Genomic DNA, 55,787 nt, shown 5'->3' with positions numbered 1-55,787 from the left:
GCCTTCGAATATGGTTACTCGACCACCACGCCAAACGCGCTGGTGATCTGGGAAGCCCAGTTCGGCGACTTCGCCAACGGTGCACAGGTTGTTATCGACCAGTTCATCACCAGCGGCGAGCACAAGTGGGGCCGTCTCTGCGGTCTGACCATGCTGTTGCCACACGGCTACGAAGGTCAGGGTCCTGAGCACAGTTCGGCACGTCTTGAGCGTTACCTGCAGCTGTGCGCCGAGCACAACATTCAGGTGTGCATGCCGACCACCCCGGCCCAGATCTACCACTTGCTGCGTCGTCAGGTGATTCGCCCGCTGCGCAAACCTCTGGTAGTGCTGACGCCGAAGTCGCTGCTGCGCCACAAGCTGGCCGTCTCCACCCTGGAAGATCTGGCTGAAGGTTCGTTCCAGACCGTGATCCCGGAAATCGATGCCCTGGACCCGAAAAAGGTCGAGCGCGTTGTTCTGTGTAGCGGCAAGGTCTACTACGACCTGCTGGAAAAACGTCGTGCCGAAGGCCGTGACGATATCGCCATCGTGCGTATCGAGCAGCTGTATCCATTCCCTGAGGACGACTTGAAAGAAGTCCTGGCGCCTTACACCAACGTCAAGCATGCCGTCTGGTGTCAGGAAGAGCCGATGAACCAGGGCGCCTGGTACTGCAGCCAGCATCACCTGCGTCGCAGCATCGGTAACCTCGACAAGTCTCTCGTACTCGAGTACGCGGGCCGCGAGGCTTCTGCTGCCCCAGCATGTGGTTACGCATCGATGCACGCCGAGCAGCAGGAAAAACTGCTGCAAGACGCGTTTACCGTTTAACGCCTTCGCGCACCTGAAACCGAATTTAAGGAACCACAGATAATGGCTATCGAGATCAAAGCCCCCACTTTCCCGGAATCGGTTGCCGATGGCACCGTTGCCACCTGGCACAAAAAACCGGGCGACGCCGTCAAGCGTGACGACCTGATCGTCGACATCGAAACCGACAAAGTCGTACTGGAAGTGCTGGCGACCGCCGACGGCGTGCTGGGCGCAATCGTCAAGAACGAAGGCGACACCGTTCTGTCCGACGAAGTCCTGGGCTCCATCGAAGCGGGTGGCGCTGCTGCCGCTGCTCCAGCCGCCGCTGCTGCTCCGGCCGCTGCTGCCGCTGCCCCGGCTGCTGCCGAAGGCGAAGACGATCCTGTTGCTGCTCCGGCTGCGCGCAAGCTGGCTGAAGAAAACGGCATCAACATCGCTTCCGTTGCCGGTACCGGCAAAGGCGGTCGTGTGACCAAGGAAGACGTGGTCGCTGCTGTTGCCGCGAAGAAAGCCGCTCCGGCTGCTGCTCCTGCAAAAGCCGCTGCTCCAGCCGCTGCTGCTCCGGTATTCGCTGCCGGTGACCGCGTTGAGAAGCGCGTACCGATGACCCGTCTGCGTGCCAAGGTTGCCGAGCGTCTGGTTGAAGCCCAGTCGAACATGGCAATGCTGACCACTTTCAACGAAGTCGACATGACCGAAGTCATGGCGCTGCGTTCGAAGTACAAGGACCTGTTCGAGAAGTCCCACAACGGCGTACGCCTGGGCTTCATGTCGTTCTTCGTCAAGGCTGCCACCGAAGCGCTGAAACGCTTCCCGGCGGTCAACGCTTCGATCGACGGTGCAGACATCGTTTACCACGGCTACGCCGACATCGGTGTTGCCGTTTCCAGCGACCGTGGTCTGGTCGTTCCGGTTCTGCGTAACGCCGAGCTGATGAGCCTGGCTGAAATCGAAGGCGGCATCGCCACGTTCGGCAAGAAAGCCCGTGACGGCAAACTGTCGATGGAAGAGATGACCGGCGGTACCTTCACCATCACCAACGGTGGTACCTTCGGTTCGATGATGTCGACTCCGATCGTCAACCCGCCGCAGGCAGCGATTCTGGGCATGCACAACATCATCCAGCGTCCTATGGCCATCAACGGTCAGGTCGTGATCCGTCCGATGATGTACCTGGCACTGTCCTACGATCACCGTCTGATCGATGGCAAAGAAGCTGTAACCTTCCTGGTGACCATCAAGAACCTGCTGGAAGATCCGGCTCGTCTGTTGCTGGATATCTGATAGAAGCAGCCATGCGCTGCGGGCCGTACCGTCGGCAACGGCGGTACGGCCCGCAGCGCGCGGCTTGAAGCTTTTCGCTAAAGAGGATTTTTTGAATGTCGCAGAAATTTGACGTAGTAGTGATCGGTGCCGGCCCTGGCGGCTATGTAGCTGCCATCAAGGCCGCGCAGCTGGGTCTCACCACTGCCTGCATCGAGAAGTACACCGACGCTGAAGGCAAACAGGCCCTCGGCGGTACTTGCCTGAACGTCGGCTGCATTCCGTCCAAGGCGCTGCTGGACAGCTCCTGGAAGTACAAGGAAGCCAAAGAGAGCTTCAACGTTCACGGTATCTCGACCGGCGAAGTCAAAATGGACGTCGCTGCGATGGTTGGCCGCAAGGCTGGCATCGTCAAGAACCTGACTGGCGGCGTTGCCACCCTGTTCAAGGCTAACGGCGTTACCTCGATCCAGGGCCACGGCAAGCTGCTGGCTGGCAAGAAAGTCGAAGTCACCAAGCCGGACGGTTCGGTTGAAGTCATCGAAGCCGAAAACGTCATCCTGGCCCCAGGTTCGCGTCCGATCGACATTCCACCGGCTCCGGTCGATCAGAAAGTCATCGTCGATTCGACTGGTGCTCTGGAATTCCAGTCCGTACCTAAGCGTCTGGGCGTGATCGGCGCTGGCGTGATCGGTCTGGAACTGGGTTCGGTGTGGTCGCGTCTGGGTTCCGAAGTGGTTGTCCTCGAAGCACTGGACACCTTCCTGATGGCAGCGGACACCGCTGTTTCCAAGGAAGCGCTGAAAACCCTGACCAAGCAAGGTCTGGACATCAAGCTGGGTGCTCGCGTAACCGGTTCGAAAGTGAACGGCGACGAAGTCGTGGTTAACTACACCGATGCCAACGGCGAACAGTCCATCACTTTCGACAAGCTGATCGTAGCCGTTGGTCGCCGTCCGGTGACCACTGATCTGCTGGCTGCCGACAGCGGCGTGACCCTGGACGAGCGCGGTTTCGTGCACGTTGACGATCACTGCGCCACCACCGTACCGGGCGTTTACGCCATCGGTGACGTGGTTCGCGGCATGATGCTGGCGCACAAGGCCTCGGAAGAGGGCATCATGGTTGTCGAGCGCATCAAGGGCCACAAAGCCCAGATGAACTATGACCTGATCCCTTCGGTTATTTATACTCACCCGGAAATCGCGTGGGTTGGCAAAACCGAGCAGGCCTTGAAAGCCGAAGGCGTTGAAGTTAACGTCGGCACCTTCCCGTTCGCCGCTTCCGGCCGTGCCATGGCCGCCAACGATACCGGTGGTTTCGTCAAGGTCATCGCTGATGCCAAGACTGACCGCGTATTGGGCGTGCACGTGATTGGCCCAAGCGCTGCAGAACTGGTTCAGCAGGGCGCGATCGGTATGGAATTCGGCACCAGCGCTGAAGACTTGGGCATGATGGTTTTCTCCCATCCGACCCTGTCTGAAGCCTTGCACGAAGCTGCTCTGGCTGTGAATGGCGGCGCCATCCACATTGCCAACCGCAAGAAGCGTTAAGACACACAATAAGAAACCACGGCGGTTGCGGCCCGTCGTGAGCCTTGCGAGCAAGTCTCACCGCGGAATGTCCGCTGGACGCAGTCTTGCGTAGCTGCACCGGGTATCCGGAAAGGCTACGCAAGCAGCAGTCACAGGTGGCGCGGCACTCATCAAGAGCGCAGCGCCGAATGCGCAGTACCTAACGAAGACGGTAAAAAGCATGAATCTTCACGAGTATCAGGGTAAGCAGCTGTTCGCTGAATACGGCCTGCCAGTTTCCACTGGTTACGCAGTAGACACCCCGGAAGCAGCAGCAGAAGCTTGCGACAAAATCGGCGGCAGCGAGTGGGTTGTCAAAGCCCAGGTCCACGCCGGTGGTCGCGGTAAAGCGGGCGGCGTCAAGCTGGTTCGCAACAAAGAAGACGCCAAGGCCTTCGCACAGCAGTGGCTGGGCAAGCGTCTGGTGACTTACCAGACTGACGCCAATGGTCAGCCAGTCACCAAGATCCTGGTTGAATCGTGCACTGATATCGCTAAAGAGCTGTACCTGGGCGCTGTCGTTGATCGTTCGAGCCGTCGCATCGTGTTCATGGCTTCCACCGAAGGTGGCGTGGACATCGAGAAAATCGCTCACGACACCCCAGAAAAAATTCTGAAAGCCACTATCGATCCACTGGTTGGCGCTCAGCCATTCCAGGGTCGCGAGCTGGCGTTCCAACTGGGTCTGGAAGGCAAGCAAGTTGCCCAGTTCGCCAAGATCTTCGTCGGTCTGGCCAAACTGTTCCAGGATCACGATCTGGCCCTGCTGGAAGTGAACCCGCTGGTGATCAAGGCTGACGGCGATCTGCACTGCCTGGACGCCAAGATCAACATCGACGCCAACGCCATGTACCGTCAGCCTAAGCTGAAGACTTTCCACGATCCGTCGCAAGACGATCCGCGCGAAGCGCACGCTGCCAAGTTCGAACTGAACTACGTAGCCCTGGAAGGCAACATCGGCTGCATGGTCAACGGTGCCGGCCTGGCCATGGGTACCATGGACATCGTCAACCTGCACGGCGGCAAGCCAGCCAACTTCCTCGACGTAGGTGGTGGTGCTACCAAAGAGCGCGTGACCGAAGCCTTCAAGATCATCCTGTCCGACACCAACGTCGCTGCAGTACTGGTCAACATCTTCGGCGGCATCGTTCGCTGCGACATGATTGCCGAAGGCATCATCGGCGCCGTGAAAGAAGTCGGCGTGAAAATCCCGGTTGTTGTTCGCCTTGAAGGCAACAACGCTGAGCTGGGCGCTAAAGTACTGGCAGAAAGCGGTTTGAACATCATCGCTGCTACCAGCCTGACCGACGCTGCTCAACAAGTTGTCAAAGCTGCGGAGGGCAAATAATGAGCGTCCTGATCAATAAAGACACCAAAGTTATCTGCCAGGGTATTACCGGTTCGCAAGGTAGTTTCCACACCCAGCAAGCCATCGAATACGGCACCAAGATGGTGGGTGGCGTAACTCCGGGCAAAGGCGGCACCGAGCACCTGGGTCTGCCAGTGTTCAACACCGTTAAAGACGCAGTAGCTGCCACTGGCGCTACCGCCAGCGTGATCTACGTTCCGGCTCCTTTCTGCAAGGACTCGATCCTGGAAGCAGCGTTCGGCGGCATCAAGCTGATCGTCTGCATCACCGAAGGCATTCCTACCCTGGACATGCTGGACGCTAAAGTTAAGTGCGACGAGCTGGGTGTTACCCTGATCGGCCCTAACTGCCCAGGCGTGATCACCCCAGGCGAATGCAAGATCGGCATCATGCCAGGTCACATTCACTTGCCAGGCAAGGTCGGTATCGTTTCGCGTTCCGGCACCCTGACCTACGAAGCTGTGAAGCAGACCACTGACGCCGGTTTCGGTCAGTCGACCTGCGTCGGCATCGGTGGTGACCCGATCCCGGGTTCGAACTTCATCGACATCCTGAAGCTGTTCCAGGAAGACCCGAAGACCGAAGCGATCGTGATGATCGGCGAGATCGGCGGTTCGGCTGAAGAAGAAGCGGCTGCCTACATCAAGGCACACGTGACCAAGCCGGTTGTTTCCTACATCGCTGGTGTGACTGCTCCTCCGGGCAAGCGCATGGGCCATGCTGGCGCAATCATCTCTGGCGGCAAAGGCACTGCAGACGAGAAATTCGCTGCGCTGCAAGACGCAGGCGTAAAAACCGTGCGTTCGCTGGCAGATATCGGCAAGGCCCTGGCCGAGCTGACCGGTTGGGCTGTCAAGTAAGCCTCGTGCTTGACTGACGCTTCACCAGACAAAGGCCACCTTCGGGTGGCCTTTGTTGTTTCTGCAATCTGGAAATATGCGAGCTTTTGTGGCGAGGGAGCTTGCTCCCGCTCGACTGCGCAGCAGGCGTAGAACCATCTAACAGCCAGAACCCAATCGTCTGCATTGGGGCTGCTTCGCAACCCAGCGGGAGCAAGCTCCCTCGCCACAGGGTTGTGGTTAGGAAAAATAAATGCGTAAACGCGACACAGACACGTCGTGTATCGGATAGTTCGCCCTCAAACAGTGCGTTTGTCAGACAAATTCGTTAGGCTAGCAGCCATTTTTGCGTCTGCCGCCCACAAGGCATGCAACGCGCTAAACGGGTCAGTCTTATACGGACTGACAGCATTTCCCTAACCCCACAGGGAAATCCCCCTCTAAATTCCGATTCAGTAGTGTGGTATTTCCTTAATGAAAGTTTTGAAAGGTCAGGACATCCTGGCACTGGGCTTTATGACATTTGCCCTGTTCGTCGGGGCCGGCAACATCATTTTCCCGCCTATCGTCGGCCTGCAGTCCGGACCTAACGTCTGGATGGCGGCGCTGGGCTTCCTGATCACGGCCGTCGGTCTGCCGGTGGTCACCGTCGTCGCCCTGGCCAAGGTCGGTGGTGCGATGGATGCGCTGAGCAGCCCGATCGGCAAGATCGCCGGTGGTGTGCTCGCCGCGGCATGCTACCTGGCGGTCGGCCCGCTGTTCGCCACCCCGCGGACCGCGACCGTGTCGTTCGAAGTGGGTCTGGCGCCGCTGACCGGCGAAAGCCCTCTGGCGCTGTTCCTCTACAGCTCGGTGTACTTCCTGCTGGTGTTCTTCATCTCGCTGTATCCGGGCCGTCTGCTCGATACCGTGGGGCGTTTCCTCGCGCCATTGAAGATCATCGCCCTGGCGGTACTCGGCATCGCCGCGTTCGCCTTGCCGGCCGGTGATATCGGTCAGGCCACACCTGAATACGTCGCGGCACCGTTCTCCCAGGGCTTCATCAATGGTTACCTGACCATGGATACCCTCGGCGCGCTGGTGTTCGGTATCGTCATCGTCAACGCGATCCGCTCCCGTGGCGTCGAGTCGCCTGCGCTGATCACCCGTTACGCGATCATTGCCGGCCTCATCGCCGGTGTCGGTCTGGCGCTGGTGTACATCAGCCTGTTCCGCCTCGGCTCCGGCAGCCACGAAGTCGCGGTCGGTGCCACCAACGGTGCGGCGGTGCTGCATGCTTACGTGCAACACACCTTCGGTTCGCTGGGCAGCGGTTTCCTCGCGGTGCTGATCTCGCTGGCGTGCCTGGTGACGGCGGTCGGTCTGACCTGCGCCTGCGCTGAATACTTCAGCCGCGTGCTGCCGCTGTCCTACAAGACCCTGGTGATCATCCTCGCCGCGTTCTCGCTGCTGGTGTCGAACCTGGGCCTGACCAAGCTGATCGCGTTCTCGATCCCGGTGCTGACTGCAATCTACCCGCCATGCATCGTTCTGGTAGCTCTGAGCTTCTGCAAGGACTTCTGGCATGAACACGGGCGGATCCTCGGCCCGGTCATGCTGGTTTCGTTCCTGTTCGGCACGATCGACGCGCTCAAGGGCGCCGGTCTGGCTGACTGGATGCCGTCGCAGCTGTCGCACCTGCCGCTGAGCGAGCAGGGTCTGGCGTGGCTGGTGCCATGCGTGATGACCCTGGTGGTCGCCGTGGTCTGCGATCGCCTGCTGGGCAAGCGCAGCGAAGCCGTTGCCTGACGTTGTCTGACCCGCCACAAACGGGTCTTCAGCGCTTAAACAGAAATGCCCCGTATCAATCGATACGGGGCATTTTTTATGGGCGTCTGGCAGTGTCTTTTTCCGCGAGCTAACGTCGAAGCACTGCACAGATTTTAGGTAGGAGTGAGCCTGCTCGCGATGGCGTCGTACCTGTCGGATCAATGCCGGGTGTGTCACCGAATCGCGAGCAGGCTCACTCCTACAGGTAATGCATCCACACTTCACAGGAAAACGAATGTCGTTCATCCAAGCCAATCTGATCCACCTGCTGGCCGCGCTCTGGTTTGTCATCTGCTGGGGCGGCTACACCCGTTATGCGTCGTGGAAGGCCCGCGACACCGCGTGCCTGGCCAGCGTGCTGCACCTGTATCGCGAAGACTGGATGCGCCGCATGCTACTGCGTGACAACCGTATCGCCGACGCCAGCGTGATCGGCAATCTGGAGCGCAACGCCTCGTTCTTCGCCTCCAGCACCCTGATCATCCTCGCCGGCATTCTCACCGTGCTCGGTGCATCCGAGCGCGCCGTGTCGTTGCTGGCGGATATCCCGATGGTGCAGCAGGCATCGCAGGGCATGTCGGAGATCAAGTTGCTGTGTCTGGCGCTGGTGTTCGTCTATGCGTTTTTCACGTTCAGTTGGTGCATGCGTCAGTACAACTTTGCTGCCGTGCTGGTCGGTTCCGCGCCGATGATCTGTGAGCGTCAGGTCTCGGAGCAGGAGCGCAAGGCGTTCGCACTGCGGGCGGCGCGGGTGATTTCGATGGCGGCGAACCAGTTCAACTTCGGTCTGCGTTCTTATTACTTCGGCATGAGCATGCTGGCGTGGTTTGTCAGCCCGTGGCTGTTCATGTTGATGAGTGCCGGGGTGGTCATCGTGTTGTACCGCCGCGAGTTTCATTCCGACGTGCTGGATGTGATGGTCTATACCCCTACAGAGGCACCTTTGCCCGAAACCAATAAAGAGGCTGCTTGATGAGTATTCCGTTCTGGTGTGTGTTTATCAGTGCACTGTTGATTTACATCGCGCGCATGCCGGTGGGCAAGGCCATGAAAGAGCAGGGTGGTTACAACAACCATCTACCGCGCCAACAACAGGCACAACTCACTGGTTACGGCGCGCGGGCGCTGGCGGCACACCAGAACTGTATCGAAGCGTTCATCCTGTTCGCCGTGGGTGTGCTGATGGCGCACACCACGCAAACCCAAGGCTGGTTGATCGATGCCCTGGCAATCATCTTTGTGATCGCGCGAATTCTTTACGTGTGGTTGTACCTGGCGGATAAACCATCCCTGCGCAGCCTAGTGTGGCTGGTCGGCCTGATCTGCAGTTTGTTACTGATGATTAGTCCGACTTTTAGAACCGTATGGCTCTAAAACAACCTCTAAACCAACACTGACAAAAAATCACAGGCAAAAGAAAACCCGCACTTGGCGGGTTTTCTTTTTCTGCATCAAGTCGCAATTATTGCTTCTTGGCAGCTTCTTCCTGAGCAGCTTGATTCGATTCAGCCTGAGCTTTGGCAGCTTCGGCGTTTTCTTTTGCTGCGTCGTTCACTTTATCCTGAGCTTTGTTCATGTCTTGCTGAGCTTGCTCAGCATGTTGGTTGGCATCTTGAGCTTTGTCCTCGGATTTTTTATCGCAGGCAGCGAGACCGAGGGAAGCGGTCAACATCAAGGCAATAGCTAAAGTCTTACGCATGGGGTGTTTCTCCTTATGGAAAATAACTACTGGCCTTAAGAGCACTGGCCCAAAGGTTAAGTTCCTCATTTCGTTCAGATATATAAGTTTGTTTTTTAGTGGAACTTTTGCGGCATTTCCTACTACTGGCAAAAGGCTCTAACGAGAGTAATTATCAAATGGCTGAAAACCCCGTTTTTGAGCGCGCGACACGATTTCTTTCGGCCCTGCGCCATTGTCAGGTGCTCGGTTTGACGGTACACAGCGCCAGCAGCGAAGGGCTGACGGTGAGGTTGCCGTACAACGCGCAAATCGTCGGCAATCCACAGACCGGGGTCATCCACGGCGGCGCCATTACCTCGCTGATGGACACCGCGTGCGGCATGTCCACGTTGTGCGTGCTGGCGGAGTTCGAAGTCTGCCCGACCCTGGACCTGCGTATCGACTACATGCACGCCGCCGAGCCGAACAAGGACGTCTATGGCTTTGCCCAGTGTTACCGGGTCACCACCGATGTGATCTTCGCTCGTGGCTTTGCTTATCAGGATGACCCGAATCAGCCGATCGCCCATGTCGTCGGCACTTTCATGCGCATGGGCAAAAACCTGAAAGGCACCCAGGGATTTGGCGGCAAGGTCAAAGGAGAGAATCGATGAGCGATGACTGGAAGCAACAACTGCTGCAGGCTCACGCTCAGGGCGATTACGCGCCGTTGTTGCGGATAATTCCTTACGCCGGGCTGATCGGCGTCGAATGTTCCCGGGTCGGCGATGAATTGCTGTTCAAGCTGCCGGCGAACAAGGACAACATTGGTAACCCTTTATTGCCGGCGATCCATGGCGGGGTGATTGCCGGGTTCATGGAGCTGGCAGCCGCGTTGCATTTGCTGATCTTCACCGGTTCGCCCGGGGTGCCGAAGATCATCGACTTTTCTCTGGATTATCTGCGCGCCGGGCAGTTTCGCGACACTTGGGCCAAATGTCAGGTCTGTCGCCAGGGCCGGCGCGTGGCCAACGTCGCCATCACGGCCTGGCAAAGCACCGAGAGCGAACCGATTGCCACCGCCCGTGCACATTTCAAAATTGATGAGCCCTTGAAATCCTGAACGCTGCCCCCAACTCAGTGAACAACCCGCCGCCGACCCTCAAGGTCGCGGCCACTGCCATCTGATTGGAGTTTGATGACCATGAGTGTGGAAACTCAAAAGGAAACCCTGGGCTTCCAGACCGAGGTAAAGCAGCTGCTGCACCTCATGATCCATTCGCTGTATTCCAACAAGGAAATCTTCCTTCGCGAATTGATCTCGAACGCCTCTGACGCTGTCGACAAGCTGCGCTTCGAAGCCCTGGCCAAGCCTGAGTTGCTCGAAGGTGGCGCTGAACTGAAAATCCGTGTGAGCTTCGACAAGGACGCCAAGACCGTCACCCTCGAAGACAACGGTATCGGCATGAACCGTGACGATGTGATCACCCATCTGGGGACCATCGCCAAGTCGGGCACCGCCGATTTCATGAAGAATCTCTCGGGCGATCAGAAGAAAGATTCGCACCTGATCGGCCAATTCGGTGTCGGCTTCTACTCGGCGTTCATCGTTGCCGACCAGGTTGATGTGTATTCCCGTCGCGCCGGCACTCCGGCCAGCGAAGGCGTGCACTGGTCGTCGAAAGGCGAGGGCGAGTTCGAAGTCGCCACCATCGACAAACCAGAGCGCGGCACCCGTATCGTCCTGCACCTGAAGTCCGCTGAAGACGAGTTCGCCGACGGCTGGCGTCTGCGCAACATCATCAAGAAATACTCCGACCACATCGCGCTGCCGATCGAACTGCCGAAAGAAGTCACTGCCGCTGAAGGCGAAGAGAAGCCTGCCGTTGAATGGGAAACCGTCAACCGCGCCAGCGCCCTGTGGACCCGTCCGCGCACTGAAGTGAAGGACGAGGAATACCAGGAGTTCTACAAGCACATCGCTCACGACTTCGAAAACCCGCTGGCCTGGAGCCACAACAAGGTCGAAGGCAAGCTCGAGTACAGCTCGCTGCTGTACGTGCCGGCCCGTGCGCCGTTCGATCTGTACCAGCGTGAAGCGCCGAAAGGCCTGAAGCTGTACGTGCAGCGCGTGTTCGTGATGGATCAGGCCGAGTCGTTCCTGCCGCTGTACCTGCGCTTCATCAAGGGCGTGGTCGATTCCAACGACCTGTCGCTGAACGTGTCGCGGGAAATCCTGCAGAAAGACCCGATCATCGACTCGATGAAGTCGGCGCTGACCAAGCGCGTGCTGGACATGCTGGAAAAACTGGCGAAGAACGAGCCTGAGCAATACAAGGGCTTCTGGAAAAACTTCGGTCAGGTCATGAAAGAAGGCCCGGCCGAAGATTTCGCCAACAAGGAAAAAATTGCCGGTCTGCTGCGTTTCGCATCGACCCAAGGCGACGACGGCGAGCAAGTTGTCGGTCTGGCTGACTACCTGGCGCGCGCCAAGGAAGGTCAGGACAAGATCTACTACCTCACCGGCGAAACCTACGCGCAGGTCAAGAACAGCCCGCACTTGGAAGTCTTCCGCAAGAAAGGCATTGAAGTGCTGCTGCTGACCGACCGTATCGACGAGTGGCTGATGAGCTACCTCAGCGAATTCGACGGCAAGACCTTTGTCGACGTGGCACGCGGTGATCTTGATCTGGGCAACCTGGACTCGGAAGAGGACAAGAAAGCTGCAGAAGAAGTCGCCAAGTCCAAAGAAGGTCTGGTCGAGCGCCTGAAAACCGCGCTGGGCGACTCCGTTGCCGAGGTTCGCGTCTCTCACCGTCTGACCGATTCGCCAGCCATTCTGGCCATCGGCGAACAGGACCTGGGCCTGCAAATGCGCCAGATCCTCGAAGCCAGCGGGCAGAAAGTGCCGGAGTCGAAGCCGATTTTCGAATTCAACCCGAGCCACCCGCTGATCGAGAAACTCGACGGCGAGCAGAACGAAGGGCGTTTTGGCGACCTGTCGCACATCCTCTTCGATCAGGCCGCTCTGGCGGCTGGCGAAAGCTTGAAAGACCCGGCCGCGTACGTGACCCGTCTGAACAAGCTGCTGGTTGAGCTGTCAGCCTAATCACGATGTAGAAAAACCCGCTTCGGCGGGTTTTTTCATTCTGGTGTTCAACTAATCAGGAGTCAGAAATGAGCCAAGTTACTGTACGTTCCGTGGTCTATCAGCTGGATGGCCAGCCCTATGAAGGTCGTCTGGCATTCGACGCCGAGCACAAGGGCGCGCGCCCGGGCCTGTTGATGGCGCCGAACTGGATGGGCGTCAGTGCCGGGGCGGAAGAAATCGCCAAATCGGTCGCGGCCAAGGGTTACGTGGTGTTGATCGCGGACGTGTATGGCCAGGCAGTACGTCCGCAGAACGCTGACGAGGCCGGCGCTGCGATGATGCCGCTGAAGAACGACCGCGCACTGCTGCGCAAGCGTATGGAGGCAGCGTTCGAGCAGTTGCAGAAGCAGGGCGAGGCAGCGGTCGATACCTCGAAGCTTGCGGTGTTCGGTTTCTGCTTTGGTGGTTGCTGTGCGCTGGATCTGGCCCGTACCGGTGCGCCGGTGAAGGCGGCGGTGTCGTTCCACGGCACGCTCGACTCGCCGAACCCGGCCGACGCAAAGAACATCAAGGGCTCGATGCTGGTACTGCACGGTGCCTCCGACCCGCTGGTGCCGAAGGAGCAATTGCCTGCGTTCGAAGATGAAATGAACGCGGCGAAGGTCGATTGGCAGTTGCTCAGCTATGGCGGTGCGGTGCACTCATTCACCGATCCGCATGCCAATGTGCCAGGCAAGATGATGTACGACGCGAAGACTGCCAAGCGTGCGTTCAAGTCGATGCATGACTTGCTGGAAGAAGTGTTCAAGGGCTGATTTTTCGGCGCCTTTACTGGCCTCTTCGCGAGCAAGCCCGCTCCCACAGGGGGGATTGTGATGTGTACTCAGAACTCATACACACCACAATTCCCCTTGTGGGAGCGGGCTTGCTCGCGAAGGCTTACCCTCTAGCGACACAACACTCAGGGCAGTTCGATCCGCTCGACTTCCCCCGGCACCGTCGGCCAATCCCCGGCCGCCCACTTGCGCCGCGCCTCATCGATCGCCGCCGGATCACTCGCGACAAAATTCCAGTTGATTCGCCGAGGCCCGTCCAGCGCAGCGCCGCCAAACACTACTGCGTGCACATCGCTTTCGGCAAACAGGCTCATCTCTTCCCCGGCCGGCAATACCGCCAGTGCATGGGGTTCGAGAGGCTCACCATTCAACTGCGCATCGCCACTCAGCACATAAATCGCGCGTTCTTCGTGCTCTGTCGGGATCAGCAAAGTGGTGGCGGTCTGCATCTTCACTTCGGCGTACAGCGTAGGAGAAAGCACCGGCACCGGCGATTCCAGGCAAAAGCCTGACCCGGCGATCATCCGGATCTGCACACCAAGGTTATCGCTGACCGGCAAGGTTGCGGCCGGGTGATGGCTGTAATGCCCAGGGCCTTGCTCATGATCCTTGGGCGAAGCCAGCCAGATCTGCAAACCTTGCATCGTGAAGCTTTGCTCCCACAGCGGCTCGGGCGTGCGCTCGACGTGGGCAATCGCACTGCCCGCGGTCATCCAGCTGACATCGCCAGCACTGACCACCTGATCGGAGCCGAGGCTGTCCTTGTGCTGGATCTGTCCTTCGAACAGGTAGGTCAGGGTCGACAGACCAATGTGCGGATGCTGTCGGATGTTCATGCCTTTGCCCGTCGGATAAACCGTTTCGAGCATGTGGTCGAAAAACACGAAAGGCCCGATGCTGCGGCATTTGGCTGACGGCAGCGGGCGCAGGATCGGCTGGCCTTCGACGTCTTCGGCGCGCGGGCGGATGATCAGTGGTTGCGTATCCATGGTGCATTCCAGGCTGAGCGGGTGATGCCAGAAGCATAACCCGCCGCTGGCAAGAGGGTGATTACTGGCTGTCGAAGCCTTGTGGGGCGTGGGTTTCGATGCTGACGTCGGTGGTAGTCATCAGTTTGTGGATCGGGCAGCGATCAGCCACGCGCAGTAACTCTTCACGTTGGGCATCAGTGAGGACGCCCTTGAGGGTAAGCGTCACGTGCAGGGCGTATTTGCCTTTTTGCTCTTCGCTGTTGTCGCGTTTGACCTCGACACCCACGCCGGTCAGCGGGATGTCTTTCTTCTTCGCGTACATCTTCAGTGTCAGTGCCTTGCAGGCACCCAGCGCGGCGTCGAAGTAGTCGTGTGGCTCGGGTGCCGAGCCTTCGCCGCCGGCAGACTTCGGCACGTCGGCAAATAATTCGTGGTCATCGATCTGTACGGTGTGACGAAAACCTTCGGCGGAGACGGTATTGACGGTAACAGTCATGGCAACCTCACTGGCAGTAGGAAAAAGTCGTGCGATCAAAAAAGACCTTGCAGTTATAGAGCATTCCTACGGAGGCGCGTTCCACTTTCCTGCAGGATGAACCCTTGTGATCGGCTCAGGGTCTAGGCTATGCCTACCTGCCGGAGATTACTTGTGTCCTTGTTTCGTTTGAGTCTTGCCTGCCTGCTGGCATTTGCCGGTAGCGCCAGCGCCCGCGATTACACCTACAGCGATGCGCACCTGCACTACGTGGATTTTTTCCAGGAAACCGCCGGCATGGCGAAATTACTCACGGCCATGCAGGACAATTCCATCGATCACGTGATGATTTCCGGGATTCCCGTGGCGAAGAAATGGCATGAGGATGAACCCAAGCGTCCGCGCTATTACGCCGGCGATGACGCCGATGCCTATTGGTACAGCGCCACGGACGTGATCGTTGCCGATGCCGTGCAAAAGCTGACTCCGGAGCAGCGTCAGCACTTTCATCCGTTCCTGTCGGGCTTCAACCCCAATGACAAGAACTCCGCCGCGCACATCCAGCGCATGCTCGATCTGTATCCCGGGCTGTGGCAGGGCATTGGTGAAGTGTTCACCCGCCATGATGACTTGACGGCGTTGACCGCCGGCGACACGCCACGGGCCAATAACGAGGCGATGAAGCGGATTTATCACCTGGCTGCCGAAAACGATCTGCCAGTGATGCTGCATTCCAACATCACTTCCAAGCGTGAGAAAAATCCGCTGTACCTGAAGGAAGTCGAAGAACCCCTGCGTAATCACCCGCACACCAGGTTCATCTGGGCGCACGCCGGCACCAGCGCGGAAATTCATCGGCACCAGACGCAACTGGATTTTCTCCTGCCCACGGTGAGTCGGATGCTTGAGGCTTATCCGAATCTGTACATCGATCTGTCGTGGAGCATGCTCACGCCGTATCTGTTGGACGAGCAGGGCAAGCCGCGCGCCGAATGGCTGGCCTTGGTGGAGAAATACCCTGATCGGTTCATGATCGGCTCGGATGTTGTAGGCCGTTTCACCAAGCTCGGTGAGGAAATGCGCAGCTTCACGCCGTTCCTTGATGCCTTGCCCGAAGACGTCGCGCGGAAAGTCGCCCGGGATAACTTCCTGGCGATATTGCCGCGAACAGCGGCAAAGTCCGGGAAACCGCGCTGAATCGTTAATGCCGAGGGTTCGAAGTATCAAGGCCTTTTGATATCACCTTTTGGTCTTACGCAAATTTTCGCCGGGCCGATACCTTCTAGAGCAACCAGCTGCAGGGTTGATGCAGCGCTTTTGGAAGGAACCAGAGTCATGAGCATCCGTAGTCTCAATATCGCGCCGCGAGCCGGCCTGGGTTTTGGTGTGTTGGCGCTGATGGTGTTTGCCCTGGGGGCGTTCGCCCTGCTGCAAATGGCGAACATGCGCGCCCAGTCTGATGAGGTCGACAACAACTGGCTGCCGAGCGTGATGGCGGTCGGCGAGATGAGTCAGGACATGTTGCGCCTGCGTGCGCTGACCATGCGCCTGCTGCTCAATCGTGACCCGCAGGCGCTGGCGCAGAATGTCGCCAAGCTCAATGACCTGCGCGGTGTCTTGAGCGAAGCGCAACAACGCTATGACGTGTTGATCGTGCTGCCCGAAGAGCGCAAGTTGTTCGACCGCTTCAAGGTTGCCGAGCACCGGTATCTGGAGTTTCAGGCGCAGGTCATGCAGTTGTCCGCACAGAATCGGGTGGAGGAGGCGGCGGCGATTCTCAACGGTGAAATGAGCCCGTTGGCCGACGACATGGCGGTCACCCTGAAGGAGCTGGTCGAGCTGAACAAGCACAACGCCAACCTTGCCACCGAAGCCGCGCGCCTGGTTTTCATCAATTCGCGGGTGTGGGTCGGGGTGATGATTGGCATTACCGCATTGATCACCATCGGTCTGGCGCTGCTGCTGACCCGCAGCATCGTCCTGCCGCTGGCGCAATCACTCGGCGTGGCGGAAGTGGTGGCCGGCGGTGACCTGACGGGCGATATCAGTATCTCCGGCAAGGACGAACCGGCGCGGCTGCTGCAGGCGCTGAAAAGCATGCAGCGCAACCTGCGCGACACCATTCGGCAGATTTCCGAATCGTCCAGCCAGTTGGCGTCGGCCTCGGAGGAACTGAGTTGCGTTACCGAGGACGCCACGCGCGGGCTGCACCAGCAAAGCCTGGAGATCGAGCAGGCTGCCACGGCGGTCAATCAGATGACCGCTGCCGTGGAAGAGGTCGCGAGCAACGCCGTGGCGACTTCCGAGGCGTCGCGCGAGTCTGACCGGATTGCCCAGCATGGGCGCGAGCAGGTCAACCAGACGGTGACTTCGATCCAGTCCCTGGCTGACGACGTCACGTCCAATGCCACGCAGGTCGAGGATCTGGCGCAGAAGGTTCACGGCATCAGCAAAGTGCTCGACGTGATCCGCTCGATTGCCGAGCAGACCAATCTGCTGGCACTGAACGCAGCGATTGAGGCGGCGCGGGCCGGGGATGCCGGGCGTGGTTTCGCGGTGGTGGCCGATGAGGTGCGGGCGCTGGCCCATCGCACCCAGCAATCGACCCAGGAAATCGAGCAGATGATCGGTGGCATCCAGCAGGGCACCGATTCGGCGGTCAGTTCGATGCAACAGAGCAGCGTCCGCGCCAATTCGACTCTGGAACTGGCCAAGGCTGCGGGTTTGGCGCTGGAGGAAATTGCCTCGGCGTTCACCTTGATCAACGAGCGCAACCTGGTGATCGCCAGCGCCTCGGAGGAGCAGGCAGCGGTGGCGCGGGAGGTGGACCGCAACCTGATGAACATCCGCGATCTGGCGATGCAGACGTCGGCGGGGGCAAATCAGACCAGTGCGGCAAGCCAGGAGCTGTCGCGGCTGGCGGTGGATTTGAACAATATGGTGGCCAGATTTTCGGTCTGAGCTGACCCTTAGTGATTGCACTCACCCTCTGTGGGAGCGGGCTTGCTCGCGAAGGTGTTGTACCAGATACATCTTTGTTAGCTGGCAGGCCGCATTCGCGAGCAAGCCCGCTCCCACAGTATTTGTGTGTCGCCTGGAAATCGCAGGCACAAAAAAGCCCCGCATCTGCGGGGCTTTTCGTCGTAGCGGCGGATCAGCTGCCTTTAACGGTTTTGCCGTTGACCGTGCCGTCCTGGAGCATGATGTTGTACTCCTTGCCGTCGGTTTCAACCTGTTGCAGGCGGACCAGCAGGTAATCCCAGTCCTTGGCGAACCACAGCACCGTGATGCGCTTGCTTTGTGTCGGGTCACGCACGCGCTCGACCTTGATTGCATCGATCTTGCCGGCCTTGGTGTCGACTTTCTCGGCACCCAATACACGGAAGTCATAGGTGTCGACTTCACCGTCGTCGACCACCTGATAGCTCATGGTCTTTTTGCCGGCGGCCACGTCATGCTGCAGCGCCAGCTGATAGGTCGACTTGTCGACCATGCCACGGTTCAGCGGGATCTTCACCGCGTCGCCCCGGTCAGTGCCGGTGACCATCTTGCTGTTCCAGTCGAAGTCCAGATCAGCCTTTTTTGCTTTGCCCAGACCACCACGTTCGAAGTGGTAGGACTGTGGCAGCAGGGTGTCCTTGTCCAGGGTCAGCGTGCTTTCTTCGGTCAGGCTGGCGATCATCATCGACGCCTTGAAGCTGAGTTTCCAGACACCGTTGGCTTCCTTGGTCAGGCTGCGTTCGGCGGTGCCGCTCATGGGCAACTGTTTCCAGTCGGCGGTGTAGCTGGCGGAGAACGGTTGAAGGTCTGCCGCCTGCGCGAAAGGCAGGGCGAGCAGAGCGCAAGCGAAGAGCAGGGCGCGACGCATAAAATCTCCTAGTGTCGAATCAAGTGGCCGCTGGCCGCGAGTAACTGGCCATCCAGTAAAGCACCTTGCTCACCGAGTGCCAGTCGGCCTTCGGCAAACCAGCGTACAGCCATCGGGTAGATCAGGTGTTCCTGGACATGCACTCGCTGCGCAAGTGTCTGCGGCGTGTCGTGCAACTCTACCGGTATTACTGCCTGTACGACCAGTGGTCCACCATCGAGTTCCTCGGTGACGAAGTGCACGGAGCAGCCGTGCTCCGCATCGCCGGCCTCGAGCGCGCGCTGATGAGTGTGTAACCCTTTGTATTTGGGCAGCAGCGACGGGTGGATGTTGAGCAGACGACCCTGGTAGTGACGCACGAAATCAGCGCTGAGAATGCGCATGAAGCCGGCCAGTACCACGAGTTTCGGTTTGAATTCGTCGATCAGTTCGATCAGGGCAGCATCGAAGGCCTCGCGACCTTCGAAAGCCTTGTGATCCAGCGAGCGGGTGGCGATACCCGCGTCACTGGCGCGTTGCAGGCCGTAGGCGTCGGCGCGGTTGGAAATCACCGCAGCGATGCGGACCGGGCTGTCGCCGGTCCGCGTGCTGTCGATCAGAGCCTGCAAGTTACTGCCGGTGCCGGACAACAGCACCACGACATCACAGGTTGCGGACATTAATGAGCCTTAAGGTTCTGCAGATCAACCTGGGCAGCGCCTTCGGCAGCGGCAGCGATCTGGCCGATGACCCAAGGCTGCTCGCCGGCATCACGCAGGGTGTTCAGGGCCACTTCAACGTGCTCCTGAGCCACGCAGATCACCATGCCGACGCCGCAGTTCAGTACGCGGTGCATTTCGGTCTCGTCGACGTTGCCTTTCTCTTGCAGCCAGTCGAAGACCGCCGGGCGAGTCCAGCTGGCCACGTCAACCACGGCCTGAGCGCCTTTTGGCAGAACGCGCGGAATGTTGTCCAGCAGGCCGCCACCGGTGATGTGGGCCATGGCTTTGACCGCACCGGTGTCTTTGATCAGCTTGAGCAGCGGCTTCACGTAGATGCGGGTCGGGGCCATCAGCAGTTCGGTCAGCGGCTTGCCGTCGAGCTGTACGGTTTCAATGTCGGCACCCGACACTTCGATGATCTTGCGGATCAGCGAGTAGCCGTTGGAGTGCGGGCCGGACGATGGCAGGGCGATCAGTGCGTCACCGGTGGCGACTTTCGAGCCGTCGATGATTTCGGCTTTCTCCACGACGCCGACGCAGAAGCCGGCCAGATCGTAGTCTTCGCCTTCGTACATGCCAGGCATTTCAGCGGTTTCGCCGCCGACCAGGGAGCAGCCAGCCAGTTCGCAGCCTGCACCGATACCGGTGACCACGGTGGCAGCTACGTCGACGTTCAGCTTGCCGGTGGCGTAGTAGTCGAGGAAGAACAGCGGTTCTGCGCCGCACACCACCAGATCGTTGACGCACATGGCGACCAGGTCCTGGCCGATGCTGTCGTGCTTGTTCAGGTTCAGCGCCAGGCGCAGCTTGGTGCCGACGCCATCAGTACCGGAAACCAGCACCGGCTGTTTGTAACCGGCCGGGATCTCGCAGAGGGCGCCGAAACCGCCCAGGCCGCCCATGACTTCCGGGCGCGCAGTGCGCTTGGCGACGCTCTTGATGCGTTCGACCAATGCTTCACCGGCGTCGATGTCTACACCGGCGTCCTTGTAGCTCAGGGAGGGTTGCTTGCTCATGATCCAGGCCTTTAGGGGAGGGGATTCAGGGGTAACGACCGAGTTCAGCGGGAACATCGAAATCGAGAGGGCGATGGCCTTACGCGAATTTCGGGGTGCCCGGCTGTTGCCGGTCTGCGAAGGCGCGCGATTTTATCAGGCTTGAGGGGCAGCGGCCATCCTCGCGCCGACGGGCAGGGGCATAATCGACTGAAATTTTTTGCAATTGTGCCGGGCGGCTGCCTGTATAAGGTGTGCCGATTAACCGTCTATCGTTATCACTGTGCAAAAACTTACCGCTAGCGTGTGAATGTTTTGCGATGGCAGATTGTCACAGCCTTGCTTAACCGGTTCACGCGGCCTGTTCCAGCCGCTCCTGTCGACGGGAATTTTCCATGCGTTTTTGTAAATTGTTGGTTGTGGGTTGTTTGTCGTTGGTCAGCTTGGCGAGTCATGCCGAAAACCTCAAGGGTCTCTATCAAGTGCGCCAGCCGGTCAGTAGTCAGGCGCCGGAAGAGCGTGATCGCGCCACTCAGGCGGCACTGGATACGCTGGTGTTGCGCCTGACCGGTGACCCCAAGGCGCCGCAAAATCCCGGGCTGGCGGCGATTCGCAAGGATCCGCAGCAGATCATCAGTCAGTTCGGTTTCGATGCCGGGCCGCCGGAGGTGCTCAAGGTCGATTTCGATCCGGCCACCACCGAGCAGGCGCTGCGCCGGGCCGGGCTGTCATTGTGGGGGGCGAGTCGGCCGTCGATTCTGAGCTGGTGGCTGAATGATGCGACTGAAGGTTCGAGCCTGGTCGGCGACGGTCAGGCAGCGGCTGCACCGTTGCGCTCTGCGGCTCAGCATCGCGGCTTGCCGCTGCGTTTGCCGCTGGCGGATCTGAGTGAGCAACTGGTGGCCACCGCGCCAGTGCTGGATGGCACCGATCCCGCGCCATTGCGCGGCGCTTCGGAGCGTTACGGCGCGGATGCGTTGCTGGCGGTGCATGCGCACGAAGAGGGCGGGCAGTGGCAGGCCAAGTGGCATCTGTGGCTGGGCGATCAGAAAGAGGCCGGCAGTGTGCAGGGCGCCGACCAGGCTGCCGTGGCCGATGCGGTGATGCTGGCGGTGGCCGAGCGTCTGGCGCCGCGCTTTGTCGCCAAGCCTGGTGCTTCGGGCCAACAGACCCTCGAAGTGCAGGGTATGAATCTTGAGCATTACGCCACGCTGCTGCGGTTACTCGAACCCTTCGGTGTGCGTCTGCAAAGTGTCGATGGTGATCGCATCGTGTATCGGGTCAACGGCAGTGCCGATCAGTTGCGCGCGCAGTTGTCGTTGGCGAAGTTGCAGGAGTTGCCGGCCGAAGCACCGACGCCAGTGGCAGCGCCGCAGCCAGCGGTGGCAGGTGCAGCGCCTGTTGCGGCTCCGGCGCCTGCACCGGTAGCACCTTCGTTGCGGTTTCGCTGGTAAGTCTTTCCTTATATAGAAGCAGTGGGAGTGGTAAATGGCCGATACGCGGCGTTGGTTCTGGCTCGGTGGGGTAGTCCTGCTTTGCGCGTTTGTGTGGTTGCTGCATCCGATCCTCACGCCGTTTCTGGTGGCGCTGCTGCTGGCGTATCTGTTCGATCCGCTGGTGGATCGGTTGGAGAAACTCGGTTTGTCGCGAACCTGGGGTGTGATCGCGGTGTTCGCCTTGTTCACTCTGATCGTCACCACGTTGCTGTTGGTGCTGGTGCCGATGCTTGCCAAGCAGTTGGTGCGTTTGTATGAGTTGGCGCCGCAAATGCTTGACTGGCTGCAGCACACGGCGCTGCCGTGGGCGCAATCGAAGCTGGGCCTGTCTGACGGCTTCTGGAAGTTCGACAAGGTCAAGGCGGCGATCAGCGAACACATGGGGCAGACCACTGACATCGTCGGTGTGGTGCTGAGTCAGGCGACGGCCTCGAGTCTGGCGCTGATCGGCTGGCTGGCGAATCTGGTGCTGATCCCAGTGGTGAGTTTTTATCTGCTGCGCGACTGGGACGTGATGATGGCCAAGATCCGCAGCCTGTTGCCGCGTGATCGTGAAGAAACCATCGTCTCGCTCGCCGGTGAGTGCCACGAAGTGCTCGGCGCTTTCGTGCGCGGGCAACTGCTGGTGATGCTGGCGCTGGGCGTGATCTACGCAGCGGGTCTGATGATTGTTGGTCTGGAATTGGGGCTGTTGATCGGCCTGATCGCAGGCCTCGCGGCCATCGTGCCGTACATGGGTTTTGTGATCGGCATTGGCGCGGCGCTGATTGCCGGGCTGTTCCAGTTCGGTGGCGACCTGTACCCGATGATCGGCATCGTTGCGGTGTTCATGGTCGGGCAGGCGCTGGAAGGCATGGTGCTGACGCCGCTGCTGGTCGGCGACCGGATCGGCCTGCATCCGGTGGCGGTGATCTTCGCGATCCTGGCCGGCGGCGAGCTGTTCGGCTTTACCGGAGTGCTGCTGGCATTGCCGGTGGCGGCGGTGATCATGGTGCTGGTGCGTCACGTGCACGATTTGTACAAGGACTCGGATATTTACAGCGGGGCAGATGAGCCCGAGTTGTAATTCGATCAAGGGCGGCCCGGTTGTGCCGGGTTGGCCCGGGTTTTGCGGCGGGTTCGTTCGATACCGCGTCAGAGAAACTGTCATAAAACCAGCGTGTTAACGCAAACCTTTGATTTTGCTTGGGGTCTGTCGCATTGTGCGCTCAGCTTCACGGGTATAAACTTCGCAAACTTTACACAGAGGCCACTAACGGTTCCTTGAGAACTGTTCAGTCAGCATGAAACCGATTCAGCTGCCCCTAGGTGTGCGTCTGCGTGACGACGCCACCTTCATCAACTACTACCCAGGCGCCAATGCCGCTGCACTCGGCTATGTCGAGCGCCTATGCGAAGCCGACGCCGGCTGGACCGAAAGCCTCATCTACCTGTGGGGCAAGCATGGGGTAGGGCGTACGCATCTGTTGCAGGCGGCATGTCTGCGTTTCGAGCAGATGGGTGAGCCGGCGGTGTATCTGCCGCTGGCCGAGCTGATGGATCGTGGTATCGAAATCCTCGACAACCTTGAGCAGTACGAACTGGTCTGCCTGGATGACTTGCAGGTGATTGCCGGCAAGCCGGACTGGGAAGAGGCGATGTTTCATCTGTTCAACCGCCTGCGTGACAGCGGTCGACGTTTGCTGATTGCCGCTTCAACCTCGCCGCGCGAGCTGCCGGTGAAGCTGGCTGACCTCAAATCGCGCCTGACCCTGGCGCTGATCTTCCAGATGCGTCCGCTCTCCGATGAAGACAAATTGCGTGCCCTGCAATTGCGCGCGTCGCGTCGCGGTCTGCATCTGACCGATGAAGTCGGACACTTTATTCTGACTCGCGGCACCCGCAGCATGAGTGCATTGTTCGACCTGCTCGAACAGCTGGATCAGGCCTCGTTGCAGGCGCAACGCAAGCTGACGATTCCGTTCCTGAAAGAGACCCTCGGTTGGTAGCCAGCCCTTTAAATACGAGGCTTTCAGCACGTTTCGACATGTTTCTGGCGCCAGAAAATCCGCGTTTCCGCAACGTATGCAGACCGCGTATCGAGTCAAATGGGCTTAAGCGCTTAGATGTAAACGAGAAACCGGGAAGTCACAAAAAGATCGATTGAATTTGCAAATGAGGCCGATAGCGGGCATAGTCTCGGCTTCTTTACAACTTCAGCCACGGTCGTGCCCATGCTAAATCGCTTCGCACCCCTCGTGCCTCTCGCACTCGTCACCCTGTTGTTCGGTTGCGCTGCTCATTCTCCAGTTCAAGAGCAGCCTCAGCAGGTTAAAAATTCTGCCACTGCCCAGTCTTCCGTTATTTACCAGGAAGAGCTGGACACCGAAAAAGAACTCTCGGACTTCAACAAGAAGCCGTACGAGCTTCCGGTTCTGGCCGACAGTATCCTTGAACGCGGCATGTCCCTGATCGGTACCCGTTACCGTTTCGGCGGCACCTCTGAAGCCGGCTTCGACTGCAGCGGTTTCATCGGTTATCTGTTCCGCGAAGAAGCCGGCATGAATCTGCCGCGCTCCACCCGTGAAATGATCAACGTGGATGCGCCTCTGGTCTCGCGCGGCAACCTTGAGCCCGGCGATCTGCTGTTCTTCGCTACCAATGGTCGTCGCGGTCGTGTAAGCCACGCCGGGATTTACCTGGGTGACAATCAGTTCATCCACTCCAGCAGTCGTCGCAGCGGCGGTGTTCGCATCGACAGCCTGGGTGACAGCTACTGGAGCAAGACCTTCATCGAAGCCAAGCGCGCCCTCGCGATGGCTCCGACCGTGGTCACCGCTCGCAAGTAATTCCCCCGTTGTCGCCACGTCCGTGGCGACAAAAACGGTGCTTGGCAAGGGAGTAGACCTAGACTTTACAAGGTGAAGTTAAAGTCTTACTTGAAGTTTGCCGCGTAGCCGCTAGAATCCTGTATCTATATTGATGGCAAACCGCCTGCGTGCTCCGCAGGCGGTTTTGTTTCTGTCCATTCGGCAGAGAAAGCCGCAGCCAGATCAGGATGTTCTGCTTATGACGATGTCGGCCCGCCTCGCAGTGATTTTCTTCGCAGCGCTGCTCAGCGCCTGCGCCAGCCGCACTCCGCCGCCTGCGCCCGTGGTGCGCGCTCCGGTGGTGTTCGGGCCTTCCCAGGCTTTTTCGCCGGCTGCTGAAGACGTGCTGTTTCGCGCGCTGGGGCTGGTTGGCACGCCTTATCGCTGGGGCGGCAACACACCGGATTCCGGGTTCGATTGCAGCGGCCTGATCGGTTTCGTCTACCGCGATGCCGCCGGTATCTCTTTGCCGCGTTCGACGCGCGAGATGATCGTGATGCAGGCGCCGAATGTCGGCAAAGAGGGTTTGCAGACTGGCGACCTGATCTTCTTCGCCACCAACGGCGGCTCGCAGGTCAGCCATGCGGGGATCTACGTCGGCGAAGGGCGCTTCGTGCACGCGCCAGCCACCGGCGGCACGGTGAAGCTGGACAGTCTGTCGAAGGCGTACTGGCAGAAGGCGTACCTGAGTGCCAAGCGGGTGTTGCAGCCGGAGCATCTGGCGCATAACCCCTAGTTCAAATAGCTCACAATCCAATGTAGGAGTGAGCCTGCTCGCGATAGCGGTTGATCAATCAACACTGATGTTGAATGTGACACCTTCATCGCGAGCAGGCTCACTCCTACAGTTGTTTTGGGGCCGGCCAAAGTTACTTGGCGGACGAAACCCGCCAAACCTTGTTCCCCACATCATCCGCCACCAGCAAACCACCTTGCTGGTCGATCACCACGCCTACCGGGCGACCCAAAGCGTTCTCGTCCTTGTCGAGGAAACCGGTCAGCACATCCATCGGTGCTCCGTTTGGCTTGCCGGCCGCGAACGGTACGAATATCACTTTATAGCCACTGTGCGGTTTGCGGTTCCACGAGCCGTGTTGGCCGATGAACGCGCCTTCCTTGAACTGCGCCGGCAGGCTGTTGCCTTCGGCGAAGGTCAGGCCCAGCGAGGCAGTGTGCGGGCCGACGGCGTAGTCCGGGGCGATAGCTTTGGCCACCAGATCCAGATTTTGCGGCTTAACTCGCACATCCACGTGCTGACCGTAATAGCTGAAGGGCCAGCCATAGAAGCCACCGTCCTTGACCGAGGTGATGTAGTCCGGCACCAGGTCGCTGCCGATCTCGTCACGCTCATTGACCGCTGTCCACAGCGCACCCGTGGTCGGTTCCCACGCGAGGCCGTTGGGGTTGCGGATGCCCGAGGCGAAGATCCGGTGGTTGCCGGTGGCGCGATCGACTTCCCAGATCGCCGCGCGACCTTCTTCTTTATCCAGACCATTCTCGCCGACGTTGCTGTTCGAGCCGACAGTGACGTACAGCTTGCTGCCGTCCTTGCTGGCGATGACATTTTTGGTCCAGTGATGGTTCAGCGTGCCGCCCGGCAGATCGGTGACTTTGATCGGCTGGGTCTTGATCTCGGTCGCGCCGGATTCGTAGTGGAAGCGCAGCAGGCGATCGGTGTCAGCGACGTACAAATCGTTACCGACCAGGGTCATGCCAAACGGCGAATTGAGATTTTGAAGAAACACCGTGCGGGTCTCGGCCACGCCGTCGTGGTCGGCGTCGCGCAACAGGGTGATGCGGTTCGGGCTCGGCACACCAGCGCCGGCCTTGCCCATGACTTTCTTCATCACCCAGCCACGAATGCCGCTGCTGTCGTCAGGCTTGGGCGGAGCGTTGGTTTCCGCCACCAGCACGTCACCGTTGGGCAGCACGTAGAGCCAGCGCGGATGATCGAGGCCTTCGGCGAATGCTGCGACTTGCGTACCGGCTACGGCGGTCGGTTTACCGCCTGCAGGCCAGCCGACCGCCGGGGCGATGTTCACCGTCGGGATCAGGGTTTTGTTTGGTTCAGGCAGCTTCGGTGACGGACCGGTGCCGTCAGAAACTTGCAGGCTGGAGGATTCACCGCAGGCGGCGAGCCCTCCGGCGAGGGCGATGACGAGAGCGAGTTGGGTTTTGCGCATTACTGATCTTCCCTATGAATGCATGCCTAATCATAGAGGAGTGCGCGCACCCGATGGTTCAACCGCTCAACCACGGGCCTCTTTGAACAGCACGGCGATGCCCGGGTGATAGTTGCCCGCTTCGCTGCGCAACTTGCGGTAGGCATAGGGGAAATACCAGGCTACTGCGCAGCAGTGTTCCTTTTGCAGGTCGTCGACCATGTCCTGCAACTCTTCGGGGCTGGCGCTGTGTTGGGCTTTTTGCGGGGCGACGAACAGGCAGCCGAGCTTGAGGTCGCTGGCGAAGCTGATGCGTTTGGCGTCGCTGGTGATGTCCAGCAGGGCCTGGGTCAGATTGAGGTTGTTGACCCGTGGCCAGCGCTGGGTGGCCTGAAGGTAGGCGCGGTCTTCGGCGCCGGCGATGAACAGATCGGCGCGGGCATTGCGTTCGCCTTCCTCGTTCTGCTTTCGGGTCGAGGTATCACAAAGGGTCACCAGCTCGGCCATCCAGGCTGCCGCGGAGAGCAAGCCGAGATTGGCTTTCTCGTCATGCCAGTAAGGGGTGTCGTTGTCGCCGCGAATGGCGTTGTAGCGGTCGATACAGTCAAACCAGCGTTCCAGCATCGGGCGCAGGAATTCCAGGCGCGGGTTGCTGATGATCATGCCTTGCATCGTCATCATCCTTATTGTTGTGATGTGCTTTTCAATCAAAAGCATGGCTCTTTGATATCACTTGTCTCAGTGTGGCACAAGATTGGCGTCAGATAATTGATCGACGGCAGTTATTCGCCCGACGGCCCCCTCTTTAATTGACGCTCCACCCCCAACCCTCTAACCTTCGCGGCTTGTTTCAGGTGCTCTGTGACGCATGTCGACAGAGTGAAACAGGGAAGCCGGTGAGGGTTGTCTTCAGGCGAAGCACGATCACGATCCCGGCGCTGCCCCCGCAACGGTAAATGAGTGAAAACTGCGCATTGAGCCACTGGGTCGACAGACACGGGAAGGCGCGCAGTCAGGCGATTCGCCGCTCATGAGCCCGGAGACCGGCCTGATCCATCCAGCGGCATCACGGTGGGCGATGCCAGGCTTTTTGCCGTCTATTCTTGTGCCTGCCCGCCGTTATCCAGCCTCAACGGAGAGCTCCCCCATGACCGATTCCCCCGAGCGTGACGAACGCCATCTGGCGCGTATGCAGCGCAAAAAAGCCGTGATCGACGAGCGCATCGCCAATTCGCCTGACGAGTGCGGCCTGGTGCTGGTGCTGACCGGCAATGGCAAAGGCAAAAGCAGCTCGGCGTTTGGCATGCTCGCTCGCGCCATGGGCCATGGCATGCAGTGCGGCGTGGTGCAGTTCATCAAGGGCCGCAACAGCACTGGCGAGGAGCTGTTCTTCCGCCGCTTCCCTGAACAAGTGCGTTTTCACGTGATGGGCGAGGGCTTCACCTGGGAAACCCAGGATCGCCAGCGTGACATCGCCGCCGCCGAAGCCGCGTGGGCAGTGTCCCGCGAGCTGCTGCGCGATCCGTCGATTGGCCTGGTGGTGCTGGACGAACTGAACATCGCCCTCAAGCACGGCTACCTCGATCTGGATCGAGTGCTCAGCGACCTGCAGGCGCGTCCGCCGATGCAACACGTGATCGTCACCGGTCGTGCGGCCAAGCCGGAAATGATCGAGATGGGCGATACCGTTACCGAAATGGGCATGCTCAAACACGCCTTCCAGGCTGGCATCAAAGCGCAGAAAGGCGTCGAACTTTGAATCAACCACGTCACTGCCCGGCGGTACTAATCGCCGCGCCGGCCTCCGGTCAGGGCAAGACCACCGTCACTGCCGCGCTCGCTCGCTTGCATCGCAATCAGGGGCGCAAGGTGCGCGTGTTCAAGTGCGGCCCGGACTTCCTTGACCCGATGATTCTCGAGCGCGCCAGCGGTGCGCCGGTGTATCAACTGGACATGTGGATGGTCGGCGAGCAGGAAAGCCGCCGTCTGTTATGGGAAGCCGCCGCCGAAGCCGATCTGATCCTGATCGAAGGCGTGATGGGCCTGTTCGACGGCACGCCGTCCAGCGCCGATCTGGCGCGGCATTTCGGCGTGCCGGTACTCGGCGTGATCGACGGCACCGCCATGGCCCAGACCTTCGGCGCATTGGCGTTGGGGCTGGCGCGTTACCAGCCGGATTTGCCTTTTGCCGGCGTGCTGGCCAACCGTGTCGGCACTTTGCGTCATGCGCAATTGCTCGAAGGCAGCCTCACCGAAGGTTTGCGCTGGTACGGCGCGCTGTCCCGCGAGACCGGGATCGAGTTGCCGAGCCGCCATCTCGGTCTGGTGCAGGCCAGTGAACTGAATGATCTGGATCTGCGTCTCGACGCCGCCGCCGAAGCCTTGGCCAGCAGTTGCGAGGTAGCGCTGCCACCGGCCGTGGAATTCGCCGCGCCTGAAATGATCAGCGCTGAACCGCTGCTCGACGGCGTGCGCATCGCCGTCGCTCGCGATGAGGCCTTTGCCTTCACCTATGGCGCCAGTCTCGACCTGCTACGGGCGATGGGCGCCGAGTTGAGTTTCTTCTCGCCGATCCGCGATACGCAATTGCCCGAGGCCGACAGTCTGTATCTGCCCGGCGGTTATCCGGAATTGCACCATGTCGCGCTATCGCAAAACGTGGCAATGCTTGATGCAATCCGTGCGCACCACGCCGCCGGCAAACCACTGCTCGCCGAGTGCGGCGGCATGCTCTATCTGCTCGACGCGTTGACCGATGTCGATGGCACCCGCGCCGAACTGGTGGGGCTGCTGCGCGGTGAGGCGGTGATGCAAAAACGTCTGGCGGCACTGGCACTGCAAGCGGTGGATCTGCCGGAAGGTTCGTTGCGCGGTCACACCTATCACCATTCCCTGACCAGCACCGAACTGACGCCGATTGCCCGGGGCATCAGCCCGAATGGCGGGCGCGGGGCCGAGGCGGTTTATCGGGAAGGGCGGATGACGGCGTCGTACGTGCATTTCTACTTTCCGTCGAATCCTGCGGCTATCGCGGCACTGTTTGTGCCAGATCTTGAGGCCGCTTTCGCGAGCAAGCCCGCTCCCACATTGGATCACCTAACCCCTGTGGGAGCGGGCTTGCTCGCGAAGAGGCCATGAGCGACAACGCATTCACTGAGGCCGAGCGCACAGCGGTCTATAAAGCCATCGCCGAACGCCGCGACATGCGCCACTTCACCGGCGGCACGGTCGAGCCGGAGCTGCTGCGCCGTCTACTCGAAGCCGCGCATCAGGCGCCCAGCGTCGGCCTGATGCAGCCATGGCGCTTCATCCGCATCAGCGATCGTGCCCTGCGCGGGCAGATCCAGAACCTCGTCGAAGAAGAACGTGTGCGTACCGCCGAAGCCCTCGGCGAGCGCAGCGATGAGTTCATGAAACTCAAAGTCGAAGGCATCAACGACTGCGCCGAGGTGTTGGTCGCAGCACTGATGGACGATCGCGAAAAACACATTTTCGGCCGTCGTACGCTGCCGGAAATGGACATGGCCTCGCTGTCCTGCGCGATTCAGAACCTGTGGCTGGCATCCCGTGCCGAAGGACTGGGCATGGGCTGGGTGTCGCTGTTCGAACCGCAAGCACTGGCCGATCTGCTGCAGTTGCCGGCCGGGGCCAAGCCGTTGGCGGTGTTGTGTCTGGGGCCGGTCAAGGAATTCTATCCGGCGCCGATGCTGGTACTCGAAGGGTGGGCGCAGGCGCGGCCGCTCAATGAGTTGCTGTACGAAAATTATTGGGGAGTGAGTCAATGAGTGTGGCGTTGTTGAGTGTCGCCGCGGTCGCGCTGGATGCGCTGCTGGGTGAACCGAAACGCTGGCATCCGCTGGTGGCGTTCGGCAATTTTGCCGGGCGCATCGAGCGCCGTTTCAATGCGGGCGGGCGTGGCTGGCGCAGTCACGGGGTCACCGCCTGGGTGATTGCGGTGCTGCCGCTGACCTTGCTCGCCACCGCGTTTTCCTGGGCACCGTATGTAGGCTGGATCGTCGAGATTCTTGCGCTGTATTGCGCCCTCGGCATGCGCAGCCTCGGTGAGCATGTCGCGCCGGTAGCCGCCGCCTTGCGCGCTGATGATCTGGAAGAGGCGCGCAAACGCGTCGGCTATCTGGTCAGTCGCCAGACCAGCGAACTGGACAGCACCGCCGTCGCGCGCGCGGCCACCGAGTCGGTACTGGAGAACGGCAGTGACGCGGTGTTCGCCGCGCTGTTCTGGTTTGTCGTGGCCGGCGCGCCGGGCGTGGTGCTCTATCGCCTGAGCAATACGCTCGACGCTATGTGGGGCTATCGCAACGAACGCTTCGAACGCTTCGGCTGGTGCGCGGCAAAAATCGACGACGTGCTCAACTATATTCCGGCCCGGCTGGTGGCGCTGACCTACGCGCTGCTGGGCAACACCCGGCTCGCCTGGAAATGCTGGCGCAGCCAGGGCCCGCAATGGGACAGCCCGAATGCCGGTCCGGTGATGGCGGCCGGTGCCGGTGCATTGAATGTCGAACTGGGCGGCCCGGCGATCTATCACGGCGAACTGCATGAGCGTCCGCAACTGGGCGAAGGTTCGCCGGCCGATGCCGATTCGATTGATCGCGGCTGGCAATTGGTCCAGCGCGGGGTATGGTTATGGCTGCTGATTCTCTGCGTGGGGGCTGAGTTCTATGCTTGAGCACGGTGGCCGGCTGCGCAAGGCTGCACTCGATTACGGGATTGCCGAGGCTGACTGGCTCGACTTGTCCAGCGGCCTCGCGCCGTGGCCGTTTGCGGTCCCGGAGATTCCGTTGCGCGCCTGGGCACGCTTGCCGGAAACCGACGACGGCCTGGAGCAGGCCGCGTGCGATTATTACGGTGCCTCGCAGGTGCTGCCGGTGGCCGGTTCGCAAATGGCGATCCAGTTGCTGCCGCGTTTGCGTCGCGCCGGCAAGGTCGGCGTGTTGTCGCCGTGTTATGCCGAGCACGCCGAAGCCTGGCGCCGCAGCGGTTACATCGTGCGCGAAGTGCTGGAGCAGGAAGTCGAATTCTTCCTCGACAGCCTCGACGTGCTGGTGGTGGTCAATCCGAACAACCCCACCGGCCTGAGCCTGACCCCGGCGCGACTGCTCGACTGGCACGCGCGGCTGGCTCAGCGAGGCGGCTGGCTGGTGGTCGATGAAGCGTTCATGGATAACACACCGCAGCTGAGTCTGGCGCCGCATACCCACCAGATCGGTTTGATTGTTCTGCGTTCCTTCGGCAAGTTTTTCGGTCTGGCCGGGGTGCGTCTGGGCTTTGTGCTGGCCGAGCGCAAGTTGCTCAGATTGCTCGCGGAACAGGTCGGACCCTGGGCGGTCAGCGGGCCGACGCGGGTGCTCGGTCAGGCCTGTCTGCAAGACACCGAAGCGCACACCCGGCAACGCATTCGCAGCGATGAAGCCAGTGAGCGCCTCGCGTTGTTGCTGGAGCGCTATGGCTTCAAACCTCAGGGCGGTTGCGCGTTGTTTCAGTGGCTGATCACCGAGCACGCGCCTGCGCTGCACGAGTTCATGGCCCGACGCGGCATCCTCCTGCGCATCTTCACCCACAACAGCAGCCTGCGTTTCGGCCTGCCTGCCAACGCCGCTGAAGAAGCGCGTCTCGAACAGGCGCTGCAAGCTTTCGCCAAGGAAACCCAATGACAACCTTGATGGTTCAGGGCACCACGTCCGACGCCGGTAAAAGCACGCTGGTGACGGCGCTGTGCCGCTGGGCCACCCGTCAGGGTGTGGCAGTGGTGCCGTTCAAACCGCAGAACATGGCGCTCAACAGCGCGGTGACCGCCGACGGCGGCGAGATCGGCCGGGCGCAAGCGGTGCAGGCGCAAGCCGCGCATCTCGAACCGCACACCGACATGAACCCGGTGTTGCTCAAGCCCAACAGCGACACCGGCGCGCAGGTAATCATCCATGGCCGCGCGGTCACCAGCATGAACGCGGTGGCGTATCACGACTACAAAGCCATCGCCATGCAAGCGGTGCTCGCGTCGCACGAGCGGCTCAGCGCGGCGTATCCGCTGGTGATGGTCGAAGGCGCTGGCTCGCCGGCCGAGATCAATCTGCGTGCCGGCGACATCGCCAACATGGGCTTTGCCGAAGCGGTGGATTGCCCGGTGCTGCTGATCGCCGACATCAATCGCGGCGGCGTTTTCGCGCATCTGGTCGGCACGCTGGAGCTGCTGTCGCCGAGCGAACAGGCGCGGGTCAAGGGCTTCATCATCAACCGTTTTCGCGGTGACATTGCCTTGCTGCAACCGGGCCTCGACTGGCTGGAACAGCGCACCGGCAAACCGGTGGTGGGCGTGCTGCCATACGTGATGGACCTGCATCTGGAGGCCGAGGACGGCATCGACCAGCGCCAGACCGACAAGGCTGAGCAAGTGCTGAAAGTGGTGGTGCCGGTGCTGCCGCGCATCAGCAATCACACGGACTTCGATCCGTTGCGTCTGCACCCGCAGGTCGATCTGCAATTCATCGGCCCGGGGCAGGCGATCCCTGCCGCCGACCTGATCATCCTGCCCGGCTCGAAAAGCGTGCGCAGCGATCTGGCGTATCTGCGCGCCAATGGCTGGGACGCGGCGATCAATCGGCACTTGCGCTATGGCGGCAAGTTGCTGGGGATCTGCGGCGGTCTGCAAATGCTCGGCGAGCAAGTGCACGATCCGCTGGGCCTGGAAGGCGCGCGGGGTTCCAGTGCAGGTCTGGGCTTGCTGGCGTTCGAAACCACGCTTGAAGCCGAGAAGCAATTGCGCAATGTCCGTGGGCATCTGGCGCTGGAAAACGCCGAGGTCAGTGGCTATGAAATCCATGCGGGCGTGACGGTGGGGCCGGCGCTGGAGAATGCGGCGGTGCATCTGGATGACGGTCGTTGCGACGGCGCGCAGAGTCTGGACGGGCAGGTGTTCGGCACTTATCTGCATGGCTTGTTCGAATCACCGCAAGCCAGTGCCGCGTTGCTGCGTTGGGCCGGGTTGAGCGATGTGCAGGAGGTGGATTACCACGGCTTGCGCGAGCGCGATATCGAGCGGTTGGCGGATCTGGTGGAGCAGCATCTGGATACTGAATTGTTGCGTCAGCTCTGCGGGATTTGAGGTGGATTCATCGCGAGCAGGCTCACTCCTACAGGGGAATGCGATCTCCTGTAGGAGTGAGCCTGCTCGCGATGACTGAAGTCGGTACACCGCTAATTTGAAGGAATGAACCATGCTCCAACTGATCCTCGGCGGCGCCCGCTCCGGCAAAAGTCGCCTGGCGGAAAAACTCGCCAGCGACAGCCAACTGGCGGTCACTTACATCGCCACCAGCCAGCCGCTGGACGGTGAGATGAACGAACGCGTCGCCCATCACCGCGCCCGGCGTCCGGCCGAATGGGCGTTGATCGAAGAACCGCTGCAACTGGCCCGCGTCCTGCGTGAAAACGCCAGTGCCGAGCGTTGCCTGCTGGTGGATTGCCTGACCCTGTGGCTGACCAATCTGCTGATGCTCGATGACGCCGCGCGTCTCGCCGCCGAGCGTGAAGCCCTGCTGGACTGCCTGGCGTCATTGCCGGGGGAAATCATTTTTGTCAGCAACGAGACCGGAATGGGTGTCGTGCCGCTGGGCGAATTGACTCGCCGCTACGTCGATGAAGCCGGTTGGCTGCATCAAGCTCTGGCCGAGCGTTGTCAGCGAGTCGTCCTGACCGTCGCCGGCCTGCCCCTGACCCTGAAAGGACCTGCGTTATGACTCAAGCGTGGTGGTTGAACCCGTGCCAATCCGTGAATGCCGAGATCGTTGAACAGGCGGCGGCGCGCCAACAGCAACTGACCAAACCGGCCGGCTCCCTCGGTCGCCTCGAAAGCGTGGCGGTGCAACTGGCCGGATTGCAGGGACAGATCAAGCCGACGCTCGACCAAGTCTGGATCGCGATTTTTGCCGGTGATCACGGGGTGGTCGCGGAAGGCGTTTCCGCGTTCCCGCAGGAAGTCACCGGGCAGATGCTGCTCAACTTCGTCAGCGGCGGCGCGGCGATCAGCGTGCTGGCGCGGCAGCTCGATGCGCGTCTGGAAGTGGTCGATCTGGGCACCGTGACGCCGTCGTTGAATCTGCCGTTCGTGCGTCATCTGAACATTGGGCCGGGCACGGCGAACTTCGTCAAGGGCGCGGCGATGACCCAGGCGCAGGGCGAGCTCGCCTTGCAGGCCGGTCGTGACAGCGTGCTGCGCGCCAAAGCGGCGGGCGCGCAGTTGTTCATCGGCGGCGAAATGGGCATCGGCAACACCACTGCCGCCAGTGCGCTGGCGTGTGCCTTGCTCGATTGCCCGGTGGTGCACCTGACCGGTCCCGGCACCGGGTTGAATGCCGAAGGCGTCAGCCATAAAGCACAAGTGATCGAGCGCGCACTGGCGCTGCACGCGGCGCAACGTGGCGATGCGCTGCAAACCCTGTTCAACCTCGGCGGTTTTGAAATCGCCGCACTGGTCGGTGCGTACCTGGCTTGTGCGCAGGAAGGCGTCGCGGTGCTGGTCGACGGCTTTATCTGCACGGTCGCCGCGTTGGTCGCGGTGCGGCTGAATCCGGCCTGCCGCGAGTGGCTGCTGTTCGGTCATCGTGGGGCCGAGCCGGGCCATCGCCATGTGCTGGAAACCCTTAACGCCGAACCGTTGCTGGAGCTCGGCCTGCGTCTGGGCGAAGGCAGCGGCGCGGCGTTGGCCGTGCCGCTATTGCGTTTGGCCTGCGACCTGCACGGGCAGATGGCGACGTTCGCCGAAGCCGCAGTGGCGGATCGTCCGGCATGACGTTGCGTCTGGACCTGCTGCGCCATGGTGAGACTGAGCTGGGCGGCGGTTTGCGCGGCAGTCTCGATGATGCGCTCACCGAAAAGGGGTGGGCACAGATGCGTGCCGCGGTGGTCGCGGGCGGGCCGTGGGATAGGCTGATCAGTTCGCCGCTGCAGCGTTGTGCACGGTTTGCCGCAGAGCTGGGCGAGCAACTGAATTTGCCGGTGCAGTTGGAAACGGATCTGCAGGAACTGCACTTCGGTGCCTGGGAAGGCCAGAGCGCAGCGGCGTTGATGGAGACTGATGCCGAAGCGCTGGGGCTGTTCTGGGCTGATCCCTATGCCTTCACCCCGCCGCAGGGTGAGCCGGTCAGTGAGTTTGCGGCTCGCGTGCTGGGCGCGGTTGCGCGTTTGCATCAGGCCCATGCCGGTGAACGCATTTTGCTGATCAGTCATGGCGGCGTGATGCGCCTGTTGCTGGCGCAGGCGCGTGGTTTGCCGCGTGAGCAGTTGCTCAATGTCGAAGTCGCGCATGCTTCGCTGTTTGCGCTCAGCGTCGAAGCCGATGGCGTGCTCAAGGAAGGTCACTGAGATGCTGCCACTGTGGATCGCCCTGCAATTTCTCAGCAGTTTGCCGATTCGTCTGCCGGGGATGCCGGAGCCGCAACAGCTTGGGCGTTCGCTGTTGTTTTATCCGCTGGTGGGATTGCTGTTCGGAGGGATCCTCTGGGCATTCAACCTGGCGTTGGCCGGCGCGCCGTTGTTGCTGCATGCGGCGCTGTTGCTGACAGTGTGGGTGCTGCTCAGCGGCGCGCTGCACCTCGACGGACTGGCCGACAGCGCCGATGCCTGGCTCGGTGGTTTCGGTGATCGCGAGCGCACGTTGACGATCATGAAGGATCCGCGCAGCGGGCCGATCGCGGTGGTGACGCTGGTGTTGGTGTTGCTGCTGAAGTTCTGCGCGTTGCTGGCGCTGATCGAGCAAGGGCATGCAGTGATGCTGATCATCGTGCCGCTGCTCGGGCGCGCGGCGTTGCTGGGGCTGTTTCTGACCACGCCGTATGTGCGCGCGGGTGGGTTGGGGCAGGCACTGGCGGATCATCTGCCGCGCCGGGCCGGCTGGTGGGTGCTTGGGGCGTGTGCGCTGGGTTGTTTGTTGATCGGCGGGGTGAAAGCGATTGTTGCGCTGGTTGTCGCGTTGGTCGGGTTTGTCTGGCTGCGGCGGGTGATGATGCGGCGGCTGGGAGGAACCACCGGCGATACGGCGGGGGCGTTGCTGGAATTGCTGGAGATGGCGGTGTTGGTGGGGTTGGCGTTGTCCTGAGATTTCTCTATAACCGTGTCGGCCTCTTCGCGAGCAAGCCCGCTCCCACCCTTGGAATGCATTCCCCTGTGGGAGCGGGCTTGCTCGCGAAGGCGGCCCGTCAGGCGCCGGAAATGTCCTTGAATAACTACATGTAACTTGATTTAACACAGTCGCGGGTATATACACGCATCATGCTTCCTTCTCAGTGTTTGTGCACCAACCTGCGTCGCGCCGCTCGTGGCGTCAGCAGGCATTACGACGGCGCTCTCGACGGCTTCGGGATCAACGTTGCCCAGTATTCTTTGCTGTGCAACCTGCAGCGTCTGGATCAACCGAGCATCTCGGAACTGGCCGAAGCCATGGGTCTGGATCGCAGCACCCTGGGGCGCAACCTGCGGGTGCTCGAAGGCGAGGGCCTGGTGGCGCTGGCCGAGGGCGAGGACATGCGTAACCGCATCGTCCGGCTCACCGAAACCGGTGCACAGCGCCTTGCGGCAGCGCTGCCGGCCTGGGAAGCGGCGCAACAGCGATTGATTGATCGTCTGGGCGCCGAGAAGCGTGAAACCTTGCTGCGACTGTTGGACGAACTGGCCTGAGGGCCGGTTTTTCCGGTTTTAAGCGGGTATATACCCGCGAACGGAGAATAACAATGACATCGATGTGGCGTACGTGCGGTTGGGTGTTGCTGGGAAGTGCGCTGATTCTGGCGTTGTCATTGGGCGTGCGACACGGCTTCGGTCTGTTCCTGTCGCCGATGAGTGCGCAGTTCGGCTGGGGGCGCGAAGTGTTTGCCTTCGCGATCGCCTTGCAGAACCTGATCTGGGGTCTGGCGCAGCCGTTCACTGGCGCGCTGGCTGACCGTTTCGGGGCGGCGAAAGTGGTGCTGGTCGGCGGCGTGCTGTATGCCGCAGGCCTGGTGTGCATGGGGCTGTCCGATTCGGCACTGACCCTGTCGCTGAGTGCCGGTCTGTTGATCGGTATCGGTCTGTCCGGTACGTCGTTCTCGGTGATTCTCGGCGTGGTCGGTCGTGCGGTGCCGCCGGAAAAACGCAGCATGGGCATGGGCATCGCCAGTGCTGCCGGTTCGTTCGGCCAGTTTGCGATGTTGCCGGGCACGCTGGGTTTGATCGGCTGGCTCGGCTGGTCGGCGGCGCTGTTGGTACTCGGTTTGCTGGTGGCGATGATTGTGCCGTTGGTGAGCATGCTCAAGGACAAGCCGCTGCCGGTACTCGGTCATGAGCAGAGCTTGTCCGAAGCGCTGCGCGAAGCCTGCTCGCATTCGGGTTTCTGGTTGTTGGCGTTCGGCTTTTTCGTCTGCGGCTTTCAGGTGGTGTTCATTGGCGTGCATCTGCCGGCCTATCTGGTTGATCAACATCTGCCGGCAACCGTCGGCACCACAGTGCTGGCGCTGATCGGGCTGTTCAATATCTTCGGCACTTACACCGCCGGCTGGCTCGGCGGGCGCATGTCCAAGCCGCGACTGCTGACGGCGTTGTATCTGCTGCGTGCAGTGGTGATCGTGCTGTTTCTGTGGCTGCCGGTGACGACGACCTCGGCGTACCTGTTCGGCATGGCCATGGGCTTCCTCTGGCTGTCGACGGTGCCGTTGACCAACGGCACGGTGGCGACCTTGTTTGGCGTGCGTAACCTGTCCATGCTCGGCGGTATCGTGTTCCTCTTTCATCAGCTCGGTTCGTTCCTCGGCGGCTGGCTGGGTGGGGTGGTGTATGACCGTACCGGGAGTTATGACTTGATCTGGCAAGTGGCGATTCTCTTGAGTCTGCTGGCAGCCGCGCTGAACTGGGCAGTGCGCGAGCGTCCTGTGGCACGTCTGCAGCCGGCTGTCGGCGCCGTATGAAACGCTCCTGGCCACAAATCGCCTTCACCGCACTCGGCGTGCTGTTGCTGGCGCTGGTGTGGTGGGGCTGGCATCAGGGCGGCCTGGCGTTAATGCAGTTGGGCCTGGGCGCTTGCTTGTAGGCTTGGATGGCGAGTAACGTCGGGAGTCTGATGACTGCTCAAAGGATGCCCCGACATGCTCATGCGCTGGTGTGCTGTACCCGCGTTGCTGATGGCGTTGACCGGACTGGCCCAGGCCGCTGACTGTCCGGAGGCGCTGCAAGGTTCGTTGCCCAAGTTGCGCGCCAAGGAATCCGTCGATCTGTGCCAGCGCTACGCCGGCAAGCCGCTGGTGGTGGTCAATACCGCCAGTTTCTGCGGCTTCGCCCCACAGTTCGAGGGCCTCGAAGCGCTCAATCAGCATTACAAGGCGCAAGGCCTGGAAATGCTCGGCGTGCCGTCCAATGACTTCAAGCAGGAGTCCAGGGACAGCGCCGAAACCGCCAAGGTCTGCTACGCCAACTACGGTGTGACGTTCACCATGACCGAGCCGCAGAAAGTCCGTGGCAATGACGCCACTCACCTGTTCAAGGTGCTGGCCGAGCAGAGCAGCGCGCCGAAGTGGAATTTCTACAAATACGTGATCGACCGTCAGGGCAAGGTGGTCGCGAACTTCTCCAGCCTGACCAAGCCGGATGATCCAGAGTTCATTGCGGCAGTTGAAAAGGCCATCGCCTCAAAACCGCTCAACTGATAACACACGCTTTTTGTGGGAGCGGGCTTGCTCGCGAAGGCTGCGGATCTTTCAGCGCTTGTTTTGAAGGTCAGACCGCATTCGCGAGCAAGCCCGCTCCCACAAAAAGCGTGTGGTGTTTGAACAGGCATCAAAAAGCCCCGCTTTCTGTAAAGAGAGCGGGGCTTTTCTGTGGGCGAGGGGTTAGCCTCGCCGTGCAGCATCAGAAGCGGTAAGTTGCGCCAACACCGAAACCGTTTGCCGAGTTTTCATACTTGGCATCGTAGGTCTGGCCACGATCGTTCTGGTTGTGGATCTTGACCGACTCTTCCTTCAGGTACGAGTAAGCCACGTCGATGGTCAGGTCTTCGGTCGGGCTCCAGCCGGCACCGATGCTGAAGATCGTGCGGTCGCCAGTAGGAATGCGTGGCGAACGATCGACGTTGTTGGTCGGCGACTGATCGAAGGTCAGACCGGTACGCAGTACCCATTCCTTGTTCAACTGGTACGAAGTACCCACGGCGTAAGCCCAGGAGTCGTGCCAGTTCTGGTCTTCGGTGATCTCGCCAAACTGACCGGCCAGCAGCGGCTGTACGCCCGAGTTTTCAACGGTGATCTTCTTCAACTGGCTCCAGCGGGTCCAGGTCGAACCGGCGTAAACGTTCCAGCGATCGTTGATCGCCTGAGTGACCGAGAAGTCCACGGATTCAGGGGTGGTGATCTTCAGCGAAGCGTCGTACTTCTGTTGGGCGCTTAGGCCGACGGCGCCCAATACGCCGTAGTTGACCTTGGTGTTGCCTTCGAGCTTGTAATCGACTTTCGAGTGGTAGGTCAGACCCAGACGAGTGGTGTCGGTGGCCTGTACCAGCACGCCGATGTTGTAGCCCAGCGCGGTGTCGTCACCCTTGATCTTGACCTTGCCGTCCGGCGCAGCTTGAGTGATCGACAGGTTGGATTCCAGCGTGCCGTCGATGCGGTTGATGGTCGGACCGAAACCGATCGACACCACGTCGTTGAATTTGTAGCTGACAGTTGGCTGGAAAGTGATGACTTGTACTTCGGACTTGCTGCCGAAGTAACGGCCGCCAAAGCCTTTTTCGTAGTCGGTAATCAGGCCGAACGGCACGTACACGCCGAGGCCGAATGCCCAATGCTCATCGATCGGTTTGACGTAGAAGCCCATAGGTACAGAGGTGAAGGGCACCATGTCGCCTTTGTTGCTGCCGCCGTTAGGGCTGGAGCTGGCGTCGCTGATATCGGTCTTGGCATCGAGGAATGCAACACCGCCGGTGACTTGTTCGCGCGTGATGCGCGACATGCCGGCAGGGTTGCCATAAACAGTGCTTGCGTCGTCGGCAGAAGAGGATCGCCCAGCGTAACCAGTGCCCATCCCGCTGATGCTGTGTTCGTTGATGGCAAAGCCAGCTGCGAAGATCTGGGTGGATGCCATGGTAACGGCGAGGCTAAGGGTGGTTTTGAGCATGACTTTTTTCATTATTAGAACTCCTGGTGATCACCGGGGCGAAAATTACCAACATTTTCGTCCCAGCGCTATAGTCCCTATGGCTTGAGTTAGAGCGGTTTTGTAGGACAATCCGACCAGATTCGCGACCTGTTGAGCGATCTTCTAAAACTCGCCAGTCAACACGCGACCTGATTCACCGGTGAAACACAGGTTTGCCAGGCGTAGGTGAAGTCGCGCAGACGACCTTGCGGCTGGAAGGTCTGACGCCAGATGCGCGCCATGCCCAGCAGATCGTCCGGGGCGGGGAGGGTGGTGTGTTGTTCTTCTACCAGCAGCCAGGCGATGGCGGTGGCGTAACGCAGGTTGACGGTCAATTCCAGGTGCGGGCCGCTCAAAAAAGCATGTTGGCTGGCGAGGCCGCGAACCAGGCTCGCACGCTCCGGATCGAGCGCCAGATAGTGATCCCAAAGGGCCTGGTGGCGGTGCTCGGCAATCCGGTAGAGGCCGTGGCCACGGCGGTCATGCAGGGCGGAACCGAGGGCGGACTGGCTGGCGGCAATGCCCAGTAGCAGGGATTCGGCAGTTGCGCAGTGGCGTCCCAGATAGATCAGTGTGGGACGGATCACATAGCGGCACAGTTCGCTGGCAGCGATACCCATAAAACCCTCGGATCTTGTAATTGGGCGGCGATACCTGAAAGGGCCTTGGCAGCAGTGGATCGACTCAGGCTCGCCGAAAGCGGATCAAGCCGCTTGAGTTGAAGTGTAGTGTCATATTCGCGACGTAAAGGCCTGTTTTTAAAATATTTCCGGCAGCGAGCCACAGGCGTTATATCCGAAGGTGCTTAGGCGTGAATGGCTAAAAGCGAAATATCGGGCAATAAAAAACCCCGCATTTTGTGCGGGGCTTTTGCTTTTGCAGCCTTTTCGGCTCTCAGGCAATCAATGCCTGACGCGTACGATCAATAATGGCCTGCAGCGGTTCGGCGCTGGAGTATTGATCGGGGTACAGACGCTCGCTGTGGCGAGCGATCCCGTGTTCATTGACCACGGTGAAGCTGAAGCAGCCTTTGCGAGCGGCCATGATCAGGCAGTTCATTGGGGCAAAAGCGTTGGTTAGGGTGCGAATGGCATCCTGAGTCTGGATTTGAGTAGACATAGTTATTAGGTGTTCCTACAAATGACACGGATAAGAACCGTGCAACGTTAAAACGTTCCAGTAATGTCGACCACCATTGGTCGAACAAAGAACCCGACTGGAACAAAGCAGCCAGTTTGAAGCGCTGATAAGTTGGCGCGCTTGGGCTGGCAGGTAGGTACTTAGGAGGACAGGCAACACATCGAGGGCAAAGGTTCTGGGCCCGGGGTGAAGATCCTGATCAATTTGCAGGCTGGTTCGGTCAGAGTAAGTGGTCTTCGCAACACCCTTTGCATTCATTCAAAGGCAGTGTCGGCGCAAGATTTACCTGGAAACCATCGAGGGGTCGTTCCCGCTTTTTTCGGTGAAGGGCTTCTGGGAAGAAGGTTGACCGTGGGGATGTGTTCGACCGGAATTGACTTTCAGCTTGGTACTAACGCCGCGGATAGTAACGGAACGTCCTGGGCAATGCAAACCCGGCGGCAAAAAAAGATTTCGGTCGGTGGCGCGGATCACGGGGGACAGGGCTGGCCCCTTCGCGAGCAGGCTCGCTCCCACAGGAGAACGGGGCCGATTGTAGGAGCGAGCCTGCTCGCGAAGAAACCATCCGTCGCCACAAAAGCGTGCAGCCATGCCCAGCGCCAACCCGCTTATCCCCAGTCCGAGGCGCAAAACGGGCCAAAAAAGCGCATCGATATAACCGGGTAACAGGTACTTGTGCACATTAGTTGCGCAGACGGTAACCTTGCTGTCATATCAATCCTGACCCCGATGGCTGCCTGTATCAAAAGTTTAAGTCAATGAAAAATATCGTCTTTTTTTGTTGGTGAAAAAATCGTCAGTTTGACTGCGAGCCCCATTCCACAAGGCTTTGCGGAGGTTCGGGAGCGGTTGTCCACTGAGTTATCCACAGCTTCTGTGGATTGTCCCTAGCGCTTGCTCTAGGACGGGCGTGCCGGGTTTTTTTCGACTTTACCTGTATGAAAAAGAGAGTAGAGTGGCGCGCCTTCCGATCTGTCCCACAGTGTTTTATGAAGTTTCGCTCAGTATCAGACTCTGTTACCTCCGAACACCCTCGTGTTACCCCTCCCAAGCGATTTTCCGTGCGTGTGGCCGAATGGCTGCTCGACAGCCCGCGCCTGGGCGATAGCCGTAATGCCAAGCATCTGGCGGGGCGTCTGCTCAAGCAACCGGCGCGCGAAGGCGTGGTCGCCGCGCAAAGTCGTCTCGGCCAATTGATGTGCCGCGAGTGCGGCAATGCCCGTGATCGGCGCATCGGGCAGGATCTGCTGCGCCAGGCCGCCCGCGCCGGCGACCGGCGTGCACAACGCGAACTCGGTCTGCTCGAAGACTGAGCTGTCCAACGCCCCACGCCTTGGTTAACCTTCAGGCTTTATCGAATCGGCAGGAGTGGCTATGGCTATGGACTTGACCAGCGTGTTGCTGGGTCTGGCGGGCGCGGGATTGCCGCTGCTGGCGCTGGCCTGGCAACTGCAACGGCGGGCCAGTGATCGGCAAGCCGAGGTCGCCTTGCTCGAAGAGCGTCTGGCCATGGCGCAACTGGCGCAGGACGGGCTCAACGCCCAACTTGAAGCCAGCCGCGATGAAATCGTCGACCTCGGCCAGGCCAATGCCGCCAAACAGGCGGAGCTGGCGGCCCTGCGCCGCGAAGTCGAGCTGCTGCAGATCGAGCGCGATGATGCCCGTGACGCTTCCCACGCGTGGAACATCGAGCGCGCCAACAAAGAAGCCGAATTGCGGCGTCTCGACGCTCAGGCCGCGTCGCTCAACGCCGAACTGCGCGAGCAACAGGAAAGCCATCAACAACGCCTCAACGACCTGCAAGGCTCGCGCGATGAGCTGCGCGCGCAATTCGCCGAGCTGGCAGGGAAGATCTTCGATGAACGTGAACAGCGTTTTGCCGAGACCAGTCAACAGCGCCTCGGGCAGTTGCTCGATCCGCTGAAAGAACGCATCCAATCCTTCGAAAAACGCGTGGAAGAAAGCTATCAGGCCGAAGCCCGCGAACGCTTCTCGCTGGCCAAGGAACTGGAGCGTCTGCAAGCGCTTAACCTGCGCCTGAGTGACGAAGCGACCAACCTGACCCGCGCCCTCAAAGGCCAGAAGACCCAAGGCAACTGGGGTGAACTGATTCTTGAACGGGTGCTGGAACACGCGGGGCTGGAGAAGGGCCGCGAGTACCAGACGCAGGTCAACCTCAAGGGGCCAGACGGCGAGCGCTTCCAGCCGGACGTGATCATTTACCTGCCGGGCGACAAGCAGGTGGTGGTCGACTCCAAGGTCAGCCTCACTGCCTATCAGCAGTACGTCGCCGCTGAAGACGACACCCTCGGCCAGATCGCGATCAAGCAGCACGTGCTGTCTCTGCGCAGCCACGTCAAAGGCCTCGCCGGCAAGGATTACAAGCGTCTGGAAGGCCTGCACAGCCTCGATTTCGTCTTGCTGTTCGTGCCGATCGAGGCGGCGTTTTCCGCTGCATTGCAAGCTGAGCCGGCGCTGTTTCAGGAGGCGTTCGACCGCAACATCGTGATCGTCAGTCCGACCACGTTGCTGGCGACGTTACGGGTGATCGACAGCCTGTGGAAGCAGGAGCGGCAGAGCCAGAACGCCCGGGAAATCGCTGAGCGTGCCGGCTGGCTGTACGACAAGTTCGTACTGTTCATTCAGGATCTGGACGAAGTCGGCAATCGCCTGCAACAGCTGGACAAGGCCTACAGCTCGGCGCGCAACAAACTCACGGAAGGGCGCGGCAACCTGGTCAGCCGCAGTGAGCAGCTCAAATTGCTCGGCGCGCGGGCCAGCAAGAGTTTGCCGGCGGATCTGCTGGAGCGGGCGATGACCGATGTCGATGGGCTGGTCGAGCTCCCGGAATAACCCGAAGAGCTTCGCGAGCAGCCTCGCTCCCACAGTGAAATGCATTCCAAAAGTGGGAGCGGGCTTGCTCGCGAAGGCGTCAGTGGTAGCGCTGCAACACTCAAGTCGAACGGTTACAACGGCACATACCGACTCAACAACGCCCGCAACGCCGCCGGTTTCACCGGTTTGGCCAGATAATCCAGCCCCGCCGCATGCACCTGCGCCACCGTCTCCGGACGACCATCGGCGCTGATCACCACCCCTGGTACCGGCTCACCCAGCGTGGTGCGCAACCACGCCATCAGCTCGGTTCCAGTGTCGCCGTGGTCGAGGTGATAGTCGACCAGTGCCAGTTGCGGTCGCACGCCATCGTTGAGCAGCGCCGCGCATTCCTCGCGATTGCGCGCCGTCCATACCTGACAGCCCCAGCGGGTCAGCAGGCTGTTCATGCCAATCAGAATGCTGTCTTCATTGTCGATGCACAGCACCTGCGCGCCGCTGAGCAAGCGGCCATTTAACTCCACCGCGGTGTTCTGCGGCAGTGATTGCGCCCGGGCCAGCGGTACGCTGACACTGAACACGCTGCCGCGCCCCGGCCACGAGCGTACGCGCAGGGTGTGGCCGAGCACGCGACATAAACCGTCGGCAATCGCCAGGCCCAGCCCAAGACCTTTTTCGGCGCGGGTCTGATGGCTGTCGAGGCGCTTGAACTCCTCGAAAATCACTTGTTGTTTGTCTTCCGGAATCCCCGGCCCGCGATCCCACACTTCCAGACACAGTTCGCCGCCACGTCGGCGCACGCCTAACAACACTGGCCCTTTGGCGTAGCGGAAAGCGTTGGTCAGGAAGTTCTGCAGAATCCGCCGCAGCAATTTGATGTCGCTGTCGATGCGCAACTGGCTGCCTCGCACGCGGAAAGTCAGACCTTGTTCCTGGGCCAGCGCCTTGAATTCGGCGCCGAGCGTATCGAACAGCTCATTGAGCGCGAACGGCTTGCGATCCGGGTTGATCTTGCCGTTTTCCAGGCGGGAAATATCCAGCAGGTCGCTGATCAGGTCTTCTGCCGAACGCAGCGAGCTGTCGAGGTGTTGCACCAGTTTCTGCGCCTCGCTGCTCAAGCCGTCGTCCTGATGGGAGAGGGCGGCAGAGAACAGGCGCGCGGCGTTCAACGGCTGCATCAAGTCATGGCTGACGGCGGCGAGGAAACGGGTTTTCGACTGATTCGCGGCCTCGGCATGGCCCTTGGCTTCGGTCAGTGCGACGTTGAGCTGCGATAGCTCTTGGGTGCGCTCGCTGACCCGTTGCTCCAAACCTTCGTTGGCCTCGGTCAGCGCCTGCTCGGCTTCGCGGAACGCGGTGATGTCGGTGAAACTCATGACGAAACCGCCACCGGGCATTGGGTTGCCGATCAGCTCGATCACCCGGCCATTTGGGAATAGGCGTTCGGACGTGTGCGCGCGGCCCTGACGCATCCAGTGCAGGCGCCGGGCAACGTGGACTTCCGCCTCGCCGGGGCCGCACAAGCCGCGTTCGGCGTTGTAGCGAATGATGTCGGCAATCGGCCGGCCGACGCTGATCAAACCGTCCGGGTAGTTGAACAACTCCAGATAGCGGCGGTTCCACGCCACCAGCTTCAGCGACTGGTCGACCACGCTGATGCCCTGGGTAATGTTTTCGATCGCGCCTTGCAGCAAGGCGCGGTTGAACTGCAGCACTTCCGAGGCTTCGTCAGCGATCCGGACGACGTCCTCCAACTGCATTTCCCGACCTTCGATGGCGGCTTTTACCACCGCGCGCGTCGACGAAGCACCGAGCACACCGGCCAACAAGCGTTCGGTGTGGGCGATCCATTCGCCATCGGCGTTCTGGTTCGGGTTGAAGCCCTTGCCCTGCCGGTAGGCGAAACGAATGAAGCTCTGTCGCGCGCGCTCTTCACCGACAAAGCGTGCCGCCAGTTGCAGCAAATCATCAATCTGCACCGCCAGCATCGAGCGCGCACTCGGCCGCGCGCTGATTTCCTGGCCGATGAAGCGCCCGGCCTGCCAGTGTTCCGAAACCCGGGTGCGCGACAGAACCGAGACCCAGGCGAACAAGGTGAAGTTGCCCGCCAGCGACAGCACCACGCCTTGGGTCAGCGGGGTGATCGGCAGGTTCAGCGGGTTACTGTGCAGCCACGAAAGGCCCGGGAACGTGCTCAGCGACCAGCCGAGGCTGTGGGCGGCAATCGGCAGGATCAGCGTGTAAAACCAGAGGAACGTACCGGCGGCCAGACCGGCGAACACCCCACGGCGGTTGGCCTGTTTCCAGTACAGCGCGCCGAGCATCGCCGGGGCCAGTTGGGTGACGGCGGCGAAGGCGATCTGGCCGATGGTCGCCAGGCTCGCCGTGGAGCCGAGCAAGCGGTAGCTGACGTAGGCCAGCAACAGAATCAGCACGATGCTCACGCGGCGCACCGATAGCATCCACTGGCGGAACACCTCGAACGGGCGCTCGGCGTTGTTACGACGCAGCAACCACGGCAAAAGCATGTCGTTGGAGACCATGGTCGACAGTGCCACGCTGGCCACAATCACCATGCCGGTGGCCGCCGACGCGCCGCCGATGAACGCCAGCAACGCCAGGGCCGGATGGGCCTGGGCCAGCGGCAGACTGATCACGAACGAGTCGGGCAGCACGTGACTCGGCAGCATCATCTGCCCGGCGAGGGCGATCGGCACCACGAACAGCGCGGCCAGCGCCAGATACGCCGGAAACACCCACTTGGCCAGGCGCAGGTCCTGCGGGTCGATGTTCTCCACCACCGTGACGTGAAACTGCCGTGGCAGGCAGATGATCGCCATCATCGCCACCCCGGTCTGCACCACCATCGACGGCCAGTTGATCGTTTCCTTCCAGTATTCCTCAAGGCGCGGCGCGAGCATCGCCTGATTGAACAGGTCGTCAAAACCGTCGTACAGGCCATAGGTCACGAACGCGCCAACGGCGAGAAAGGCGAACAACTTGACCAGCGATTCAAAGGCAATCGCCAGCACCATGCCGCGGTGGTGCTCGGTGGCATCGAGGTTGCGCGTACCGAAGACGATGGTGAACAGCGCCAATACCAGCGAGACGATCAGCGCGGTGTCCTGGGCGCGGGTACCCATGGCGTCGGCACCGGCGCCGATCAGCAGGTTCACGCCGAGGACGATGCCTTTGAGTTGCAGAGCGATATAGGGCAGGACGCCAACCAGACAGATCAGCGCCACCACCACCGCCAGCGATTGCGATTTGCCGTAGCGCGCGGCGATGAAGTCGGCAATCGAGGTGATGTTCTCCTGCTTGCTGATCATCACCATTTTCTGCAGGACCCACGGCGCGCCCAGCAGCAACAGGATCGGTCCGAGGTAGATCGGCAGGAATGACCACAGCTGTTCGGCGGCTTGGCCGACGGCGCCGAAGAACGTCCAACTGGTGCAATAAACCGCCAGTGACAGGCTGTACACCCACGCGCGCATCCGCGGCGGCAACGGTGTGCTGCGACGGTCGCCGTAGAAGGCGATGGCGAACATGATGGCCATATAGGCCAGGGCGACGGCGGCGATCAGCCCGGTGGACAGCGACATGCAACACTCCCGACAAAAGACTCCCCGGCAGTCCTGCCCGGGCGGACAGTCTCGCATGAGTATGGCGGTTAGTCAGTGTCGACCAAGGTCGTGGCGTGGCGGGGTGTCGCAGGTTTGAAACCGGGTGGTTTTTGGGGTGACTCATCAGGCCCCATCGCGAGCAGGCTCACTCCTACAGGTGGAACGCATTCCAATAGTAGGAGTGAGCCTGCTCGCGATGGCGTCAGTCCTGTTGCAGTGCGATATCGATCAACCGATGCAGTTCATCCACCTCCAGCGCCGCCGCCGAAAACAGAATCCGGAACACCACCGGCGCCACCACCAGATTGATCAACCGATCAACACTCGGCGCCGGCTCGTCAGGGTGACGCTCGATGATGGTCTGCAACTGCGCACCAAGAATCGTCACGCAGTACCCCGGCGTGGCGCTGGCCTGCACGTCGCGCATCATGTTGCGCCCCGGCTCCGAACTCATTTCGTCCAGATATTGCTCGGCCCAGGCGCGGATATCACCGCGCAGGTCACCGGTCACCGCCGGTTCGCTGTCAGGGCGCATGCGGGCGAGGGCGACGTCGGCGAGCAATGCTGCCAGATCACCCCAGCGCCGATAGATCGTCGACGGCGTGACCCCGGCGCGCGCCGCGATTTGCGGGACGGTCACGGTGCTGCGCTCCTGTTCTTGCAGAAGTGCGCGGACTGCCGAATGAATCGACTCTTGCACCCGGGCACTGCGCCCGCCCGGGCGTAAACCTTCTTTAATAGCCATGCGTCAGACCTTAACACAAAGAATTTGCTTTAAGCCAAAGCCGAGAGCACACTCCGCAAAAGCAAAAAATTAGCTTTTGCGGAGTGTGCCCATGACCAGCCTTGCTTCCAACCGTGGCAGCCTGATTTTTCTGGCGATCACCTTACTCAGTTTTCTCGCCGCTTCCACGGCGCCGACGCCGTTGTATCACCTGTATCAGGATCAACTGCACTTCTCGGCAGCGGTGCTGACCCTGATTTTCGGCGTGTATGCGCTGAGTCTGCTGGCGGCGCTGCTGACGGTCGGATCGCTGTCCGATCACCTGGGACGTAAACCGGTGATTTTCACTGCCGTGCTGCTCAATGCGCTAGCGATGTTGCTGTTTATCAACGCCGACAGTGTTGCCTGGCTGATCAGCGCCCGCGTATTGCAGGGTTTTGCCACCGGCATGGCCACCGCTGTTTTGAGCGCGACGCTGCTCGACACCGACCGTCAGCAAGGGCCGTTGATCAACAGCGTCGCACCGTTGCTCGGCATGGCGCTGGGCAGCATGGGCTGCGGCTTGCTGGCCGAGTTCGCCCCGGCGCCGTTGCAACTGACTTACTGGCTGCTGCTGGCGCTGTTTGTGTTGCAGGCGGTGTATGTCTGGCGTCTACCGGAAAGCGTCACTCCACAAGCCGGGGCCTGGGCTTCGCTGCGGCCAACCCTGCATGTGCCGGTTCAGGCGCGTTCGACCTTGTGGCGTGTGCTGCCACTGAACACCGCAACCTGGGCCCTCGGCGGCTTTTTTGCCTCACTGGCACCGTCGCTGGTGCGCACTGCTACCGGTTCGACTTCGAACCTGATCGGCGGCGCTACCGTTTCGGCGTTGACCGTGACCGGGGCGCTGATGATCTTCACTTTGCGCAATCGTCCCGCCGGCAAAGCCCTGCAAATCGGCGCCAGTCTGCTGCCTATCGGCGTGCTGCTGATTTTGCTCGGCGTGCACAGCGCCAGTCTGGCGCTGTTTTTCCTCGGCACACTGGTTGCCGGTTGCGGCTTTGGCTCGGGTTTCCTCGGCGCGGTGCGCAGCCTGGTGCCGTTGGCCCTGCCGCATGAACGGGCCGGTTTGATGTCGGCGTACTACGCGCTGAGTTATCTGGCGTTCTGCCTGCCGGCCTTGTTGGCCGGGCATTTGACCCGAGCCTATGGGTTGCTGGCGACCACCGACGGCTATGGCGCCGGATTGATCGTCCTTGCCGTCGCCGCGCTGTTGCTCAGCCTGCGCCCGCAAGCAGTGAAGGCTTGCAGCACTCCATAAACGTGATGGTTTCAGCTACCTTTGTCCGGCCTTCTTTTCACGGATCGACAGATGAAGATTATCCGCAGCAAGTCGTTCACCGCCGAGCGTGCCTGGGGTGGACTGGACATCGCCAACATGAACGGCATCACCACACGCCTGCACTGGACTGATCAGCCGTACAAATGGCACGTCAACGATGGTGAGGAAGTGTTCGTGGTGCTCGATGGGCAGGTGCAGATGCACTATCGCGAACAGGGCGAAGAAAAACAGGTGCTGCTTGAGGTTGGCGATATCTTCTACGCCTCGGTCGGCACCGAGCACGTGGCGCATCCACGGGGCGCGGCGCGGATTCTGGTGATCGAGAGCGAAGGCAGTGTTTGACTGCTTATCTGTAAAGTAGATAACAGATAGAGAAATTACCCGTTATATAGATATTCGATTCGGTTCTACCATGGGCTCAACCTCACCAGAGGACAGGAGTTCATGATGACTTGCCCCAACATTGCCAAACCCGGCATCAAGCCGTTCAGCCAGCTTCAGCATCCGCGTGAAGTGATCCGTCAATTCACCCCGAACTGGTTCGCCGCGACCATGGGTACCGGCGTGCTGGCCCTGGCGCTGGCGCAACTGCCGGTGGCGATTCCCGGGTTGCACGCGGTGGCCGAAGGTTTGTGGCTGTTCAACATTCTGTTGTTCACCCTGTTTACCTTCGCTTATGCCGCGCGCTGGATTTTATTCTTCGATGAAGCGCGGCGGATCTTCGGCCACTCCACCGTATCGATGTTCTTCGGCACCATTCCCATGGGCCTGGCGACCATCATCAACGGCTTTCTGCTGTTCGGTCTGCCACGCTGGGGTGAGGGGGTGATTCATCTTGCCGAAGTACTGTGGTGGCTCGACGTGGCGATGTCGCTGGCCTGCGGCGTGTTGATCCCCTACATGATGTTTACCCGCCAGGAACACAGCATCGACCAGATGACCGCGGTCTGGCTGTTGCCGGTAGTCGCCGCAGAAGTGGCAGCGGCCAGCGGTGGCTTGCTCGCGCCGCATCTGGCTGATGCCCATGCGCAACTGGTGGTGCTGACCACCAGCTACGTGCTCTGGGCATTTTCCCTGCCGGTGGCGTTCAGCATTCTTACCATCCTGCTGCTGCGCATGGCCCTGCATAAACTGCCCCACGAAAACATGGCCGCTTCGAGCTGGCTGGCCCTCGGCCCGATCGGTACCGGTGCGTTGGGCATGTTGCTGCTGGGCGCTGATGCACCGGCGATCTTCGCCGCCAACGGCCTGCCGGGCATCGGTGAAATCGCTGCGGGCGTGGGGCTGATCGCCGGTATCACCCTGTGGGGCTTCGGCTTGTGGTGGATGTTGATGGCGCTGCTGATCACCGCGCGTTACCTGCGTGACGGCATCCCGTTCAACCTCGGCTGGTGGGGTTTTACCTTCCCGCTGGGCGTGTATTCGCTGGCGACCCTCAAGCTCGCCAGCACGCTGAACCTCGGTTTTTTCAGCGTGGTCGGCTGCATGCTGGTGAGCCTGCTGGCGGTGATGTGGCTGATCGTCGGTAAACGCACCGTGCAAGGCGCGTGGCGCGGTGAGCTGTTTGTCTCACCTTGTATTGCAGGGTTGAAGAAATAACCTGAAAAGTTTAGGTAAGGTGTGGCCTGGAACGCCGATCGAGATTCCAATAAGCAGATCCAGGCCATTCTCTACCGACCTCAGGGAAACACGGAAGATGAGTCACCCCTCACAGTTCAACCTGCTTCGCACTCGGCGCTTTCTGCCGTTTTTCATCACGCAGTCGCTGGGCGCGTTCAACGACAACGTGTTCAAGCAATCGCTGATCCTCGCCATTCTGTATCGGCTGACCATCGAAGGTGACCGTTCGATCTGGGTCAACCTGTGCGCGCTGCTGTTTATCCTGCCGTTCTTTCTGTTTTCGGCGTTGGCCGGGCAGTTCGGGGAAAAATTCGCCAAGGACGCGTTGATTCGTCTGATCAAGCTCGCGGAGATCGCGATCATGGCCGTAGGATCGATCGGTTTCCTGTTCGATCACCTGTCGCTGATGCTGGTGGCACTGTTCGCCATGGGCACGCATTCGGCGCTGTTCGGGCCGGTGAAGTATTCGATCCTGCCGCAGGCGTTGCGTGAGGATGAACTGGTTGGCGGCAACGGGCTGGTGGAGATGGGCACGTTTCTGGCGATTCTCGCCGGGACCATCGGCGCCGGGATCATCATGTCCTCGACGCACTACGCGCCGCTGGTTTCGACCGCGATTGTCGGGATTGCGGTGCTCGGTTATCTCGCCAGTCGCAGCATTCCCCGTGCAGCGGCGGCGTCGCCGGAAATGCGTCTGAACTGGAACATCTTCAGCCAGTCCTGGGCCACGCTGAAACTCGGTCTGGGCCAGACGCCTGCGGTGTCGCGTTCGATTGTCGGCAACTCGTGGTTCTGGTTTGTCGGGGCGATTTACCTGACGCAGATCCCGGCCTACGCCAAGGAATGGATGCACGGCGACGAAACCGTGGTGACGCTGATTCTCACGGTGTTTTCAGTAGGCATTGCGCTGGGTTCGATGCTGTGCGAGAAGCTCTCCGGGCGCAAGGTCGAGATCGGTCTGGTGCCGTTCGGCTCGTTCGGTCTGACTGTGTTTGGCCTGCTGCTGTGGTGGCATTCCGGTGGTGTCCCGGAAAGTGTCACCGGCCACAGCTGGACTGAAGTGCTGGGTTTTGCGCATACCTGGGCGGTGCTGGTCGACATTCTCGGCCTCGGTATTTTTGGCGGTTTCTATATCGTGCCGCTGTACGCCTTGATCCAGTCGCGCACCGCTGAAAACGAGCGGGCGCGGGTGATTGCCGCCAACAACATTCTCAACGCTCTGTTTATGGTGGTCTCGGCGATCGTTTCGATCGTGTTGCTGAGTGTGGTCAAACTGTCGATTACGCAGCTGTTTCTGGTGGTGTCGCTGCTGAACATCGGCGTCAACGCCTACATCTTCAAGATCGTCCCCGAGTTCAGCATGCGTTTCATGATCTGGCTGCTCAGCCATTCCATGTACCGCGTCGAGCACCGCAACCTTGAGGCGATCCCGGACGAGGGCGCGGCGCTGCTGGTGTGCAACCACGTGTCGTTCGTCGATGCGCTGCTGATCGGCGGCGCGGTGCGTCGGCCGATTCGCTTTGTCATGTACTACAAAATCTACAACCTGCCGGTGCTGAACTTTATCTTCCGCACGGCGGGGACGATACCGATTGCCGGACGCAACGAAGACATCCAGATCTACGAAAAAGCCTTCACCCGGATTGCCCAGTATCTGAAGGACGGTGAGCTGGTGTGCATCTTCCCCGAAGGCAAGTTGACCACCGATGGTGAGATCAACGAGTTCAAGGGCGGCCTGACGCGGATTCTCGAAGAGACGCCGGTGCCGGTGATTCCGCTGGCGTTGCAAGGGTTGTGGGGGAGTTTCTTCAGCCGCGATCCGAACAAGGGGCTGTTCAAGCGGTTGTGGTCGCGGGTGACGTTGGTGGCGGGCTCGGCGGTCGAGGTTGAGGCGGCGCAGCCGGCGAAATTACAGGGTTTGGTGGGGGCGTTGCGCGGGGCAGTCAGATAATCGTCGCCTGATCAGCCCTCATCGCTGGCAAGCCAGCTCCCACAGGTTTTCTGGATTTACACAAGATTTGTGTTCACCGCAGATCCCTGTGGGAGCTGGCTTGCCAGCGATGGGGCCAGTGGCCTAAGCGCTGACCTTGAGGCCAATCAACCCGGTAACGATCAACGCCACACTGGCCAGCCGAATCAGCGCCATCGACTCGCCAAACAGAATGATCCCGGCAATCACCGTGCCCACGGCACCGACCCCGGTCCAGATTGCATAAGCCGTACCCAGCGGCAATTCCTTCATTGCCAGACCCAGCAGGCCAAGGCTGATGGCCATGGCCGCAACGGTCAGGACGGTGGGGAGCGGGCGGGTGAAGCCGTCGGTGTATTTCAGGCCGACGGCCCAGCCGACTTCGAACAGGCCGGCGAAAAACAGAATGATCCAGGACATAAGAGACCTCCATCGATTGACGGGGCCGTCCCCAGATTGATAACTCGATCGAGCCGCAGGGTCGTCCCCGCGTAGCGCAACAGTCTGCCGAGCATTAATCCGGGGATCAAGTTTGCCGGTCAGTCGGCCGGCTGCTGCGCTAGCGCCTCACGGTCTTCTTTCTCGCTCATGCGCCGGAAGTACGTCGAGAGCAACGCCCCGGAAATGTTGTGCCAGACGCTGAACAACGCGCTCGGCACCGCCGCCAGCGGCGAAAAGTGCGCGCTGGCCAAGGCCGCGCCCAACCCCGAGTTCTGCATGCCGACTTCCAGCGCCAGCGACTTGCGCTGCGCCAGTGGCAACTTGAACAGGCGCCCGGTGAAGTAACCCAGCAAGTAGCCGAAGCTGTTGTGCAGCATCACCACGGCCATGATCAGCAGCCCGGATTCGGCAATCTTCGCCTGACTGGCAGCTACTACGGCGGTGACGATGATCACAATGCTGACCACCGACACCAGTGGCAGCACGTCCACCGCGTGGCGCACCCTGTCGCCGAGCACGCGTTGCGCGACCACGCCGAGCACGATCGGCAGCAGCACCACTTGCAGAATCGACCAGAACAATTCCATGAACGAAACCGGCAACCACGCCGAAGCCAGCAGCCAGATCAGCGCCGGGGTCAGCAACGGAGCGAGGAGGGTGGTGACGGCGGCAATCGCCACCGACAGCGCCAGATCGCCGCGGGCCAGCCAGGTCATGACGTTGGAAGAGGTGCCGCTTGGGCAGCAGCCGACCAGAATCACTCCGACCGCGATTTCCGGTGGCAGATGGAAGATCTGGCAGAGCAACCACGCCACGCCGGGCATGATCACGAAATGTGCGACCACGCCCAACGCCACACGCCACGGATGGCGGGCGACGGCAGCGAAGTCATCGAGTTTGAGGGTCAGGCCCATGCCGAACATCACCAGCCCCAGCAGCGGCACGATTGCGCCTTTGAGGTCGAGGAACCACGCCGGTTTCAGGAGCGCGATCACCGCGAAAATCAGAACCCAGTAAGCGAAGGTATTGCCGACAAAGCGGCTCAGTGCAGCCAGTGCGCGCATGGCCCGATCCTTATTATTAGTTACACCACAAAACCAATTGTGGGAGCGGGGTTGCTCGCGGAAGGGGGGGGGGCGGCAGGGTGATGTTTGGTGGGACCCCCCCCTTCCCGCGGAGCCCCCCCCCC

General features: G+C 60.6%; 54 protein-coding genes and 1 riboswitch (1 of these 55 running past the window's edge). Of the genes, 39 read left to right on the top strand and 15 right to left on the bottom strand.

Annotation, left to right across the window (positions count from 1 at the left end; genetic code table 11):
- From LVD08_RS05615 to LVD08_RS05580, 8 genes are all read left to right on the top strand, one after another.
- Positions 1 to 813, top strand: partial view of a 2-oxoglutarate dehydrogenase E1 component gene (locus LVD08_RS05615; protein ID WP_027614036.1) — the final stretch only. It extends 2,019 nt beyond the left edge of the window; 813 of the gene's 2,832 nt are visible here — the last part of the coding sequence; its start codon lies beyond the left edge, outside the window; the stop codon is at positions 811 to 813.
- 42 nt (positions 814 to 855) lie between these two features.
- A complete protein-coding gene (gene odhB, locus LVD08_RS05610; RefSeq protein ID WP_003223011.1) occupies positions 856 to 2,079 on the top strand; it encodes a 2-oxoglutarate dehydrogenase complex dihydrolipoyllysine-residue succinyltransferase in 1,224 nt (407 codons plus the stop codon).
- Between the two features lie 95 nt (positions 2,080 to 2,174).
- Entirely contained in the window at positions 2,175 to 3,611 is a 1,437-nt protein-coding gene (gene lpdA, locus LVD08_RS05605; RefSeq protein WP_007962860.1) for a dihydrolipoyl dehydrogenase, read from the top strand.
- 202 nt (positions 3,612 to 3,813) lie between these two features.
- Positions 3,814 to 4,980 carry an ADP-forming succinate--CoA ligase subunit beta gene (sucC, locus tag LVD08_RS05600; protein WP_003223015.1) on the top strand — a complete coding sequence of 389 codons (1,167 nt, stop codon included), beginning with the start codon at positions 3,814 to 3,816 and terminating at the stop codon, positions 4,978 to 4,980.
- Complete coding sequence (gene sucD, locus LVD08_RS05595; protein WP_003223019.1) at positions 4,980 to 5,861, top strand: succinate--CoA ligase subunit alpha; 882 nt, start codon at positions 4,980 to 4,982, stop codon at positions 5,859 to 5,861. The genes sucC and sucD overlap by 1 nt, the downstream gene beginning before the upstream one ends.
- A 453-nt stretch (positions 5,862 to 6,314) precedes the next feature.
- Entirely contained in the window at positions 6,315 to 7,628 is a 1,314-nt protein-coding gene (gene brnQ / locus LVD08_RS05590; protein ID WP_027614038.1) for a branched-chain amino acid transport system II carrier protein, read from the top strand.
- 256 nt (positions 7,629 to 7,884) lie between these two features.
- The gene (locus LVD08_RS05585) at positions 7,885 to 8,622 is read left to right on the top strand and encodes a DUF599 domain-containing protein (RefSeq protein ID WP_247267684.1); all 738 of its coding nucleotides are present in this window, start codon (positions 7,885 to 7,887) and stop codon (positions 8,620 to 8,622) included.
- Entirely contained in the window at positions 8,622 to 9,023 is a 402-nt protein-coding gene (locus LVD08_RS05580) for an MAPEG family protein (RefSeq protein ID WP_247267683.1), read from the top strand. Before LVD08_RS05585 ends, LVD08_RS05580 begins: the two co-directional genes overlap by 1 nt.
- Positions 9,024 to 9,111: 88 nt before the next feature.
- Here LVD08_RS05580 and LVD08_RS05575 read toward each other — a convergent pair whose 3' ends face one another.
- Positions 9,112 to 9,348 carry a hypothetical protein gene (locus LVD08_RS05575; protein WP_007962865.1) on the bottom strand — a complete coding sequence of 79 codons (237 nt, stop codon included), beginning with the start codon at positions 9,346 to 9,348 and terminating at the stop codon, positions 9,112 to 9,114.
- Positions 9,349 to 9,506: 158 nt separating this feature from the next.
- Here LVD08_RS05575 and LVD08_RS05570 point away from each other — a divergent pair, with 158 nt between their 5' ends.
- The 4 genes from LVD08_RS05570 to LVD08_RS05555 all read left to right on the top strand — a co-directional run bounded on the left by LVD08_RS05570 (position 9,507) and on the right by LVD08_RS05555 (position 13,215).
- Positions 9,507 to 9,983 (top strand): PaaI family thioesterase, encoded by a 477-nt coding sequence (locus tag LVD08_RS05570; RefSeq protein WP_027614041.1) that lies wholly within the window; start codon positions 9,507 to 9,509, stop codon positions 9,981 to 9,983.
- Positions 9,980 to 10,432: a PaaI family thioesterase gene (locus tag LVD08_RS05565; RefSeq protein WP_027614042.1), complete on the top strand. Its 453-nt coding sequence runs from the start codon at positions 9,980 to 9,982 to the stop codon at positions 10,430 to 10,432. The genes LVD08_RS05570 and LVD08_RS05565 overlap by 4 nt, the downstream gene beginning before the upstream one ends.
- 81 nt (positions 10,433 to 10,513) lie before the next feature.
- Positions 10,514 to 12,418: a molecular chaperone HtpG gene (gene htpG, locus LVD08_RS05560; RefSeq protein WP_007962872.1), complete on the top strand. Its 1,905-nt coding sequence runs from the start codon at positions 10,514 to 10,516 to the stop codon at positions 12,416 to 12,418.
- Between the two features lie 68 nt (positions 12,419 to 12,486).
- Complete coding sequence (locus LVD08_RS05555; protein ID WP_247267682.1) at positions 12,487 to 13,215, top strand: dienelactone hydrolase family protein; 729 nt, start codon at positions 12,487 to 12,489, stop codon at positions 13,213 to 13,215.
- Between the two features lie 146 nt (positions 13,216 to 13,361).
- Here LVD08_RS05555 and LVD08_RS05550 read toward each other — a convergent pair whose 3' ends face one another.
- Positions 13,362 to 14,225, bottom strand: coding sequence for a pirin family protein (locus LVD08_RS05550; RefSeq protein WP_247267681.1), 864 nt, complete (start codon positions 14,223 to 14,225; stop codon positions 13,362 to 13,364).
- 61 nt (positions 14,226 to 14,286) lie between these two features.
- Positions 14,287 to 14,703 (bottom strand): OsmC family protein, encoded by a 417-nt coding sequence (locus LVD08_RS05545; protein ID WP_027614046.1) that lies wholly within the window; start codon positions 14,701 to 14,703, stop codon positions 14,287 to 14,289.
- A gap of 129 nt (positions 14,704 to 14,832) precedes the next feature.
- Here LVD08_RS05545 and LVD08_RS05540 point away from each other — a divergent pair, with 129 nt between their 5' ends.
- Both LVD08_RS05540 and LVD08_RS05535 read left to right on the top strand, forming a co-directional pair.
- Positions 14,833 to 15,879, top strand: a complete 1,047-nt coding sequence (locus tag LVD08_RS05540) for an amidohydrolase family protein (protein ID WP_274621121.1) — start codon at positions 14,833 to 14,835, stop codon at positions 15,877 to 15,879.
- 138 nt (positions 15,880 to 16,017) lie between these two features.
- Positions 16,018 to 17,643: a methyl-accepting chemotaxis protein gene (locus LVD08_RS05535; protein WP_247267679.1), complete on the top strand. Its 1,626-nt coding sequence runs from the start codon at positions 16,018 to 16,020 to the stop codon at positions 17,641 to 17,643.
- A gap of 193 nt (positions 17,644 to 17,836) precedes the next feature.
- Here the strand turns inward: LVD08_RS05535 and LVD08_RS05530 are convergent, their stop codons facing one another.
- The 3 genes from LVD08_RS05530 to purM are packed head-to-tail and all read right to left on the bottom strand — an operon-like array spanning position 17,837 to position 20,267.
- Entirely contained in the window at positions 17,837 to 18,550 is a 714-nt protein-coding gene (locus LVD08_RS05530; RefSeq protein ID WP_007962880.1) for a DUF3108 domain-containing protein, read from the bottom strand.
- Positions 18,551 to 18,558: 8 nt separating this feature from the next.
- Positions 18,559 to 19,209 (bottom strand): phosphoribosylglycinamide formyltransferase, encoded by a 651-nt coding sequence (purN, locus tag LVD08_RS05525; protein WP_047600250.1) that lies wholly within the window; start codon positions 19,207 to 19,209, stop codon positions 18,559 to 18,561.
- A complete protein-coding gene (purM, locus tag LVD08_RS05520; RefSeq protein WP_027614051.1) occupies positions 19,209 to 20,267 on the bottom strand; it encodes a phosphoribosylformylglycinamidine cyclo-ligase in 1,059 nt (352 codons plus the stop codon). Before purM ends, purN begins: the two co-directional genes overlap by 1 nt.
- A gap of 374 nt (positions 20,268 to 20,641) precedes the next feature.
- On the opposite strand from purM, the gene LVD08_RS05515 reads away from it, so the two are divergent.
- The 5 genes from LVD08_RS05515 to LVD08_RS05495 all read left to right on the top strand — a co-directional run bounded on the left by LVD08_RS05515 (position 20,642) and on the right by LVD08_RS05495 (position 25,327).
- Positions 20,642 to 21,700 carry a DUF2066 domain-containing protein gene (locus LVD08_RS05515; protein WP_247267678.1) on the top strand — a complete coding sequence of 353 codons (1,059 nt, stop codon included), beginning with the start codon at positions 20,642 to 20,644 and terminating at the stop codon, positions 21,698 to 21,700.
- A 34-nt stretch (positions 21,701 to 21,734) separates the two neighbouring features.
- A complete protein-coding gene (locus LVD08_RS05510; RefSeq protein WP_027614053.1) occupies positions 21,735 to 22,808 on the top strand; it encodes an AI-2E family transporter in 1,074 nt (357 codons plus the stop codon).
- Between the two features lie 217 nt (positions 22,809 to 23,025).
- Entirely contained in the window at positions 23,026 to 23,730 is a 705-nt protein-coding gene (gene hda, locus LVD08_RS05505) for a DnaA regulatory inactivator Hda (protein ID WP_025111852.1), read from the top strand.
- Positions 23,731 to 23,955: 225 nt separating this feature from the next.
- Complete coding sequence (locus LVD08_RS05500; RefSeq protein ID WP_007962885.1) at positions 23,956 to 24,570, top strand: C40 family peptidase; 615 nt, start codon at positions 23,956 to 23,958, stop codon at positions 24,568 to 24,570.
- A 220-nt stretch (positions 24,571 to 24,790) separates the two neighbouring features.
- On the top strand, positions 24,791 to 25,327 hold the full coding sequence (locus LVD08_RS05495) for a C40 family peptidase (RefSeq protein WP_247267677.1): 537 nt from the start codon (positions 24,791 to 24,793) through the stop codon (positions 25,325 to 25,327).
- Between the two features lie 133 nt (positions 25,328 to 25,460).
- On the opposite strand, the gene LVD08_RS05490 is transcribed toward LVD08_RS05495, so the two are convergent.
- The gene (locus tag LVD08_RS05490; protein ID WP_247267676.1) at positions 25,461 to 26,774 is read right to left on the bottom strand and encodes a PQQ-dependent sugar dehydrogenase; all 1,314 of its coding nucleotides are present in this window, start codon (positions 26,772 to 26,774) and stop codon (positions 25,461 to 25,463) included.
- 66 nt (positions 26,775 to 26,840) lie between these two features.
- Entirely contained in the window at positions 26,841 to 27,425 is a 585-nt protein-coding gene (locus LVD08_RS05485) for a hypothetical protein (protein ID WP_247267675.1), read from the bottom strand.
- A 163-nt stretch (positions 27,426 to 27,588) separates the two neighbouring features.
- Positions 27,589 to 27,819: riboswitch (cobalamin riboswitch) on the top strand.
- Positions 27,820 to 27,900: 81 nt separating this feature from the next.
- On the opposite strand from LVD08_RS05485, the gene cobO reads away from it, so the two are divergent.
- The 14 genes from cobO to LVD08_RS05420 all read left to right on the top strand — a co-directional run bounded on the left by cobO (position 27,901) and on the right by LVD08_RS05420 (position 39,442).
- Complete coding sequence (cobO, locus tag LVD08_RS05480; protein WP_041074346.1) at positions 27,901 to 28,512, top strand: cob(I)yrinic acid a,c-diamide adenosyltransferase; 612 nt, start codon at positions 27,901 to 27,903, stop codon at positions 28,510 to 28,512.
- Positions 28,509 to 29,891: a cobyrinate a,c-diamide synthase gene (locus tag LVD08_RS05475; RefSeq protein WP_247267674.1), complete on the top strand. Its 1,383-nt coding sequence runs from the start codon at positions 28,509 to 28,511 to the stop codon at positions 29,889 to 29,891. The genes cobO and LVD08_RS05475 overlap by 4 nt, the downstream gene beginning before the upstream one ends.
- Complete coding sequence (gene bluB, locus LVD08_RS05470) at positions 29,888 to 30,538, top strand: 5,6-dimethylbenzimidazole synthase (RefSeq protein WP_247267673.1); 651 nt, start codon at positions 29,888 to 29,890, stop codon at positions 30,536 to 30,538. Before LVD08_RS05475 ends, bluB begins: the two co-directional genes overlap by 4 nt.
- Positions 30,535 to 31,443, top strand: coding sequence for an adenosylcobinamide-phosphate synthase CbiB (cbiB, locus tag LVD08_RS05465; protein WP_097087506.1), 909 nt, complete (start codon positions 30,535 to 30,537; stop codon positions 31,441 to 31,443). The genes bluB and cbiB overlap by 4 nt, the downstream gene beginning before the upstream one ends.
- A complete protein-coding gene (gene cobD / locus LVD08_RS05460; protein ID WP_027614061.1) occupies positions 31,436 to 32,428 on the top strand; it encodes a threonine-phosphate decarboxylase CobD in 993 nt (330 codons plus the stop codon). Before cbiB ends, cobD begins: the two co-directional genes overlap by 8 nt.
- Positions 32,425 to 33,876, top strand: coding sequence for a cobyric acid synthase (locus LVD08_RS05455; protein WP_247267672.1), 1,452 nt, complete (start codon positions 32,425 to 32,427; stop codon positions 33,874 to 33,876). Before cobD ends, LVD08_RS05455 begins: the two co-directional genes overlap by 4 nt.
- 112 nt (positions 33,877 to 33,988) lie before the next feature.
- The gene (gene cobU, locus LVD08_RS05450; protein ID WP_247267671.1) at positions 33,989 to 34,510 is read left to right on the top strand and encodes a bifunctional adenosylcobinamide kinase/adenosylcobinamide-phosphate guanylyltransferase; all 522 of its coding nucleotides are present in this window, start codon (positions 33,989 to 33,991) and stop codon (positions 34,508 to 34,510) included.
- Positions 34,507 to 35,562, top strand: coding sequence for a nicotinate-nucleotide--dimethylbenzimidazole phosphoribosyltransferase (gene cobT / locus LVD08_RS05445; protein ID WP_247267670.1), 1,056 nt, complete (start codon positions 34,507 to 34,509; stop codon positions 35,560 to 35,562). The genes cobU and cobT overlap by 4 nt, the downstream gene beginning before the upstream one ends.
- The gene (gene cobC, locus LVD08_RS05440; RefSeq protein WP_247267669.1) at positions 35,559 to 36,134 is read left to right on the top strand and encodes an alpha-ribazole phosphatase family protein; all 576 of its coding nucleotides are present in this window, start codon (positions 35,559 to 35,561) and stop codon (positions 36,132 to 36,134) included. The genes cobT and cobC overlap by 4 nt, the downstream gene beginning before the upstream one ends.
- A gap of 1 nt (position 36,135) precedes the next feature.
- A complete protein-coding gene (locus tag LVD08_RS05435; protein WP_247267668.1) occupies positions 36,136 to 36,867 on the top strand; it encodes an adenosylcobinamide-GDP ribazoletransferase in 732 nt (243 codons plus the stop codon).
- A 173-nt stretch (positions 36,868 to 37,040) separates the two neighbouring features.
- Positions 37,041 to 37,445 (top strand): MarR family winged helix-turn-helix transcriptional regulator, encoded by a 405-nt coding sequence (locus LVD08_RS05430; RefSeq protein WP_007950413.1) that lies wholly within the window; start codon positions 37,041 to 37,043, stop codon positions 37,443 to 37,445.
- A 53-nt stretch (positions 37,446 to 37,498) separates the two neighbouring features.
- Positions 37,499 to 38,707, top strand: a complete 1,209-nt coding sequence (locus tag LVD08_RS05425; protein ID WP_247267667.1) for an MFS transporter — start codon at positions 37,499 to 37,501, stop codon at positions 38,705 to 38,707.
- Complete coding sequence (locus tag LVD08_RS28025) at positions 38,704 to 38,829, top strand: hypothetical protein (RefSeq protein WP_257012810.1); 126 nt, start codon at positions 38,704 to 38,706, stop codon at positions 38,827 to 38,829. Before LVD08_RS05425 ends, LVD08_RS28025 begins: the two co-directional genes overlap by 4 nt.
- A 55-nt stretch (positions 38,830 to 38,884) precedes the next feature.
- Entirely contained in the window at positions 38,885 to 39,442 is a 558-nt protein-coding gene (locus LVD08_RS05420; protein ID WP_247267666.1) for a glutathione peroxidase, read from the top strand.
- A 202-nt stretch (positions 39,443 to 39,644) separates the two neighbouring features.
- On the opposite strand, the gene LVD08_RS05415 is transcribed toward LVD08_RS05420, so the two are convergent.
- The 3 genes from LVD08_RS05415 to LVD08_RS05405 all read right to left on the bottom strand — a co-directional run bounded on the left by LVD08_RS05415 (position 39,645) and on the right by LVD08_RS05405 (position 42,044).
- A complete protein-coding gene (locus LVD08_RS05415) occupies positions 39,645 to 40,916 on the bottom strand; it encodes an OmpP1/FadL family transporter (RefSeq protein ID WP_150368052.1) in 1,272 nt (423 codons plus the stop codon).
- Between the two features lie 146 nt (positions 40,917 to 41,062).
- Positions 41,063 to 41,545, bottom strand: a complete 483-nt coding sequence (locus LVD08_RS05410; protein ID WP_096797718.1) for a hypothetical protein — start codon at positions 41,543 to 41,545, stop codon at positions 41,063 to 41,065.
- A gap of 274 nt (positions 41,546 to 41,819) precedes the next feature.
- Entirely contained in the window at positions 41,820 to 42,044 is a 225-nt protein-coding gene (locus tag LVD08_RS05405) for a hypothetical protein (protein WP_007962908.1), read from the bottom strand.
- 1,010 nt (positions 42,045 to 43,054) lie between these two features.
- Here LVD08_RS05405 and LVD08_RS05400 point away from each other — a divergent pair.
- Both LVD08_RS05400 and rmuC read left to right on the top strand, forming a co-directional pair.
- Positions 43,055 to 43,378, top strand: coding sequence for a sel1 repeat family protein (locus LVD08_RS05400; RefSeq protein ID WP_081730279.1), 324 nt, complete (start codon positions 43,055 to 43,057; stop codon positions 43,376 to 43,378).
- Between the two features lie 175 nt (positions 43,379 to 43,553).
- Complete coding sequence (gene rmuC, locus LVD08_RS05395) at positions 43,554 to 44,918, top strand: DNA recombination protein RmuC (RefSeq protein ID WP_202371152.1); 1,365 nt, start codon at positions 43,554 to 43,556, stop codon at positions 44,916 to 44,918.
- 113 nt (positions 44,919 to 45,031) lie between these two features.
- Here rmuC and LVD08_RS05390 read toward each other — a convergent pair whose 3' ends face one another.
- Positions 45,032 to 48,502: a hybrid sensor histidine kinase/response regulator gene (locus LVD08_RS05390; protein ID WP_247267665.1), complete on the bottom strand. Its 3,471-nt coding sequence runs from the start codon at positions 48,500 to 48,502 to the stop codon at positions 45,032 to 45,034.
- A 223-nt stretch (positions 48,503 to 48,725) separates the two neighbouring features.
- Positions 48,726 to 49,268: a TetR/AcrR family transcriptional regulator gene (locus LVD08_RS05385; RefSeq protein WP_247267664.1), complete on the bottom strand. Its 543-nt coding sequence runs from the start codon at positions 49,266 to 49,268 to the stop codon at positions 48,726 to 48,728.
- Between the two features lie 91 nt (positions 49,269 to 49,359).
- Between LVD08_RS05385 and LVD08_RS05380 the strand changes: the two genes are divergently transcribed.
- The 4 genes from LVD08_RS05380 to LVD08_RS05365 all read left to right on the top strand — a co-directional run bounded on the left by LVD08_RS05380 (position 49,360) and on the right by LVD08_RS05365 (position 54,139).
- Complete coding sequence (locus LVD08_RS05380) at positions 49,360 to 50,547, top strand: MFS transporter (RefSeq protein ID WP_247267663.1); 1,188 nt, start codon at positions 49,360 to 49,362, stop codon at positions 50,545 to 50,547.
- A gap of 51 nt (positions 50,548 to 50,598) precedes the next feature.
- On the top strand, positions 50,599 to 50,910 hold the full coding sequence (locus tag LVD08_RS05375; protein ID WP_247267662.1) for a cupin domain-containing protein: 312 nt from the start codon (positions 50,599 to 50,601) through the stop codon (positions 50,908 to 50,910).
- 105 nt (positions 50,911 to 51,015) lie between these two features.
- Complete coding sequence (locus LVD08_RS05370; protein ID WP_247267661.1) at positions 51,016 to 52,167, top strand: TDT family transporter; 1,152 nt, start codon at positions 51,016 to 51,018, stop codon at positions 52,165 to 52,167.
- Between the two features lie 97 nt (positions 52,168 to 52,264).
- A complete protein-coding gene (locus tag LVD08_RS05365; RefSeq protein ID WP_247267660.1) occupies positions 52,265 to 54,139 on the top strand; it encodes an MFS transporter in 1,875 nt (624 codons plus the stop codon).
- 123 nt (positions 54,140 to 54,262) lie between these two features.
- On the opposite strand, the gene sugE is transcribed toward LVD08_RS05365, so the two are convergent.
- Positions 54,263 to 54,577, bottom strand: coding sequence for a quaternary ammonium compound efflux SMR transporter SugE (sugE, locus tag LVD08_RS05360; RefSeq protein WP_007962927.1), 315 nt, complete (start codon positions 54,575 to 54,577; stop codon positions 54,263 to 54,265).
- Between the two features lie 119 nt (positions 54,578 to 54,696).
- A complete protein-coding gene (locus LVD08_RS05355; RefSeq protein WP_247267659.1) occupies positions 54,697 to 55,662 on the bottom strand; it encodes a bile acid:sodium symporter family protein in 966 nt (321 codons plus the stop codon).
- Positions 55,663 to 55,787: the final 125 nt, after the last annotated feature.

It is taken from the genome of Pseudomonas sp. YL2 (assembly GCF_023063025.1).
Lineage (GTDB): Bacteria > Pseudomonadota > Gammaproteobacteria > Pseudomonadales > Pseudomonadaceae > Aquipseudomonas > Aquipseudomonas putida_A.
Note: the sequence above shows the minus strand (reverse complement) of the source record. Positions and strands in the feature narration are given on the sequence as shown.

Excerpts from the sequence above, each read along its gene's own strand:
- LVD08_RS05425 (WP_247267667.1), top strand. The coding sequence starts at position 37,499 with ATGACATCGATGTGGCGTACGTGCGGTTGGGTGTTGCTGGGAAGTGCG.
- LVD08_RS05420 (WP_247267666.1), top strand. The coding sequence starts at position 38,885 with ATGCTCATGCGCTGGTGTGCTGTACCCGCGTTGCTGATGGCGTTGACC.
- LVD08_RS05495 (WP_247267677.1), top strand. The coding sequence starts at position 24,791 with ATGACGATGTCGGCCCGCCTCGCAGTGATTTTCTTCGCAGCGCTGCTC.
- LVD08_RS05375 (WP_247267662.1), top strand. The coding sequence starts at position 50,599 with ATGAAGATTATCCGCAGCAAGTCGTTCACCGCCGAGCGTGCCTGGGGT.
- LVD08_RS05435 (WP_247267668.1), top strand. The coding sequence starts at position 36,136 with ATGCTGCCACTGTGGATCGCCCTGCAATTTCTCAGCAGTTTGCCGATT.
- LVD08_RS05380 (WP_247267663.1), top strand. The coding sequence starts at position 49,360 with ATGACCAGCCTTGCTTCCAACCGTGGCAGCCTGATTTTTCTGGCGATC.
- LVD08_RS05530 (WP_007962880.1), bottom strand. The coding sequence starts at position 18,550 with ATGCGTCGCGCCCTGCTCTTCGCTTGCGCTCTGCTCGCCCTGCCTTTC.
- cobT (WP_247267670.1), top strand. The coding sequence starts at position 34,507 with ATGACTCAAGCGTGGTGGTTGAACCCGTGCCAATCCGTGAATGCCGAG.
- cobU (WP_247267671.1), top strand. The coding sequence starts at position 33,989 with ATGCTCCAACTGATCCTCGGCGGCGCCCGCTCCGGCAAAAGTCGCCTG.
- cobO (WP_041074346.1), top strand. The coding sequence starts at position 27,901 with ATGACCGATTCCCCCGAGCGTGACGAACGCCATCTGGCGCGTATGCAG.
- LVD08_RS05405 (WP_007962908.1), bottom strand. The coding sequence starts at position 42,044 with ATGTCTACTCAAATCCAGACTCAGGATGCCATTCGCACCCTAACCAAC.
- cbiB (WP_097087506.1), top strand. The coding sequence starts at position 30,535 with ATGAGTGTGGCGTTGTTGAGTGTCGCCGCGGTCGCGCTGGATGCGCTG.
- LVD08_RS05555 (WP_247267682.1), top strand. The coding sequence starts at position 12,487 with ATGAGCCAAGTTACTGTACGTTCCGTGGTCTATCAGCTGGATGGCCAG.
- LVD08_RS05455 (WP_247267672.1), top strand. The coding sequence starts at position 32,425 with ATGACAACCTTGATGGTTCAGGGCACCACGTCCGACGCCGGTAAAAGC.
- LVD08_RS05365 (WP_247267660.1), top strand. The coding sequence starts at position 52,265 with ATGAGTCACCCCTCACAGTTCAACCTGCTTCGCACTCGGCGCTTTCTG.
- LVD08_RS05585 (WP_247267684.1), top strand. The coding sequence starts at position 7,885 with ATGTCGTTCATCCAAGCCAATCTGATCCACCTGCTGGCCGCGCTCTGG.
- LVD08_RS28025 (WP_257012810.1), top strand. The coding sequence starts at position 38,704 with ATGAAACGCTCCTGGCCACAAATCGCCTTCACCGCACTCGGCGTGCTG.
- cobD (WP_027614061.1), top strand. The coding sequence starts at position 31,436 with ATGCTTGAGCACGGTGGCCGGCTGCGCAAGGCTGCACTCGATTACGGG.
- LVD08_RS05570 (WP_027614041.1), top strand. The coding sequence starts at position 9,507 with ATGGCTGAAAACCCCGTTTTTGAGCGCGCGACACGATTTCTTTCGGCC.
- sucD (WP_003223019.1), top strand. The coding sequence starts at position 4,980 with ATGAGCGTCCTGATCAATAAAGACACCAAAGTTATCTGCCAGGGTATT.
- LVD08_RS05565 (WP_027614042.1), top strand. The coding sequence starts at position 9,980 with ATGAGCGATGACTGGAAGCAACAACTGCTGCAGGCTCACGCTCAGGGC.
- LVD08_RS05510 (WP_027614053.1), top strand. The coding sequence starts at position 21,735 with ATGGCCGATACGCGGCGTTGGTTCTGGCTCGGTGGGGTAGTCCTGCTT.
- LVD08_RS05485 (WP_247267675.1), bottom strand. The coding sequence starts at position 27,425 with ATGCAAGGCATGATCATCAGCAACCCGCGCCTGGAATTCCTGCGCCCG.
- LVD08_RS05535 (WP_247267679.1), top strand. The coding sequence starts at position 16,018 with ATGAGCATCCGTAGTCTCAATATCGCGCCGCGAGCCGGCCTGGGTTTT.
- cobC (WP_247267669.1), top strand. The coding sequence starts at position 35,559 with ATGACGTTGCGTCTGGACCTGCTGCGCCATGGTGAGACTGAGCTGGGC.
- LVD08_RS05400 (WP_081730279.1), top strand. The coding sequence starts at position 43,055 with ATGAAGTTTCGCTCAGTATCAGACTCTGTTACCTCCGAACACCCTCGT.
- LVD08_RS05410 (WP_096797718.1), bottom strand. The coding sequence starts at position 41,545 with ATGGGTATCGCTGCCAGCGAACTGTGCCGCTATGTGATCCGTCCCACA.
- LVD08_RS05515 (WP_247267678.1), top strand. The coding sequence starts at position 20,642 with ATGCGTTTTTGTAAATTGTTGGTTGTGGGTTGTTTGTCGTTGGTCAGC.
- LVD08_RS05355 (WP_247267659.1), bottom strand. The coding sequence starts at position 55,662 with ATGCGCGCACTGGCTGCACTGAGCCGCTTTGTCGGCAATACCTTCGCT.
- LVD08_RS05385 (WP_247267664.1), bottom strand. The coding sequence starts at position 49,268 with ATGGCTATTAAAGAAGGTTTACGCCCGGGCGGGCGCAGTGCCCGGGTG.
- LVD08_RS05540 (WP_274621121.1), top strand. The coding sequence starts at position 14,833 with ATGCCTACCTGCCGGAGATTACTTGTGTCCTTGTTTCGTTTGAGTCTT.
- LVD08_RS05580 (WP_247267683.1), top strand. The coding sequence starts at position 8,622 with ATGAGTATTCCGTTCTGGTGTGTGTTTATCAGTGCACTGTTGATTTAC.
- LVD08_RS05370 (WP_247267661.1), top strand. The coding sequence starts at position 51,016 with ATGACTTGCCCCAACATTGCCAAACCCGGCATCAAGCCGTTCAGCCAG.
- LVD08_RS05545 (WP_027614046.1), bottom strand. The coding sequence starts at position 14,703 with ATGACTGTTACCGTCAATACCGTCTCCGCCGAAGGTTTTCGTCACACC.
- sugE (WP_007962927.1), bottom strand. The coding sequence starts at position 54,577 with ATGTCCTGGATCATTCTGTTTTTCGCCGGCCTGTTCGAAGTCGGCTGG.
- htpG (WP_007962872.1), top strand. The coding sequence starts at position 10,514 with ATGAGTGTGGAAACTCAAAAGGAAACCCTGGGCTTCCAGACCGAGGTA.
- LVD08_RS05415 (WP_150368052.1), bottom strand. The coding sequence starts at position 40,916 with ATGAAAAAAGTCATGCTCAAAACCACCCTTAGCCTCGCCGTTACCATG.
- LVD08_RS05550 (WP_247267681.1), bottom strand. The coding sequence starts at position 14,225 with ATGGATACGCAACCACTGATCATCCGCCCGCGCGCCGAAGACGTCGAA.
- sucC (WP_003223015.1), top strand. The coding sequence starts at position 3,814 with ATGAATCTTCACGAGTATCAGGGTAAGCAGCTGTTCGCTGAATACGGC.
- odhB (WP_003223011.1), top strand. The coding sequence starts at position 856 with ATGGCTATCGAGATCAAAGCCCCCACTTTCCCGGAATCGGTTGCCGAT.
- LVD08_RS05500 (WP_007962885.1), top strand. The coding sequence starts at position 23,956 with ATGCTAAATCGCTTCGCACCCCTCGTGCCTCTCGCACTCGTCACCCTG.
- hda (WP_025111852.1), top strand. The coding sequence starts at position 23,026 with ATGAAACCGATTCAGCTGCCCCTAGGTGTGCGTCTGCGTGACGACGCC.
- LVD08_RS05430 (WP_007950413.1), top strand. The coding sequence starts at position 37,041 with ATGCTTCCTTCTCAGTGTTTGTGCACCAACCTGCGTCGCGCCGCTCGT.
- bluB (WP_247267673.1), top strand. The coding sequence starts at position 29,888 with ATGAGCGACAACGCATTCACTGAGGCCGAGCGCACAGCGGTCTATAAA.
- brnQ (WP_027614038.1), top strand. The coding sequence starts at position 6,315 with ATGAAAGTTTTGAAAGGTCAGGACATCCTGGCACTGGGCTTTATGACA.
- LVD08_RS05575 (WP_007962865.1), bottom strand. The coding sequence starts at position 9,348 with ATGCGTAAGACTTTAGCTATTGCCTTGATGTTGACCGCTTCCCTCGGT.
- purN (WP_047600250.1), bottom strand. The coding sequence starts at position 19,209 with ATGTCCGCAACCTGTGATGTCGTGGTGCTGTTGTCCGGCACCGGCAGT.
- LVD08_RS05490 (WP_247267676.1), bottom strand. The coding sequence starts at position 26,774 with ATGCGCAAAACCCAACTCGCTCTCGTCATCGCCCTCGCCGGAGGGCTC.
- LVD08_RS05390 (WP_247267665.1), bottom strand. The coding sequence starts at position 48,502 with ATGTCGCTGTCCACCGGGCTGATCGCCGCCGTCGCCCTGGCCTATATG.
- lpdA (WP_007962860.1), top strand. The coding sequence starts at position 2,175 with ATGTCGCAGAAATTTGACGTAGTAGTGATCGGTGCCGGCCCTGGCGGC.
- purM (WP_027614051.1), bottom strand. The coding sequence starts at position 20,267 with ATGAGCAAGCAACCCTCCCTGAGCTACAAGGACGCCGGTGTAGACATC.